Raw genomic sequence first — 48,867 nt, 5'->3', positions numbered from 1 at the left:
TCTAGTTTTCTCAAAGGAAACCCCGACGAGGGGGTTTCATATAAGCTCTACTGGCTTAGTTCACTAGCACACTGTTGAGTTCTCAAGCAACACACCGCAACCCAGCCCGCCCAGCAGGCAAACCAGATCACCGCGTTGTTTCAAGCTTTTTGGTCGAGCATGCCGATGTCTGCAAGGTAACTCGCAGAGAGTCGGCGGCCGCTCGTGGGCCGACGCTGAACATTACCCGGTCCGATTCGCGGTGTCAACCCGCTCGGCCCTGGCGCCCCGTTCCCTTGGGGCTTTCGGCCCCGCCGGCCCGGTGTTCCTGGCGACGAAGAGAAGATTACATGCCCCGCAACGGCCCGAAAACAGGGGGGTCACTTAACGACATTGCCGCAGGTCAGAGGCTGATTCGGCGCCGCGCGGCGGTCACCGAGGGCGACGGTCCGCAGGCCGGAGACGAGAACCGGCTCCCCCGCCCGGCACGAAGGCCTGGGCGAGGGAGCCGGATTCGAACGGTCCGAGGAGCCAGCGGGGTCACAGGACCGGCAGCAACGTCCGCAGCTCGTACGGCGTCACCGCGCTCCGGTAGTTGTCCCACTCGGCGTGCTTGTTCCGGAGGAAGAAGTCGTAGACGTGCTCCCCCAGCGCGTCGGGCAGCAGCTCGGAGCGCTCCATCTCCGCGAGCGCCTCCCCGAGGTTCTGCGGCAGCTGCGCGTACCCCGCGGCACGACGCTCCGACTCCGACAGCTGCCAGATGTTGTCCTCGGCAGGCGGCGGGAGCTCGTAGCCCTTCTCGATGCCCTTGAGGCCGGCGGCGAGGATCACCGAGTACGCCAGGTACGGGTTGCACGCCGAATCCAGCGTGCGGATCTCCACCCGCCGCGACGACGCCTTCCCGGGTGAGTACATCGGCACGCGCACCAACGCCGAGCGATTGGCGCGCCCCCACGACACCGTCGTCGGCGCTTCACTGCCGCTGATCAGGCGTTTGTACGAGTTCACCCACTGGTTGGTGACCGCCGAGATCTCCTTGGCGTGGTGCAGCAGGCCGGCGACGAAGGCCTTCCCCGTGGCGGAGAGCTCGTACGGGTCCTCCGCGTCGTAGAACGCGTTGCGGTCGCCTTCGAACAGGCTCACGTGCGTGTGCATCCCCGAGCCCGGCTGGTCCGTGAACGGCTTCGGCATGAAGGTCGCGCGCACGCCCTGCGTCAGCGCGACCTCCTTGACGACGTACCGGAACGTCATCACGTTGTCGGCCATCGTGAGGGCGTCGGCGTAACGCAGGTCGATCTCCTGCTGGCCCGGCGCGCCCTCGTGGTGGCTGAACTCGACGGAGATGCCCATCGCCTCGAGCGTCTCGATGGCGTGGCGGCGGAAGTGCGTGGCCGTGGCGTGGCTGGCCTGGTCGAAGTACCCGCCGTTGTCGGCAGGCTCGGGTTCGCTGCCGTCGTCGGGCAGGTTGGCCAGGAGGAAGAACTCGATCTCCGGGTGCACGTAGCACGTGAAGCCCGCTTCCCCGGCCTTCGAGAGCTGCCGGCGCAGCACGTGGCGCGGGTCGGCCCACGACGGCGAGCCATCGGGCATCGCGATGTCACAGAACATGCGCGCGGAGTACGGCCCGCCGTCCGGGGTCTCCCACGGGAGCACCTGGAACGTCGACGGGTCCGGCTTCGCGACCATGTCCGACTCGTAGACGCGGGCGAAGCCCTCGATGGCGGAGCCGTCGAAGCCGATTCCCTCGCTGAACGCACCCTCGAGCTCGGCCGGCGCGACCGCGACGGACTTGAGGAACCCCAGCACATCGGTGAACCAGAGCCGGACAAAACGGATGTCGCGCTCTTCCAAGGTCCGGAGCACGAATTCCTGCTGGCGATCCATGGCCGCACCCTAACGACGGCGTGTTAACGACATGTTTCACGACGCGCCGGAAGTGTCCACAATGCGCGAACTCCCCTCAGGCCACGAACGTGAGCTCGCGTTTCCCGGATCGGGTGATCGACACCGACGCGATCGAAGCGATCACCGCCAGGCCCGCCGCCACGTACCAGGCCAGGGCGTAGTCGCCCAGCTGGTCGCGCACGGCGCCGGCCGCGGAGGCCGCGAACGCGGCGCCCAGCTGGTGGCACGCGAAGACCCAGCCGAACACGATCGGGCCGGCCTCGCCGAAGGAGCGGATGCAGAGCGCGACCGTCGGCGGGACCGTGGCGACCCAGTCGAGACCGTAGAAAAGGATGAACGCCCACATGCTGGGCTGCACGGAGTCGGTGAACAGCTGCGGCAGCAACGCGAGCGAGAGACCGCGCAGCGCGTAGTACACGCCGAGCAGGATCCGCGGGTCGACACGGTCGGTGAGCCAGCCCGACACCACGGTTCCCACCACGTCGAACACCCCGACGAGCGCGAGCAGGCTCGCCGCCGTGGTCTGCGGCATGCCGTGGTCGTGCGCGGCCGGCACGAAGTGGGTGCCGACCAGGCCGTTCGTGGTCGCCCCGCAGATCGCGAAGCTGACGGCAAGCAGCCAGAACGAGCGTGAGCGCATCGCCTGGAACAGCACGCTGATCGCCCGGCCCGCCGAACCGCGTTTGACCTCCGGGTGCGCCACCTCCGTGCCCTCCGGCGCGCCGTACGCGACGGCACCCAGGTCGGCCGGGTGGTCGCGCACCACGAGCAGCACGACGGGGACCACCGCGAGAGCCGCGATGGCGATGACCAGCGACGCCGTGCGCCAGCCGTCGTTCACCGCCAGCGTGGCGACCACCGGCAGGAACACGAGCTGACCCGTCGAGCCGGCCGCGGTGAGGATGCCGGTCACGGCGCCGCGGTGGCGCACGAACCAGCGCGTGGTGACCGTCGCGGCGAAGCTCATGGCCATCGAGCCCGTGCCGGCGCCGACGAGCACGCCCCAGCACAGGATGAGCTCCCAGCTCGTGCTCATGAACACCGTGCCGCCCGCGCCGAGCGCGACGACGAACAAGGCGGTCGCGGCAACGCGCCGGATACCGAAACGTTCCATGAGCGCCGCGGCGAAGGGGGCGAAGAGGCCGTAGAGCACGAGGTTGACGGAGACCGCGGCGCCGATCGTCGCGCGGGACCAGCCGAACTCCTCGTGCAGCGGGTCGATCAGCACGCTCGGCGCGGCGCGGAACCCGGCCGCGGCCAGCAGGGCGATGAACGCGGCCGCGGCCACGAACCAGGCTCGGTGGACGCGGGGCGCGGGACGAGTCTCGACGGTCACGGGAGATGAGTTTGATTCGTCTTCGGCGTCCTGGACAGTGGCTTGAAGGACACCGTCCGAAAGGATCGGGCCACGAGTAGTGTCACCGCCATGCGCTGCCGACGCTTCCTGCCGGCGCTGCTGCTCCTCGGACTCGTCGGCGGGTGCACAGCGCCCTCCCTGCCCCCGGCCGGTGACCTGCTCGGCGCCGCCGGAACGAACTTCGCCGGCGTGCGCAGCCTGCACTTCTCCGTGGTCGTGAACGGCGTGCTGCCCGGCCTCCCACTGAGCACCGTCGACGGCGACGCGACACTCGACGACGGCAGCCACGCGGCCGGCACCGCCGAGCTGGAGAACGCGACGAGCGACCGGAAGCTCTCCTTCGTCCTCGACGGCACCCACGCCACCACCCACGACAGCACCGGCGCGACCTGGTCGGGCCCGGCGACGTTCACCGTCGGAGACTTCCTCGGCCCCGACAGCGGGCTCGCGCACCTGCTCAGCTCACTCGGCAACCCGCAGACCGAGACCCGCGAGCCCGTGCACGGCCTCGACACCTACCGCGTCGGCGGGGTGCTGCCCGCGAAGGTGGCCACGCGGCTGCTCCCCCAGATTCACTCGGACGTGAACGTGAAGGTGTGGGTCACGGCCGCCGAGCCGCGGCGGTTCGCGCGGTTCTGGCTGCAAGTCCCGCCGCCGACGGAGAAGGACAGCCCGGTGATGTTCGAGGTCACGCTCTCGAACGAGAACCAGCCGGTCCCGACTCCGCTCCGCTGATCACGACCCCGCGCAGCGCGTCCCGTCGGCCGGCACCATGCCGTCGACGAGGTAGGCGATGCCCGCCTTGTCCACGCACGCGTTGCCCTGCAGGAACGCTGTGTGCTGCGTGCCCTCGAAGGTGAGCAACGCGCCCTTCAGCGCCTTCGCGAGGTTCACGCCCGCCTGGTACGGCGTCGCCGGGTCGTTGGTCGTGGAGATGGTGAGGGTCTTCGGCAGACCCTCGACCTGCGGTTCGTGCGGCGTCATGGTGTTCGGCACCGGCCAGAAGGCGCACGCGTCGCGGGCGGAGCTGGCCGGGCGGCCGTCGTCGAGGAACGGCGCGACCTGCTCGTACTTCTCCTGCGCGTCGAGGATCGTCTTCGGGTCCGTGACGCGCGGGTCGTCGACGCAGCGGATCGCGGTGAAGGCGTCCTGCGTGGTGCCGTAGCGACCGTCGGGGCCGCGCTCGTTGTAGATGTCGGCGAGCTTCTCCAGCGTGGCGCCGCGCTGGTTGCGCAGCTCGTTGAGGCCCGTGTTGAGGTACTCCCAGAGGTTCTGCTGGTAGAGCGCCTGGATGGCGCCGGTGGTGGCGTCCTCGTACGACAGCTTGCGCCCGTCGCCCACCGGCACCGGGAAGTCGATCAGCGGCCGCGTGAGGTCCTGGAACGCCTTCGTCGCCGCGGCCGGGTTGTTGCCGAGGGCGCAGTCCTGCTGAGCGGCACACCACTTCGCGAACTCACCGAACGCGACACCGAAGCCCTGGCCCTGCGCCACGAGCGAGTCTTCCGGGTCCTGCGTCGGGTCGACGGCGCCGTCGAGCACGAGCGCGCGGACGTTGCGCGGGAAGTCCTCGGCGTAGGTCGAGCCGAGGAGAGTTCCGTAGGAGTAGCCGAGGTAGGTCAGCTTCTCGTCGCCGAGCACGGACCGCAGCACGTCCAGGTCCTTGGCGACGTCGCGCGTGCCGACGTGTTCGAGCATGTCGTCGCCGAGTTTCGTGCGCTGGGCGCACTTCGCGGCGAAGTCCTTCTCCTGCGTCTCCTGCTTGGCCACGCCGGCGGGCGTGCCGTCGGTTTCGCTGTCGTCGGCGCGGTCCGCGTCGCGCTCGCTGTCGGTGAGGCAGCGGATCTGCGGTTCGCTCGCGCCGATGCCACGCGGGTCGAAGCCGACGAGGTCGAACCGCTTGCCGAGGTCGTTGTTCTTGACCTGGTCGATGAGACCGGCCGCGGCGACCATGCCGGACGCGCCGGGACCACCCGGGTTGACCACGAGCGAGCCGATGCGGTCGTCCGGTTCGCTCGCCTTGTGCCGCAGGACGCCGAGCGTGATGGTCTGTCCGTCCGGTTTGTCATAGTCCAGCGGGACGGTCAGCCGCGCGCACTGGATATCGGACCGACGGAAGGCGGTCTGCGCGTCGTCCGAGGTCGCGTAGGGTGCGCAGTCGGCCCAGGTCATGCTCTGGCCGTAGAAGCGCGCGAGCCCCGTGGGCACCGGCCCGACGGGCGGGTGCGATTCGGTCGTCGGCGAGAGCACGGTCTGGCCGGTGTTCGACGAGCACGCGACGAGCGTGCCGCCGAGCAGGCCGGCCACCGCGAGAGCGGCGATCCGGAGGGCGCGAGAGCTGGCGCTGGCATGTGGAGGCACGGTTTGATCGTGCCATCCGGCGGCGGAACTCCGACGCACCACCGGCGCGTTGGGTACTTCGAGGTGGCGGTCGGAGACACGAGCAAGACAGGACGGGAGACCAGGGGTGGCACTGATCAGCCGGGTGGGCAAGCGGCTCCGCCGGATCATCCAGCGGCCGGGCAGCGTCGAGCTGACCCGCTACGAAGCGCTGCTGCCCGCAGTCGCGAAGCTCGAACCCGAGCTCGAGAAGCTCTCGGACGCCGAGCTCACCGAACGCGCCGAAAAGCTGCGTGAGGACCTCGGCGGCGCGAAGGTGTTCAACGACGACCAGCTGGTGGAGACCTGCGCCCTCGGCCGGGAGGCCGCGCGGCGCGCGCTCGGCGAGCGCGCGTTCGACGTGCAGATCCTCGGCACGATGGGCCTGCTGACCGGGCACGTGGTGCAGATGGAGACCGGTGAGGGCAAGACGCTCGCCGGTGCGCTCGCGGCCGCCGGGTACGCCCTGCGCGGCAACCGCGTGCACGTCGTCACCGTCAACGACTACCTCGCCCGACGCGACGCCGAGTGGATGAAGCCCATCTACGACCTGCTCGCGGTCACCGTCGGCTGGGTCGAGCCCGCGCACAGCCGCGACGAGCGCAAGGACGCCTACGGCAAGCAGGTCACCTACGGTGCCGTGGCCGAGATCGGCTTCGACGTGCTGCGCGACCGGCTCGTGACGAACGTCGACGACCTGGTGCAGCCCGCGCCCGAGGTGGCGATCGTCGACGAGGCCGACTCCGTGCTGGTCGACGAGGCCCGCGTGCCGCTCGTGATGGCCGGCTCGATCGACCACAACGACGCCGACGAAGAAGTCGCCACGGTCGTGCGCCGGCTGCGGCTCGGCCTGCACTACGAGACCGACACCGACGGCCGCAACGCGTGGCTCACCACCGCCGGCGCGTCCGTGGTCGAGAAGTCGCTCGGCGGCATCGACCTCTACGGCGACACGGGCTCCGACCGCCTGGCCGCCGTGAACGTCGCCCTGCACGCCCACGCGCTGCTCACCCGCGACGTCGACTACCTCGTGCGCGACGGCAAGGTGCAGCTCATCAACGCCGCCCGCGGCCGCGTCGCCGAGCTGCAGCGCTGGCCGGACGGCCTCCAGGCCGCCGTCGAGGCGAAGGAGCAGGTGGCGGCCACCGACCGCGGCGAGATCCTCGACTCGATCACGGTGCAGGCGCTGCTCGCGCGCTACCCGTCGGTGGCGGGCATGACCGGTACGGCCGTGGCCGTGGCCGAGCAGCTGCGCGAGTTCTACCGCCTCGAGGTCGCGGTGATCCCGCCGAACACCCCCAACGTCCGCGAGGACCAGCCGGACCGCATCTTCGGGTCGCCGTCGCAGAAGCTGCGCGCGATCGAGGAGGAGATCCGGAAGGTGCACGAGACCGGGCGGCCCATCCTCGTCGGCACCCAGGACGTGGCCGAGTCCGAGGAGCTGGCCGACAAGCTCGCGAAGGTCGACCTGCCGTGCGTGGTGCTCAACGCGCGCAACGACGCCGAAGAGGCCGCGATCATCGCCGAGGCCGGCAAGAAGGGCGCGGTCACCGTGTCCACGCAGATGGCCGGCCGCGGTACCGACATCCGCCTCGGCGGCACCGACGGCGCGAGCCGTGAGGAGGTCGCCGAGCTGGGCGGCCTGCACGTGATCGGCACCGCGCGGTACCCGTCGAGCCGCCTCGACGGCCAGCTGCGCGGCCGGTCCGGCCGCCAGGGTGACCCGGGCAGCGCGATCTTCTTCGCGAGCCTCAACGACGACCTGGTGCTCTCCAACGCGCCCGACATCCCCGAGGGGATCGACGCCGACACCGAGTCCGGGGAGATCACCGACCCGGCGGCCCTGCGGCAGATCAACCACGCCCAGCGCGTGGCCGAGGGCGTCGACCTGGAGATCCACCGCAACACCTGGCGCTACACGCGGCTGATCGAGCGGCAGCGCACGGAGCTGCTGGAACACCGCGACAAGGTGCTGCACACGGCGTTCGCGGCCGAGGAACTGGAGAAGGCGCAGCCGGAGAAGTTCGCCGAGGTGAAGGAGAAGCTCGACGACACCGAGCGGCTCGAGCAGCTCTCGCGCGAGGTCGTGCTGTTCCACCTCGACCAGCTCTGGTCCGATCACCTCGCGTACCTGACCGACGTCCGCGAGAGCATCCACCTGCGGGCGCTGGCACGCGAGACGCCGCTCGACGAGTTCCACCGCGCGGCGATCCCGGAGTTCCACAAGATCATCCCCGAGTCGGCGGCGCGCGCGTCGAAGACGCTGGAGGAAGCCGAGATCACCGACGACGGCATCGATCTCGCCGACGCCGGCGTGCGGCGGGCGAACACGACGTGGACCTACCTGGTGCACGACAACCCGTTCGACTCGGACTTCGAGCAGACGGTGAAGAAGGTGCGCAGCATGATGCGCATGAAGAAGTCCTGATCTTGTTGTCGGAGGAGCCCGGTCACCTATGTTGGTGGCCGGGCTCCTTTTTTGCCCACATTCGCTCGGCTCTCACCAGGCCGGACTGTGCTGATTGGCCCACATTCACTCGGTCCCGGGTGCGCGGCCGGGTCAGAATGACCGCATGCCGCAACTGCGCATCGCCTTGGCCCAGGTCAACCCCACCGTCGGCGACATCGACGGCAACACCGCGCTGACGGTCGAGTGGACCCGTCGTGCCGCCGAGGCCGGCGCCCACGTCGTCGTGTTCCCGGAAATGTCCCAGACGGGTTATCCCGTCGAAGACCTGGCGTTCCGGGCCACCTTCGCGCAGGCGTCGCGCAGGTCCCTCGACGAGCTGGCCCGGCGGCTGGACGACGCGGGCTGCGGCGAGGTGCTCACCTACGTCGGTTATCTCGACCACGACGAGGCCGGCCCGCGCGACGCGGCCGCCGCGCTGTTCCGCGGCGAGGTCGTGGCGAAGCAGTACAAGCACCACCTGCCCAACTACGGCGTGTTCGACGAGCACCGCTACTTCAAGCCGGGCACCGAGCTGCAGGTTCTGCGGCTGCACGGCATCGACATCGGCATGGTGATCTGCGAGGACATCTGGCAGGACGGCGGCCCGATCTCCGCGCTGGGCAAGGCCGGGGTCGACCTCGTCGTGGCGCCCAACGCGTCGCCCTACGAGCGGTCGAAGGACGAGCAGCGGCTGCCGCTCGTCGCCCGCCGCGCGGCCGAGGCCGGCGCGCCGCTCGTCTACACGAACCAGGTCGGTGGCCAGGACGACCTCGTGTTCGACGGCGACTCGCTCGTGGTCGGCGCCGACGGCCGGCTGCTCGCGCGGGCCCCGCAGTTCGTGGAGCACCTGCTGGTGGTGGACATGGACCTCACCTCGGGCGGCCACGCCGGCGACGGCGACCTCGCGGGCCTGCACGTCCACCGGCGCGTGCTGAGCGCCGAGCCGCTGCCCGCGTACCCGCCGCTGACGGACCCCGTGATCAGCGAGCCGCTTTCGGACGAGGCCGAGGTGTGGTCGGCGCTCGTGGTGGGGCTGCGCGACTACGTGCACAAGAACGGCTTCTCCTCGGTCACCTTCGGGTTCTCCGGCGGCATCGACTCCGCGGTCTGCGCGGCCCTGGCGGCCGACGCGCTCGGCGGCGACAACGTGTACGGCGTCTCGATGCCGTCGAAGTACTCGTCTTCGCACTCGAAGGACGACGCCGCCGACCTCGCGCGGCGCATCGGCGCGCACTACCGCGTGGAACCGGTCGAGAACATGGTGAAGGTCTACGTGGACCAGCTGGCGCTGACCGGGCTGGCGGAGGAGAACATCCAGGCGCGCACGCGCGGCATGCTCCTCATGGCACTGTCCAACCTGGACGGACACCTCGTGCTCGCCACCGGCAACAAGACCGAGCTGGCCGTGGGCTACTCCACGATCTACGGCGACGCGGTGGGCGGGTTCGCGCCGATCAAGGACGTGTTCAAAACGCACGTCTGGCAGCTCGCGCGGTGGCGCAACGACGAAGCGGCCAAGCGCGGCGAAACGCCGCCGATCCCGGAGAACTCGATCACCAAGCCGCCCTCGGCCGAGCTCGCGCCCGGTCAGGTGGACACCGACTCGCTGCCGGACTACGCGCTGCTCGACGACATCCTCGACGACTACGTGGAGGGCGACCGGGGTTACGCCGACCTCGTGGCCGCCGGGTTCGAGCCGGAGACCATCGACCGGGTCGTGCGGATGGTCGACCGCGCGGAGTACAAGCGCCGGCAGTACCCGCCGGGCACGAAGATCACGTTCAAGGCATTCGGCCGCGACCGGCGGCTGCCGATCACCAACGCCTGGCGCGAGCGGAAAGCCTGAGCCCAGACCGGCCGCGCGCGGAACAACTGCCGTTCAGAACAGCGTGGGCTCGTCGGGCAGCGCGCCCTCGATGACGAGCATGCGGCGTTTCGTGGCGACGCCACCGGGAGCCGAGAAGCCGCCGTGTTTGCCGCCGGCCGCGAGCACGCGGTGGCACGGCACGACGATGGGGAACGGGTTGTTGCCCATCGCCTGGCCCACGGCTTGCGCGGCGCCGGGCATGCCCAGCTCGTGGGCGATGTCGCCGTAGGTCTTGGTTTTACCCGGCGGGATGGCGCGCGCGATCTCGTAGGCGCGGCGGTTGAACTCCGGGACGGAGTCCAGGTCGAGCGGGACCTCCCGCAGGTCGTGGTGCGCGCCCGAGAGCAACGCGGTGATCTTCTCGACCGCATCGGCCAGCTCGGGTGGCGGCACCGCTTCCACGGCGTCGGGGAAGCGCTTCAGGAACCAGGCCCGGGTGCGGGCGGCAGTGCTTTCGGGCAGCGCGGTACTGATGACCGTGCCCTCGCGCCAGGCCAGGCCGCACGGACCGATCGGGGTGTCGAAGACCGCGAACTCAACGGACATCTCTTCAGCGTACGAGCGGGCACCGACAAAATCGGCACCCTCGAACTCAGTGATTGCCGCCGGAAGTGAAGCGCGGAACGGGCATCACGACGACGTACGCGATGCCCACGATCAGCAGCACCGCACGCACCGCGAGCTGCACCCGGCTGAACACCCCGGCGTAGTGCCCCGGCCCGAGCTGCGACGCGACGAACACCAGCGCCCACGTGATCAGCACCAGCGCGCACCCGGCCACGGCCCACTCGCGCCAGCCCGGCGGCCACCACAACGCGAGGCTGACCGAACCGGACACGAACGCGAGGTTCGTCAGCAGCTCCACGACCGAGGTGCCGGGCACCAGCGAGTCGGCGATCAGCACGAGCCCGAGGAACGCCACCGAGCTCGCGGTGAGCCGGCCGGTCCAGTGCACCGGGGCGAGCCGCATCAACGGCGGTCCGGCAAGTACGAAGGCGAACCCCGCGACCCCGACCGTGATGCGGAACAGCGGCGCCGCCAGCAGCAGATCCCCGGCCGGTTGCTGGCTCGGCGAGACCCCCGTGGGCAGCAGGAACTCGAGCAGCCAGGCGGAATACACCACCACACCGAGCCCGACGAGGACGACCGCAACGAGTCGTGCAGTACGCACTCGCACACCCTAAGCGAAGGTGTGCGACGTTGCGCGCGGTGGTGTCACACCTGTGACTTCCCCCGCGTCCCAAGGGAATCACGGTCCGCGACGGAATGGTGACCCTGAGGCTCAGGCGTGCGGGCGCACGAACGGGAACAGCACCGTCTGCCGGATCGACGCGCCACTGAGCATCATCAGCAGCCGGTCCACACCGAGCCCGAGCCCGCCCGTCGGCGGCATGCCGTGTTCGAGCGCGAGCAGGAAGTCTTCGTCCAGCTCCATCGCCTCGACGTCGCCGCTCGCGGCGCGCAGCGACTGGGCTTCCAGGCGGCGGCGCTGTTCGATCGGGTCCGTGAGCTCGGTGTACGCGGTGCCGACCTCCGAACCGAACGCGATGAGGTCCCACCGTTCGGCCAGCAGCGGGTCGCGGCGGTGCTGGCGCGTCAGCGGCGAAACGTCCGTGGGGTAGTCGGTGTAGAAGGTCGGCAGCACGGTCGAGCCTTCAACGAGGTGCTCGTGCGCCTTCAGCACCAGGTCACCGTGCCCGGCGTCCTCCCCCACCGGCACGCCGGCCGCGGTGCACAGCCGCCGGAGCGTGGCCACCGACGTGCCCGAGTCGATCTCCTCCCCCAGCGCCGCCGAAACGGCCTCGTGCACGGGGATCACCGGCCAGTCGCCGGAAATGTCGCACTCGGTCACCCGGCCGTCGGCGTCGTGGCGGCGCACGATCTGCGCGCCGAAGGCCGCTTCGGCCGCGTGCTGCACCAGCTCGCGGGTGAGGTCGCGCATCGAGTTGTAGTCGGCGTAGGCCTGGTACGCCTCGAGCATCGTGAACTCGGGGTTGTGCGTGGTGTCAACGCCTTCGTTGCGGAAGTTGCGGTTGAGCTCGAAGACGCGCTCGACGCCGGCGACGCAGAGGCGCTTGAGGTAGAGCTCCGGCGCGATGCGCAGGTACATGCGCATGTCGTAGGCGTTGATATGCGTGACGAAGGGCCGCGCGTTGGCTCCACCGTGGACGGTCTGCAGCATCGGCGTCTCGACCTCGAGGTAGTCGCCCTGGTGCAACCGCTCGCGCACGGCGCGGACCACCGTGGACCTCAGCCGCAGCATGTGCGCGGACTCCGGGTTCACGGCCAGGTCGAGGTAGCGCTGGCGCACGCGCGTCTCGGGGTCGGTGAGGCCCTTTCGCTTGTCCGGCAACGGGTGCAGGCACTTCGCGGTGACCGTCCACTCGTCCACGAGCACGGACAGCTCACCGCGGCGCGACGTGATCACTTCGCCGCTCACGCCCACGTGGTCACCGAGGTCCACGCCGGTGCGCCAGCCCGCGAGGTCGAGCACTCCCGCGTCGAGCATCAGCTGCACTTCGCCCGAAAAGTCCTTGATGCGCGCGAAACACAGCCCGCCGAGCGACCGCAGCGCGAGCACCCGGCCGGCCACGCGCACGCGGTGCCCGGTCCGCGAATCCGCCGGCAGATCGGCGAACTTGCTTACGACGTCGCCCAGCAGGTCTTCGCGGCTGAAGCCGACGGGGTACGGGTCCACGCCGAGATCGCGCAGTTTGTCCAGCTTCGCCACGCGTACGCGCACCTGCTCCGGACGGCGCGCGGCCTTCGGGACGACACGGGCGGCGTCGTCCTCGATGCGCCGGACCTCGGCCACGAACTCGTCGCTCACCGTCTCGAGCCGCAGCACGCGCGAGCGGCCGGTGGGCACGAAGCCCTCCAGCGCACCGGCGACGATGCCGACGCGCGGCAGGCGACGGGCCGAGGAGTAGCAGAGGAAGCGCGGTTCCCAGTCCGGGCCGTACTTCGCGTTGGATCGGTACAGCGACTCCAGCTGGAAGAACCGCGACGCCAGGCCCAGCACCGAACGCCACAGGCGCAGCACGGGACCGGCGCCGATGCGCTCGCCTTCGGCGAAGACCGCGCGGAACATGGCGAAGTTGAGGGAGATCCGCTGCGCGCCGAGGTGCTGTGCGGAAGCGACGACCTCGGCGACCATGAACTCGTTGAGGCCGTTTTCCGCCGCCCGGTCGCGGCGCATGAGGTCGAGCGAGAGGCCCCGCCGGCCCCACGGCACGAAGGACAGCAGGCCGCGCAGCTCACCTTCGCCGTCGTAAGCCTCGACCATCACACTGCGGGCGTCGCTGGCGTCGCCGAGGCGGCCCAGTGCCATCGAGAAGCCGCGCTCGGACTCCGCTCCCCGCCACTGCTGCGCCCGCGTGAGCAGCCCCTGCATCTCGTTTTCGGGGATCTCGCCGTGGCGGCGCACGCGCGCGGTGTAGCCCGCGCGTTCGATCCGTTTCACGGCCTGGCGCACGGACTTGCGCTCGGGCCCGGTCAGGGAGAACTCGCGGACGTCGAGCACGGCTTCGTCGCCGATCTCCAGCGCGCGCAGGCCCGCGGCCGCGTAGACCTTCGCGCCGCGTTCGCTCGCGCCGAGGACGCCGGGAATCCAGCCGTACGAACGGGTTTCGTCGAGCCAGGCACGCACGGCGTCGGGCCACGCGTCCGGGTCGCCGATCGGGTCGGCACTGGCGACGCTGGTACCGCCGAGCACGCGGTAGGTCACGGCCGCGCGGCCGTTGGGCGAGAAGACCACGCTCTTGTCGCGGCGCGTGGCGAAGTAGCCGAGCGAGTCATCGTCGCCGAACTCGGCGAGCAGGCGGCGCAGCTCCAGCTCCTCGTCGTCCGTGCGCCGGCGGCGGTGCCGGACGCCGCGGAAGAGCGTGTACAGCGCGCCGGTGGCCACGAACGTCGCACCGAGGTCGAGCACCACGTCGATCCACGCCGGGCCCTCGCCGACGCCGATCTTGCGCAGCTGCAGGTTCTCACCGGTGGCGTGGTTGACCACCCAGACCAGCCGTTCCCACGAGTCGCCGAGCGTGCCGGGGAACGCCTCGGTGAGCGCCCAGCCGAGCGCGACCACCACGAGCAGGCCGCCGAAGAGCACCGCCAGCCCGTCGCGCCAGGCGCCGGGTGCGAGCCGCGCGGGGAACGCCGGGCGCAGGGCCAGCAGCAGCCAGATCAGCAGCACCGACAGAACGTCGGCGATCGTCAGCACGCCGACCTGCATCGGGATGTGCCGGATCTGGCGCGGGCCGAGGGTGAGCAGGTCGGGGGCCCACAGCAGCACCGCCTGCAGCGCCAGCGTGATGAGCAGGCCGGCGACCTGGAAGAGCAGCAGCGTGTAGAGCGCGGCCTTCTTGCGCCGGCGCAGGGCCGCGCCGAGGACGACGAGCATCAGCACGATCACGAGGCTCGCGCTGGTCGGCACGCTGAGGGCCGAGAAGGCCATGTCGATGCCGTTGAGCAGGTGCCCGTGGGTCCCGCCGGCGATGAGCAGCACCACCGAGAAGACGGCGGCGAGCTGCACGACGGTCGCGACGATGCCGCCCGCCCTGGCCTTCCAGGCGGGGATGCGCCTGCGCGCGCTCGCTGGGGTTCCCATCGATGCCCTTCTCACATGATCCTCACGACTGGTGCAAAGACGTCAGTAAACGGGGAATGGTTGTCTCCGGTCATCACCCGGCAGGCTGAGCCAGGATCCTCCTGACGGAGCACACCACGCGCGTGTGAAGCTCATCGCACGACCTTGGGACCGCCCGGCGGGCATGTCAGGCTTTGACGTGTTCTGACTCCACGACCCGGGGACCTCACCGAGGCCTCGAGGGAAGGACGGTCGACGACGATGTCTGCCAACCCGAACGGATCCGACGAGGTGGCCGCCCCGTACGGAACGGGCGCCGCGCCCGCGCAACCCGCGGCGACCGGGCGCAAGGTCCGCGTGCACCACCTGCGTGAGCTGAAGGAACGCGGCGAGCCGTGGCCCATGCTCACCGCCTACGACATGTACACCGCGCAGATCTTCGACGAGGCCGGCATCCCGGTGCTGCTCGTGGGCGACTCCGCGGCCAACAACGTGTTCGGCTACGACACCTCGCTGCCGGTGACGGTCGACGAACTGCTGCCCCTGGTCCGCGCCGTGACGCGGTCGGTGAAGCGGGCGCTCGTGGTGGCCGACCTGCCGTTCGGTTCCTACCAGCTCTCGCCCGAGCAGGCGCTGGCCACGTCGGTGCGGTTCATGAAAGAAGGCCGCGCGCACGCCGTGAAGCTGGAAGGCGGGCGCCGGTTCGCCGCGCACGTCGAGGCGTTGACCTCGGCCGGTATCCCCGTGATGGGGCACATCGGATTCACCCCGCAGAGTGAACACAACCTCGGCGGCTACCGGGTGCAGGGGCGCGGTGAAGCGGCGGACGTGCTGCTCGCCGACGCGCTGGCGCTGCAGGAAGCCGGCGCGTTCGCCGTGGTGATGGAGATGGTGCCGGCTGAAGCCGCGAAGCGCGTGACGCACGAGCTGAAGATCCCGACGGTCGGCATCGGCGCCGGGCCCGACTGCGACGCGCAGGTGCTGGTCTGGCAGGACATGGCCGGGCTGCGCCGGGGCAAGGCACCGCGGTTCGTGAAGCGCTACGCCGAGCTCGCCGACGTGCTGCAGGGTGCGGCTTCGGCGTTCGCCGAGGACGTGCGGCGCGGGGAGTTCCCGGCTCCGGAGCACGCGTTCCACTGAGTTTTCCCGGGCCCGGGGCTCACCGGCGGCGAAACCGCTCGGCGAGCTCCGGGTCGTTCTGCCACCAGAGGCCGCCCGTGGGCGCCTCGCCGGATTCGGCTTCCTCGTCGAGGCGCTCGTCGATCTGCTTCGCGCGCTTCTGGTCGTCGCGGACCCAGCGCACGAACAGCGCGCCGACGAACGGCAGGCCCGCCACGTCGCCGCCGATCCACAGCACGCCGGCGCCGATGATCTGGTCGGTGCGCGGGTCCGGGCCCCAGCCGGGGTGCGCGGTGGCGTAGTGCGTGGGCGCGAGCAGCGGGCCGAGCCAGAGCACGAGGCCGAGCGCGCCGTCGAAGACGACTTCCGTGAAGGAGATCCACACCGACACCAGGTGTGAGCCGCCGCGCGGGGTCGGGTCGAGCGCCACGCGGCTGTAGAAGTAGAGGAACCCGGCGGCGATGAGGAACACCCGCACCAGGCCGCCGACCACGGGGTAGTCGAGCGAAAGCCCGTAGACCGGCGTCAGGTAGATGATCACGAACGGCGCGATCAGCACGACCGTCACGGTGAGCGGGAAAGTCAGGAACTTCGCGAACGGGCTGCGGCCGTGGCGGCGCAACCACGACGCGAGCCCGGGCGGCGCGGTGCGCATGAGCAGCGTGATCGGCGCGCCGAGGGCGAGCAGCAGCGGCGTGACCATGAGCAGCACGGTGTTCTGCGTGGCACGGACCCAGAACAGCGTGGTGTCGTAGACGCCGAGGAACGAGCACGTGACGAGCACGACCGTGGCGAGCCCGGCGAGGAACGCCGTCGTCCGGCCGGGTGCCCAGGTCTGCTGCTTCCGCGCGGCGACGACGTAGGCCGCGCCGAGCGCGAGCACGACGACGAGGGCCGGGACGTCGGGTGTCCAGGCCGTGAAGAGCGTGGTGCCGGTGAGCGCGGTTTCGATGAAGCCAGTGTCCCCTTCCGGAAATCGGAGCGGGACACCACCCTCAGAAACTGAAGACGAGCAGGCTCGCGATTCCGGCGAGGACGCAGTAGATGGCGAACGGCGTCAAGGTGCGCGTTTCGAAGTATTTCGTGAGAAAACGGACAGAAATGTAGGACGCAATACCGGCCACCAGGCTGCCGGCGAGCGCCGGGCCGAGCGACGGGCTGTTCTCCGGCGTGAACAGCGAGGGAAGTTTCAGCACCCCCGCGGCGAGGATCACCGGGGTGGCCAGCAGCCACGCGAAGCGGGCCGAGTCCTGGTGGCCGAGGCCGCGGCGCAGGCCCGCGACCATCGTGATGCCCGAGCGGCTGATGCCCGGCAGGAGCGCCAGGATCTGGGCCGAGCCGATGAGCACGGCCTCCTTCACGCTGAGCTTGGAGAGACGGGCGTCGGTGGCTTCCTCGACCGTGATCGCGCGCATGACGAGGGTGTCCTCGGCGCTGAAGTCGACGGTGTCTTCCGTTGTCCTGCCTGAGATCCCGGTCTTCGGCGCGGCACGGGAGAAGCGTTCGGCCGCGTAGAGCACGCCGCCGTTGAGGATGAGGAAGATGGCCGACGGCACGGGCTTGCCGAGGAAGTCGCGCAGCAGGCTTTCCAGCAGCAGGCCGGCGATGCCGACGGGGATCGTCGCGAGGATGAGCAGCCACGCGAGGCGCTGGTCGGTCGTGCGGACCTCGCGGTGGCGGATCGAGGAGAACAGGCCGCCGATGATGCGCACCCAGTCGCGCCAGAAGAACAACACCAGCGCCAGCGCGGTGGCCACGTGCATCGCCACGAGCACCGCGAGATAAGGCGAATCCTCGCCGATGCTCAGATCACGCTGCCACGATCCGCCGATCACCGCGGGCAACAGGATGCTGTGCCCCAGGCTGGACACGGGAAACAATTCCGACACGCCTTGCAGCGCGCCGACGACGATCGACTCGACATACGTGACCGCGGACATTCTCGAGCCTTTCTCGCGTCGGTCGGGCCTTTCCTCGCGCAAGCTACCCACTACCGGGTAAACGCGGGGCAAGGGGGCGAAAGAACCTCCTCGGCACCTCTGTGCTTGTTCACATCCATGAACACGAATCATGTCCTTGACTGGTGTTCGGGCGGTGGCTTAGCGTGGTCCCCACCACGAAGGTGTGAACGTCGGCGAGGGGGACGGGATGCCGGAAGCAGCCGGAGCTTCACGCGCAACCCGCCGCCCGAGGTCCGCACCACGGTGAAGGAAATCGCGGACGCGGCCACCCGGCAGGTGGGCCACCGACGCGACACGGACGGGGGCCCGCTCAGCCCGGCGGCGGGGGCGGGCCTCCACCTTCTCCGCGGACGACGCTGACGGCGTCTCCGCGGAGGCGACAGCCGCACCCGGCAGCGGCGGTCGTTCGCACGGAGCCGGACGACTCGCGGCCTTTTCGCTGAACCTCACAGGGGCGACTTGCCTGGGCCAGGGCTCCGGCACGACCATCGGCATCCGCGCGGCGCCGGCGCAGCCACACGCCACCGAGCGCGCGACCCGCGTTGCACGCCCGGCAGCGCAAGCGGCCTCCGCGCGAACCGAGCCGGGCGACACCCGGACGGCTCGCGGCCTTTCGGCTGAACGTCGCAGGGAAGGCGGGTCCATCCCCGCGCGGGGGCCGCGGGTCCGGCAGAGTGATCGGCATGGACGACCTCTACCCGCCGCTGCAGCCGCTGGCCGACGGGATGCTCGACGTCGGCGACGGGCACCGGATCTACTGCCAGGAAGCGGGAAATTCGCAGGGCAAGCCGGTGGTCGTGCTGCACGGCGGGCCCGGCAGCGGGATCGCGCCGATGGCTCGCCGGCACTTCGACCCCGCCGCGTACCGGATCATCCTGTTCGACCAGCGCGGGGCGGGACGGAGCACGCCGAGCGTCGGAGACCCGGACGCGGACCTGAGCACGAACACGCTGTGGCACCTCGTCGCGGACATGGAGCTGCTGCGGGAACGCCTGAACATCCGGCGCTGGCAGGTGTTCGGGGGTTCGTGGGGATCGACGCTCGCGCTGGCGTACGCGCAGACCTACCCCGATCAGGTGACGGAGCTGGTGCTGCGCGGGATCTTCACTGCGCGGCAGCGCGAGCTCGACTGGCTCTACCGCGGTGGCGCGGCGAACCTCTTCCCCGCGGAGTGGGAGGACTTCCTGGCGCCGCTGCCGGAGGAGCACCACAAGGACCCGCTCACGGGGTACGCCGAGCTGCTCGACGACCCCGACCGCGGCGTGCGGGAGCGGGCCGCGATCGCGTGGAGCGTCTGGGAAGGCGCGACGGTGGCGCTGCTGCCGCAAGAGGCGTTCCTGAACCGGTACGCCGACCCGTCGTTCGCGCTGACGTTCGCGCGGCTGGCGGTGCACTACTTCAGCCACGACGCCTGGCTCGAGGACGGACAGCTGATCCGCGACGCCGGCAAGCTCGCCGGCGTCCCGGGCGTGCTGGTCCAGGGCCGCTACGACGCCGTCTGCCCGCCGATCACCGCGTACGAGCTGCACCGCGCGTGGCCCGGCTCGATCCTGCGCATCACGGAAGGCGCCGGGCACGCCGTGAACGACCCGGGCATGCTGGCCGCCCTGCGCCAGGCGACGGACGACTTCCGCTGACGATCGCGAACTGCACGTTGCCAATCCGCCTGCGACGCTGTGATCACCTGCACCACGACAAGGTGGTCAAGGGTCAGTGGTGATGGGCGTGGAAGTTCCAGGCGTCAGCAACGATGTCGGGCAAATCAGGCTTGCCGGGCTGCCACCCCAGGTCCTTCTGTGCCTTCTCGCTGCTCGCGACGGTGATCACCGCGTCGCCTGCGCGCCGAGGGGCAAGCACGACCGGGATGGGACGCCCGGTGACCTGGCGAACTGCTTCCACGACCTGCATGTTCGTGTAGCCGTTGCCGTTTCCCAGGTTGTAGATCTCGTGGCGGCCAGGCTCGATCGCTTCCAGCGCGAGAACGTGCGCCGTGGCCAGGTCCGCGACGTGGATGTAGTCACGCACGCAAGTGCCGTCCGGGGTCGGGTAGTCGTTGCGGTACATCTGCAACTGCTCTCGTTTGCCGGCCGCGACCTGCACCACGATCGGGATGAGATGACTCTCCGGGTCGTGTCGCTCCCCGAGTTCGCCGACCGCGCCTGCCGCGTTGAACTAGCGCAGGCTCGTCGCGCCGAGGCCGAACGCTGCGGCTTCCGCGGACAACATCAAGTCGACCATCAGCTTGCCGGCCGCATAGGGATTGCGCGGTTCCACCCTGGCGGTCTCGGCGAGCTTCTCGTCGCCCTCGCCCCGGTACATCGAACCGGTCGACGAGAAGATCATGCGCTGCCCGTGCGCCGCACGGGCAGCCTCCAGCAGCGCGAGGGAGCCGCGCACGTTGACGTCCCAGTAGACGTCCGGCCGGGCAACGGACTCCGCGACCTCGATCCGCCCCGCGAAGTGCAGCACACCTTCGAAGCCTGCCTCGGGAGTCAGCACTCGAGCCACGTCGTGCACGGACATTTGGTGGAAGGCCACGCTGTCCGGCACGCTCGCGCGGTGACCGGTCGACAGGTCGTCCAGCACCTCCACTTCGTGCCCCGAAGCCAAGAGCGCTCGGGTCACCACGCTTCCGATGTAGCCCGCACCCCCGTGACCAGCAGCTTCACCGTCGAGGATGTGTGCCTCGACGTGCTTCTCGATGCCCGCGCGCAGGATCTCGGCGGCGCGCGGGTTCGGTGCCGAGCGCAGCATCAGGAGGAACGGGTCGAGGCTGTCGGCGGCCGGTGACGTCCGCGAAACCAGCGAAGCCGCGACGTCGCGCGCGAGTGAGCTGCAAGACGTGATCCTGCAGCTCCTCCGCAATGCGGGGCGCCCGTTCCCCTACGGGCTGAGCAGCAGCGGTCGGCGCTAAGCCAAGATCCGCAGGTCAACGGCGGAAGACGTTGCCGTAGGAGGTTGAGTCGGTGATCACGTTCCGGGGTGTGCGGTGGCCTCGATCGCTTGAACCGAGCAGGTGCGGAAAGACAACGCTTGGCGTGATGCTGCCGGTCAGGGCTGTGCCGCGCTTCGGCCCAGACTGGTGACCCGTTGTTGATCGTCCTGACGCTTTGCGGCAACTGGTACTAACGGAGTATGCAACCTATTGCGCAGACGACGCAGGGCGCTGTACGGGGCAAAACGGCCGAGGGCGTGAGCGTCTTCATGGGCATCCCGTACGCCGCGCCCCTCGATGGCATCCGGCGCTTCCAGGCGCCGCAGCAGCCGCAGTCGTGGGACGGTACCCGCGACGCCATCGCTTTCAGCGCCGCGCCACCGCAGGCCCAAATGCACCCCCTACCCGCGCTGTGGCATCCGGGCGAAGACACCGACTGCCTCACCGTCAACGTTTGGACGCCCGATCCCGGCGGGAGCGGGCTGCCGGTGATGGTCTGGCTTTACGGCGGGGCGTTCATCTTCGGCGCCGCGACCCAGCCAGAGTACGACGGCGCGAACCTGGCCCGCGCGGGCGTCGTGGTCGTGACCCTGAACTACCGCGTCGGCTTCGAAGGCTTGGGCTGGCTGCCGGACGCGCCACCCAACCGGGCTCTCCTCGACCAGCTCGCGGCCCTGCGCTGGGTGCAGGAGAACATTGCGAGCTTCGGCGGCGACCCGGGTAACGTGACGATCTTCGGGCAGTCGTCGGGGGCCAACTCGGTGGTGGCGCTGACCGCCGCCGACGCCGGCCAGGGGCTGTTCGGCCGGGCCATCGCACAGAGCGTCGCGGAGGGATTCCAAACCGAGGAACGGGCGCGCGGCACGGCGGAGCGGATTTCGGCGTCGCTCGGCGTCCCGCTCACTTCCGAGGCCTTCGGGAGTGTGGCGCCCGAGGCGATCCACGCCGTGCAGTCGACGCAGGGCGAGGTCACCCCGTACGGAGTGGTGATCGACGGGGATGTGGTGCGTGACCAGCCCTGGCGCGGCCTGCGCGCGGAGGTCGACCTCATGACCGGGTTCACCCGGGACGAGTACCGGTTCTTCGCCATGGCGATGAACGAAGATCTGTCCACGGTGGATGTCGCCGGTGTCGCGGCCGCGCACGGCGTGCCCCTCGATGCCTACCGGGCCGCGTACCCCGGCATCTCCGACGTCGATCTGTACATCCTCATCCAGTCCGACGGGTTCTTTCGTATCCCGTCGACGTGGTGCGCCCAGGAGCACCCCGGCCGTAGCTGGTCCTACGAGCTGACCTGGCCGACCCCGGTGTTCGGCGGGGCGCTGGGCGCCTGCCACCTCCTCGACGTGCCGCTGACGTTCGGCAACTTCCACGGCCCGATGACGGCCATGCTGTTCGGCGACTCACTCCCGCCGGAGGCCATCGAGCTGGCGGAGGAGGTCCGCAAATCGTTGACGACCTTCGCTGCCACCGGCGACCCCGGCTGGCCGCAGTACCGGCAGGGTGCGGCACTCACGCGGATCTGGGACGTGCCCGTCTCGGTAGTCGCCGACCCCGTGTCGGCGTCCCGGGAGATCTGGGCGCACAAGGTGTGACACGTGCCGATCTCCGGGGCACGTTCGGGAGATGAACGAATCCATCCCGTCGATCGGGACGGTCTGGTCGATCCAGACCGTCCCGGTCGCGGGATCGGCCCGGCGAGTGCCGTCGTGATGGAAGCGGACCTCGAACGGGCGGAAGCCATCTCAGCTCTCCTGACCGTCGTCGTCAGTAGGGTTGGTTTCCGGGGCCACCCTCCGCGTGGACGGTGGCACCATCGGCTCCGTGAGCCGGGAAACCCTAGATCCGGCCACCCGAAGAGCTGTCGCCGCCGGAAAGCTTCTGCGCGAAGTACACCGGCACCGTCGAGACGATGATCAGCACCGCCGCCACCACGTTGACCACCGGGGCCTGGTTGGGGCGGAACAGGTTGTCGTAGATCCAGATCGGCAACGTCTCCATGCCGGAGCCCAGCGTGAACGTCGTCACGATGATCTCGTCGAACGAGAGCGCGAACGCCAGCAGCCCACCCGCCAGCAGCGCCGAGCGCAGCATCGGGAACGTCACCAGCCGGAACGTGGTGATGCCGTCGGCGCCGAGGTCCATCGACGCTTCCTCGAGGTTGCCGCCCATGCGCCGCAGCCGGGCCACGACGTTGTTGAACACCACGACGATGCAGAAGGTCGCGTGGGCGATGATCGCCGTGAGCAGGCCGAGGTCGATGCCGAGGATCGTGCGGAACGCGTTGTTCAGCGCGATGCCGGTGACGATGCCGGGCAGCGCGATCGGCAGGATGATCAGCAGCGAGATCGAGTCCCGGCCGAAGAACCGGTAGCGCTGCAAGGCGAACGCGGCCATCGTGCCGAGCACGAGCGCGATCGCCGTGGCGGCCACCCCGGCCTCGACACTGGTCCACAGCGCGTGCAGCGCGCCGGCATTGGTCACCGCGCGGCCCCACCACTCGAGGGTGAAGCTCTTCGGCGGCCAGCCGAACGTGGAGTCCGAGTTCACGGAATTGAGCAGCACCACCAGAAGCGGGAAGTAGATCACCGCGAACCCGACCCCGAGTGCCGTCCACAGCACCACCCGGCTGGTCTTCGACATGCGCACGGCGGTCTCCTAGAGGTTGTTCAGCGCGCCGGTGCGACGCACGACGGCCAAGTACACGAGCATGATCACGACCGGCACGATGGCCACGGTCGCCGCGAACGGCAGGTTGTTGGCCGCGCCGATGTTGTCGTAGACGACGTTGCCGAGCATCTGCGACGTGCCGCCCACGATCTTCACGGCGATGTAGTCGCCCAGCGACAAGGAGAACGTGAAGATCGAGCCCGCCACGATCGCCGGGAAGGCGAGCGGGAGGATCACCGAGCGGAACGTGCGGAACGACCGCGCGCCGAGGTCACCGGACGCGTCGACCAGCGAGTCGGGCAGCCGCTCCAGGCCGGCGTAGATCGGCAGGATCATGTACGGCAGCCACAGGTACGACAGCGTGATCACCGTGGCCGCGACGCCATAACCCGGGCCGGAGAGGCCGAACGGGCTCAGCAGCCAGCTGATCGCGCCGTTGCCGGAAAGCAGGGTGCGCCACGCGTAGGCCTTCACCAGGTAGCTCGCCCACAGCGGCGTCATCACGGCGATCACGAGGATCCGTTGCGCCCGAGGGGAAGCGAGCTTGGCCATCGCGAAGGCCATGGGGAACGCGATGACCGCGTCGATCACCGTCACCAGCAGCGCGATGCCGACGGTCCGCAGCGTGATCGTGCGGTAGACCGAGTCGGTGAACAGCGTGACGAAGTTGTCGAACGACCAGTCCGTGACCACCTTGCCGGTGAACACGTCGGTCGACCAGAAGGCGGTGATGAACAGGGCGGCGAGCGCGCCGAGGTAGGCCAGGCCGAGCCACAGCAGCGGAGCCGAAAGGAGAATGCCCAGGCGCAGCTTGGGTTTGCGGAAGAAGAAAGCCGAAGCGCGACGGCTCGGCGGGCTCACGGCGGTCATGCGGGCACCTTCGGGGCACGGTCGGGAGGAGGGGGTCCGGGGGCGGCGGACGAGGGGGGAGGGTGCCCGCCGCCCCCGGAGCTACCGGGGGAATCCCGTGAGCGCCGGTTCCGGACCGGCGCCGGCACTCACGAGCACGTCAACCCTTGATCTCGGTCCAGGCACGGGTCCAGTCGCCGTAGTCCTTGCACTTGACGTCCGTGCGGCCGTCGAGGCACTGCGGGATCGGCGTGGTCCAGTACTGGATCTTGGCGGCGTAGGCCGCGTCGTTGGCGTGGTAGGTGTCGCACAGGGTCTTGTCGGTCATCTCGGCGCAGGCCTTCGAGTTGGCCGGGGCCTCACCGAAGTACTCCGCCACCTGGGCGTTGACCTTCGGGCTGATGATGTAGTCCATCCACTTGTACGCGCACGTCTTGTGCTGCGACTTCGTGGCCACCATCCAGGTGTCCGACCAGCCGGTGGCACCCTCGCTCGGCACGGTCGCGCCCAGCGGAGCACCCTCGCTCTTGGCCAGGTTCACGGTGACCTGCCACGCGGTGCCGATCACGGCGTCCGCGTTCTTGAGCGACTGCGTTTCCTTGAGGTAGTCCGACCAGTACTCGCTGACGTTCGGGCGCTGCTTCTTCAGCAGGTCCACCGCCGCGTTGAACTGCTTGTCGTCCAAGGCGTACGGGTTCTTGATGCCGAGGTCGGGCTGGTGCGCCATGAGGTACAGGGCGGCGTCAGCGATGTAGATCGGGGAGTCGTAGGCGATGATCTTGCCCTTGTAGGGCGAGTTCACGTCGAACATCGGCGACCACGACGTCGGCTCCGGGCTCACCTTGTCGGTGCGCCACGTCAGCACGTTCGCGCCCCAGCCGTGCGGGATGCCGTAGGCGACGTTGTTGACGCTGTTCCACGACTTGTTCTTCAGGAACGGGTAGACGTCGTTGTAGTTCGGCACGAGCGCGGTGTTGACCGGCTCGACGTCGCCCGAGGCGACCAGGCGCAGCGAGGCGTCGCCCGAGGCGGACACCACGTCGTACTGGCCCGTCTTCATCAGCGTCACGGCCTCGTCGGACGTACCGAACGGCTTGACGGTGACCTTGCACCCGGTCTGGTCCTCGAACGGCTTGACCCAGTTGATCTTCGCGTCGTTGGAGCCGTTCTCGGCGTAACCGGGCCACGCGAGCACGTTCAGCTGGCCTTCCGGCTGGCCGAGCTGGGTGAGTGCGGCCAGCTTGGGCGGGGTGAACCCCTGTGCGCCCGGCGCGGACCCCGCGCTCGAGTCGGAGCCCGAGGTCCCGCAGGCCGCGAGCAGCAGGCTCACGCCGCACAGACCTGCGAGCAGCGTCTTCCTGTTCTTCATGTCGAGAGAAACCTTCCCGTGAGAACTAGCCGGCTTCGGGGACCCGGAAACTGTGTTCGTGGCGCCACCGCAGACGGACCCGGCCGTCGGCGAACTCGGTCGGTTCACTGGTGTTCTGGCGGACCACGGACAACTGACCCCCCGCATCGAGCGCGACAGCGTAGCGCACTGTGGATCCGGCGTATACGACATCCGTGACGATTCCGGTCGCCGAAGTCTCGCCTGGACCGGCCGGCGACGCAAGATCACCATCGATGCGAATTTTCTCCGGCCGGATGCTGTACACGCCGGGCTTGCCGATCACCGCTTCGGCCCCACGCCCGCTGAGCAGGTTGGACGTGCCGACGAAGCCGGCGACGAACGCGCTCGCCGGTCTCTCGTACACCTCCACCGGGGTGCCGACCTGCTCGATCCGCCCGGCGTTGAACACCGCGATGCGGTCGCTCATGGTCAGCGCCTCGTCCTGGTCGTGCGTCACGAACACGAAGGTGATCCCGACCTCGCGCTGGATCTGCTTGAGCTCGATCTGCATCGCCTGACGCAGCTTGAGGTCGAGCGCTCCCAGCGGTTCGTCGAGCAGCAGCACCTTCGGGCGGTTCACCAGCGCCCGCGCGAGAGCGACGCGCTGGCGCTGACCACCCGAGAGCTGCGAAGGCTTGCGGTCGCCGTACTCCCCGAGCCGCACGGTCTCGAGGGCTTCGGCGGCGCGTTGCCTGCGCTCGGCCTTGGCGACCCGCTTGACCTTGAGGCCGTACTCCACGTTCTGCCGCACCGACATGTGCGGGAAGAGCGCGTAGTCCTGGAACACGGTGTTCACGTCGCGCTCGAACGGCGCCAGCTGACTGACGTCCCGGCCGGCCAGCTCGATGGTGCCCGCGGTGGGCAGCTCGAAGCCGGCGATCATGCGCAGCACCGTGGTCTTCCCCGAGCCCGACGGGCCGAGCATGGAGAAGAACTCACCGGGCGGGATGTCGAGGTCGACGCCGTCGACGGCGCGGACCTTGTCGAAGTGCTTCTGCAGCCCGGTGAGCCGGATCGCCGGCTCACCGCCGGCGCGCGGCCGTTCCGGCCGGCGGGCGGTGATGGGGGCTTGGTGGGGCATGGCGGGCCTTCCCGTGGATCTCGTCACCGATACCTACAGCGCGCTCATCACGTGCTTGACGCGGGTGTAGTCCTCGAGGCCGTACAGCGAGAGATCCTTGCCGTAACCCGACTTCTTGAACCCGCCGTGGGGCATCTCGGCGACGAGCGGGATGTGGGTGTTGATCCACACGCACCCGAAGTCGAGCTTGGCGGACACGCGCATGGCGCGCTGGTGGTCCTTGGTCCAGATCGAGGAGGCGAGGCCGTAGGGCACGCCGTTGGCCGCCTTCACCGCTTCGGCCTCGTCGGAGAAGCGCTGCACGGTGATCACGGGGCCGAAGACCTCGTTCTGCGTGATCTCGTCGTCCTGCGTGACGCCGGAGACCACGGTGGCCTCGTAGAAGAAGCCCTCGTCGCCGGCGCGCCGCCCTCCACAGTGGACGGTGGCGTGGCCGGGCAGCCGGTCGATGAAGCCGGACACCTTCTCCAGCTGCGCGGCGTTGTTGAGCGGGCCGAAGGCGACGGTGTCGTCGTCGGGCTTACCGGTCTTGCTGGCCTCGGCCTGACGCGAGAGGGCGGCGACGAAGGTGTCGTGCACATCGTCGGCCACCAGCACGCGGGTGGCGGCGGTGCAGTCCTGGCCGGCGTTGAAGTAACCGGCCATGGCGATGGTCTCGGCGGCGTTCTCGAGGTCGGCGTCCTCGAAGACGATCACGGGCGCCTTGCCACCCAGCTCGAGGTGCACGCGCTTGACGTCGCGGGCCGCGGCGCCCGCGACCTCGATGCCGGCGCGCACCGAGCCGGTGATCGACACCATCGCGGGGATCGGGTGCTCCACCAGCGCGCGGCCGGAGTCACGGTCGCCGGTCACGACGTTGAGCACGCCCGGCGGCAGGAACTCGCCGCAGATCTCGGCCAGCAGCAGCGTGGACGCCGGCGTGGTGTCCGAGGGCTTGAGCACCACGGTGTTGCCCGCGGCGAGCGCGGGCGCGATCTTCCAGATCGCCATGAGCAGCGGGTAGTTCCACGGCGTCACCTGCGCGCAGACGCCCACGGGCTCGCGGCGGATGAACGACGTGTGGCCTTCCATGTACTCGCCGGCCGCGCGGCCTTCGAGCACGCGCGCGGCGCCGGCGAAGAAGCGCAGCTGGTCGACGATCATCGGCAGCTCTTCGGACATCGTGAGCGCCACCGGCTTGCCGGTGTTGCGCGACTCCACGGCGATGAGCTCCTCGCCGCGGGTCTCCACGGCGTCGGCGATCTTCAGCAGCGCGAGCTGACGCTGGGCCGGCGTGGTCTCTTTCCAGCTCTCGAACGCCTCGGCCGCGGTCTTGAGCGCGCGGTCGACGTCCTCGGCGCCCGCCACCGGCGCGGTGCAGTAAGCGCGACCGGTGACCGGGTCGACGATCTCGAGAACCTTCCCTGACAGCGAGTCGACGAATTTCCCGCCGACGTAGTGCTTCAGTTCCTGCACGCGTGCGCCTCCTGACTCTCCGTGGCAGGGTGAAACATATAACTCCATATTTCACATGACAAGGTCCTGGGGCACTATTGGCCCCAATCGCACGCCGAGACGGGTGGACCCACGATGCGCAAGGAGATGTCGAACAGCGCACGACTGGCGATGTTCGCTCCGCTGGACCAGCTCGGCCGCGCCGAGGCGGTCGCGGCCCGGCTGCTCGACGCCATCACCCTGGGCCTGCTCGACGACGCCGAGCAGCTGCCGAGCGAGATCGAGCTCGCCGCGCAGTTCCGCGTGTCCACCGTGACGGTCCGGGAAGCGCTCGCCGTGCTGCGGCAGCAGGGGCTGGTCGAGACCAGACGCGGCCGCGGTGGCGGCAGCTTCGTGCGCACGCCCGCGTGGCCGGCTCCGAGCTCGTGGGCCCAGCGCCTGCGGCTCGTCTCGCTCGCGGATCTGCGGGACTTCGGCGACCACTACCTCGCCGTGGCCGGGTCGGCGGCCAAGCTCGCGTCGGAGCGCAGCTCGCCCGAAGACCTGGAACGACTGCGCCTGACCAGCGAAGACCTCCTCGGCACGACCGGTCCCGAGGCGACGCGCGCCGAACGGCACTTCCACCTCGAGGTCGCGGCGGCCGCGCAGTCGCCGCGGCTCACCAACCAGGAGGTCCAACTGCAGGGCGAACACGGCGGGTTGCTCTGGGTGCCCCTCGACGGCGAGGACACCTGCCGCCAGTCCTACGCTGAGCACCACGCGATCGTCACCGCGATCGCGGCGGCCGACGGCGACCTGGCCCGCAAGCTGACCGAGGAGCACATCCTGAGCGCGCTCGACCGGCTCGTGGATCTGCACTTAAGCCTCGAAACGCCGTAAGCTTCGATGACCCCGCGATCGAGGTGAGCATCGTGACCGACACCCGCACGTTGACCGGCGATGAGGTCGTCGCGCAGGTATCCGCGCTGGTCGAGGAGATCTTCGAGCGGCTCAAGCCCGTGCTGGCCGCCGCGGAGACGCTGCTGGCCGAGCCCGGCGGCGCCGGCTCCGGCACGCTCCACGGCATCCGGCCGCCGGTGCTGGAGGCCCTCGGCGGCCTCGTGATCGGCGCCGGGTTCGTGAGCGCGCCCCACGTGTTGTCGGACCAGGAGTTCGGTTTCGAGTGGTGGACCACCACCGGTTCGGACCAGACGCCGGAGCAGCTGTTCATCAGCCTCGACCCGGAGAGCCCCAACTTCCTCGACTACACGCGCCAGTCGTGGTTCACCGTGCCGCGCGACAGCGGCCGGCGCCACATCAACGGCCCGTACGTCGACTACCTGTGCACCGACGAGTACACGCTCACGTTCACGCTGCCCGTGTACCGCGACGGCGCGTTTGCCGGTGTGGTGGGCGCGGACGTCTACGTGCGCGAGTTCGAGCGCACGGTGAGCCGGCGGCTGCGTTCGCTGGGCCGGCGCGCGGCTCTGCTCAACGCACAGGGGCGCGTGATCGTGTCCAACAGCGTGCGGCAGGCAACGGGTTCGCTCGTGCGCGACGTCGACGTGCCGGCGTGGTGGACGTCGGGCGCGGAACCGCAGACGATGTCGGGCGGCGCGACGTTGCGGCGGTGCGGGGATTCGCCGATCGCGTTGCTCGTCAGCGTGTGATTTCTCAGCGGGTGACCTGGAGGGCCAGCCAGAGTTCGGCCCTCGTGCCGGGTGAGTCGAGGTCCTGACCGAGCAGCTCGGCGGCCTTGGTGATGCGGTTGCGCAGGGTGTGGCGGTGGATGTGCAGCTGCGTGGCGGCGCGGTCCCAGTGGCCGTGGTTTTCCAGCCAGCAGCACAGGGACTCCTCCAGTTCGCCGCGGCCGGACTCGTCGTGGGTGCGCAGCGGGTTCAGTAGCTCGTGGGCGAAGGCTTGGGCGGCAAGGGGATCCAGGAGGTTGAGCAGGCCCCGGCCGGCGTGGTCGGCGTAGCGCAGGAGCGGGATGTCCTGGCTGCGTGCGGTTTCAGCCGCCTGCCTGGCCTGGCGCAGCGCCGCCGGGAGCTCGGTGGCGTCGCCGATGCCGACGTGGCAGCCGTCGACTTCGGCGGCCACGGTGAGCACGCGGTCGGCGTCGTCGGTCGCGGCGACCAGGAGCGATTCGGAGTGGGCGAAGAACACTTGCCCCGCAACGGGTTCCAGGCGGTCGTACAGCGCGGTCCGCGCGGCGGGCGGGCCCGCGACGGCGAGCACGGCCCACGGTTGCGGCGGCGCGCCCTGCACGGTGCGCAGCACGTCGAGCGCGACGGCTTCCTGGCCGTCGGTGAACAGGTCGAGCAGCCCGGTGCGGAGCCGGGACAACGCGCCCCGCTGGGCACGATCCTGCTCCAGCGCAAGGGAAAGCAGTGAGACCGCGGTGTTCACGATGTGGCGCCCGGCCGAGTCGAGCGGCTCGCGCGCGCCGACCGCGAGGGCGCCACGCGTGTGCAGGGTCTGGAGCACAACCTCCTGCTCCCCCAGCCTGACGACCCGCGTGCCGGCGCGCAGGTCCTTCAGGTCGAGCTGCTCCCCGTGTGCGCGAGCGGCCGCGGAGGAAACCTCCCGGATGTGGCCGGCGGCGTCGAAGAGCACGACCCAGCCGTCGATGAGCCGGGCGAGGCGGCGCACGACACCCGCCGCCCCCGTCTTCCCGACGGCCGTGCGGGTGAGCTCCTGCTGGGCGCGGCCGATGCGGACGGTCGCGGCGTACTCGTCGGCGGCGACCGCGCGGGAGACGGCGCGCGTGATGGCGATGAAGGGCGTCTTGCGGGGCACTTCGAGCACCGGGAGGCCGACCTCGTCGGCGGTCGCCTTCAACGTGGCCGGCACGTGCTCGTGGCTGAGGCCGACGCCGAAGCCGAGCCCGGCGGTGCCCGCTTCGACGAGGCGGCGGACGTAGGCCTCGGACGTCGTGTCGTCGAGGGCCAGGCCGGTGGTGAGCAGGAGCTCGCCGCCTTCGAGGAAGGCGTGCGGGTCGGTGAGCTCGGTCGGGTGCACCCAGCCGATCGGGCGGTCGAGCCCGGCCTCCCCCGCGACCACGCGGAGGGCGAGCGACCGCTGTTCGGTGAGCGCGCGCAGGGTGAGTGCCATAGTGGCCAAGTTTACGCGCATTTCTGGACATCTTGGCCAGCTGACTCCTATGCGGTGGTACCTCATCCTGGGAGGTGACCCAGCCCGTTTCCCAGGAGTTGAGCCCATGACCACGACCACCGAGACGCTGGTGGCCCCCGCGCCCCGTGCACGCCAGTTGCGCACCGAGATCCCCGGCCCGGCGTCGCGCGCGTTGCAGGAGCGGCGGACGGCCGCGGTCGCGGCGGGGGTGAGCTCGACGCTGCCCGCGTACATCACGTCGGCCAGCGGCGGCCTGCTCACCGACGCCGACGGCAACGTGCTCATCGACTTAGGCTCCGGCATCGCCGTGACGAACGTGGGCCACTCCGCGCCCGAGGTCGTGGACCGCGTGCGCAAGCAGGCGTGCTGGTTCACGCACACGTGCTTCATGGTCACGCCGTACGAGGGGTACGTCGAGGTGTGCGAGGCCCTGGCGGAGCTGACGCCGGGTGACCACGCGAAGAAGTCGGTGCTGTTCAACTCCGGCGCGGAGGCCGTGGAGAACGCGGTGAAGATCGCGCGCGCCGCGACCGGACGGCAGGCCGTGGTGGTGTTCGACCACGCGTATCACGGGCGGACGAACCTGACGATGGCGTTGACCGCGAAGTCGGTGCCCTACAAGCACGGCTTCGGGCCGTTCGCGCCCGAGGTGTACCGCGTGCCGGGGTCGTACCCGTATCGCGACGGGCTCTCGGGGCCGGAGGCCGCGCGCATCGCGATCGACCGGATCGAGAAGCAGATCGGCGGCGATCAGGTGGCGGCCGTCGTGATCGAGCCGATCCAGGGCGAGGGCGGGTTCATCGAGCCCGCCCAGGGGTTCCTGCCGGCGCTTTCCGCGTGGTGCAGCGAGAACGAGGTGGTGTTCGTGGCGGACGAGGTGCAGACCGGCTTCTGCCGCACCGGCGACTGGTTCGCGTCGTCGCGCGAGGGCGTGGTGCCGGACCTGATCGCGACGGCCAAGGGCATCGCGGCCGGGCTGCCGCTGTCGGCCGTGACCGGACGTGCGGAGCTGCTCGACGCGGTCGGGCCCGGTGGTCTCGGTGGGACCTACGGCGGCAACCCGATCGCGTGTGCCGCGGCGCTGGGTTCGATCGAGACGATGCGGTCTTCTGATCTGGCGTCGTCGGCGAGGCGGGTGGAAGATCTCGTGCTGCCACGGCTGCGGGCGCTGGCCGCCGAGACGGGCGTGATCGGCGACGTGCGCGGGCGGGGCGCCATGCTGGCGGCGGAGTTCGTCCGCGCCGGGACCTCCGAGCCGGACGCCGATCTCACCAAGCGCGTCGCCGCGACGTGTCACTCGCTCGGCGTGGTGGTGCTGACCTGCGGAACCTACGGCAACGTCATCCGGCTGCTGCCGCCGCTTTCCCTGTCCAACGAGCTGCTCGACGAGGGCCTGTCCGTCCTCGAGCACGCGGTCCGCACGGAGGTGCGCAAGTGACTGTTCCTTTTTGGCTCGCCGGTAAGCCGGTGACCAGCTCTGCGACCGCGGTCGTCCGCCATTCCTACGACGGCAGCGAAGCCGGTTCGCACTTCGTGCCCACCGCGTCGGACGTCGAGGAAGCGGTGGCCGCGGCGGCTTCGGTGGCCGATGAGTTCGCCGTCGTCCCGGCGCACGTGCGGGCGGGGGCGTTGGACCACGTGTCCCGTTCGTTGAGTCAGCGGGCCGACGAGATCGCGCGGCTCATCACGGCCGAGTCGGGCAAGCCGTTGAAGTGGTCGCGGGGCGAGGTGGGGCGCGCGGTGTCGACGTTCCGCTGGGCCGCCGAGGAGGCCCGCCGGTTCTCGGGCGAGCTGCAGCGCCTGGACACGGACCCCGGTGGCACGGGCCGGATGGCCTTGGTGCGCCGGGTGCCTCGCGGACCGGTGCTGGGGATCACCCCGTTCAACTTCCCGCTGAACCTGGTGGCGCACAAGGTCGCGCCGGCCATCGCGGTCGGCGCGCCGATCGTGCTGAAGCCGGCGCCGGCGACGCCGCTGACGTCGTTGCTGCTCGGCGAGATCCTGGCGGAGACGGGGTTGCCGGCGGGGAGCTGGTCGATTCTGCCGCTGGGCAATGAGGAGACGGCTGCGCTGGTGCGGGATCCGCGTCTGCCGGTGGTGTCGTTCACGGGTTCGGTGCCCGTCGGCTGGTCCATCCGAGACAGTGTGCCGCGCAAGCACGTTTCGTTGGAGCTCGGCGGCAACGGCGCCGTGCTGGTCTGTCCGGACTGGACGGACCTGGACTTCGCGGCGCAGCGGATCGCGACGTTCTCGATGTACCAGGCGGGGCAGTCGTGCATCTCGGTGCAGCGGGTGTACGTGCACACGGAGGTGTATGACGAGCTGGAGTCGCGGGTTTTGGCGCAGGTCGCGGCCTTGCGCACGGGCGACCCCGCTTCCGACGGGGTGGACGTCGGCCCGCTGATCAACGAGGCCGCGGCTTCGCGCGTCGCTTCGTGGGTGTCGGACGCCGTCTCCGCCGGCGCTTACCTGCTCACCGGCGGCGGCCGTTCCGGTGCGACAGTGGAGCCGACGGTGCTCGCCGACGTCCCGGAATCCGCTTCGGTCATGGCCGAAGAGGTGTTCGGGCCGGTGGTTTCGCTGATCCGGGTGTCCTCTGTAGACGAAGGTGTCTCGCGCATCAACGCCTCGCGCTTCGGCCTCCAGGCCGGCGTCTTCACGCGCGACCTGCCCACCGCGTTCGACGTCTCCGCGCGCCTCAAGGTCGGCGGCGTCCTCATCGGCGACGTCCCCAGCTTCCGCGCCGACCAGATGCCCTACGGCGGCGTCAAGGACTCGGGCGTCGGGCGTGAGGGCCCGGCGGCGGCGATGGCGGACTTCACGGAGGAACGGGTGACGGTGTTGACGGGGTTGACGCTGTAGAGCGGACGGGATCCTGCCGCGGTGCGTCCCGCCTCCTCAGGCGCAACAGGCGGGCGCACGGCGGGCACCCGGCAGGCGCGCCATCTCGCGGCCCCTCGGCGGCGGGATGCCGCGGCCACCGAGCACGGCCCACGTCGCGGATGCGGTGAGGGCGAAGGAGCGTCAGCGGATGGCCGGCTGCGGCGATCCTGCCGGCCGTCGACGGGCCGCCCAGCCCCTGGGCGCGGCCCGCCGGTCGGTGATCCGAGCGAGCGAGTGGCCGTCCTGGCCCGTCCCGAGGGCGGCGACTTCGACAAGGTCGAGGATCCACCGCAGCGCGAACTGCGCCACCGGCTGTCCCTCCGGCACCGGCCCGAAGACAATCCGGTGCAACAGCTTCGCCATGCGCCGGCTCGACGAGATCCACCGCGCCGGCCCACCGATCATGCTGCCCGGCCGACGCGCTGGCCGCACCCCTGACCAGCTGCGCGCGTACAGCCAGATGGTCAAGAACTCAAGTACTTACTTTTCCCCTCCACAGGTGGTCTGATCCACTCGATCACTGACCCTGGAGGAGAAATGCCCCTTCCCTTTGTCCGAAGATCCGCAGCGTCGGTGGCCGCAGCTCTTGTTGCCACGTCGGCCTTTCCTCTGGCGGCCCATGCCGCTACTCCATTGGCACTCGCGCAAGCCGCTTCGGACGAACACAGTGCTGCGCAGTCCACGCCGGTTGTGGTGACGTTGATCACCGGTGACAAAGTGACGGCGACTCAGGAGCCCGACGGAACGGTGTCGGTGGACGACGTCACGCGCGCACCGGGGGCGGCGGGAGCGGTACGAGTCGCCATCGAGGGCGGTGACACCTTTGTCTACCCCGACACTGCCATGCCCTACATCGCGACCGGCCGGCTCGACAAACAGCTCTTCGACGTCACTCAGTTGATCGCGCAGGGCTACGACGACGCCCACACAAGCGCGCTTCCTTTGATCATCACTCACTCCCCAGCCGCGTCGGTACCCCAGAGCGCCGCTTCCGGCCAAAGAGCGCCGTCCGATGTCGTGCTGCCGGGCACGAAGACCACCCTGGAACTTCCGTCCGTCCACGGTGAAGCCGTCGAAACCCCACGATCCAAGACCTCCGCCTTCTGGTCCGCCCTGACCGGCCCTGGCGGGCGAGATGCCGCGAGATCGACGGAAAGGGCTGCCACGAGCCCGGACGAAGCGAGGGGGCCGTCCTTCTCCGCCGGTGTCGACGAGGTGTGGCTCGACGGCAAGGCGAAGGCGGACCTGGCGGACACGACGGCGCAGATCGGCGCCCCCAAGGCGTGGGAAGCCGGGGACACCGGCGCAGGCGTCCGGGTCGCGGTCCTGGATTCCGGAGCGGACATCACTCATCCGGATCTGGCCAACCGCATCGTGGCGTCACGTAGTTTCGTCGCGGGCGAGGACGTCGTCGACCGCAACGGGCATGGAACGCACACTGCCTCCACCGTGGCCGGCACCGGAGCCGCCTCGAATGGACAGGAACGGGGCGTCGCCCCCGACGCTGATCTGCTCGTGGGCAAAGTCCTCGGCGACAACGGATCCGGTCCGATCTCAGGGATCATCGCGGGGATGGAGTGGGCGACGCTGACCGAGCACGCCAAGGTGATCAACATGAGCCTGGGCACCCAGCAGTGGCACACCCAGGACGACCCGCTGAGCCAAGCAGTCAACCAACTGAGTTCGGAGACAGGCGCACTCTTCGTCGTCGCCGCGGGCAACGCCGGCAACAGCCCGTACAGCGTCAGTTCACCGGGAACCGCGGACGCCGCTCTCACCGTCGGCGCGGTGGACACCTCCGACCACCTCGCGGACTTCTCCAGCGCCGGGCCGCGGATGAGCGACGACGCCCTCAAGCCAGACCTGACCGCCCCGGGCGTGGACGTGCTGGCCGCGCGCTCGCAGCAGATGAGCTCGGGCGAGGGCTACTACCGCACGGACAGCGGCACTTCCATGGCGGCGCCGCATGTCGCCGGAGCAGCTGTGCTCCTGGCCCAGAAGCACCCGACGTGGACCGGTCGGCAGATCAAGGACGCTCTGATGAGCACCAGCGTCCTGACCCCCGCCTACAGTGCGTACCAGGCCGGTACCGGCCGGGTGGACGTGGGCACCGCATACCTGCAGGATCAGGTCATCGCGAGCGGATCCGTCGACGCCGGACTCGTTCCCTGGTCGAGGAACCAGTCGCCGAAGCCGGTCGAGCGGCAGATCACCTACACCAACACCACCGACCAACCCATCACATTGCAACTCACGGCGGACCGCGGCGACTCGCCCGCAGGAGTGTTCACCCTGGCCGCCGACCACGTGACGGTACCGGCGCGCGGAACCTCGAAGGTCGGACTCCGGGCCGACCCGACAGGCCTGGCACCGGGCCAGTACGCCGCCCAGGTCACCGCCCGGTTCGCGGCCGGCGCCGTGCACACCGCCGTGGGCGTATCTGTCGAGTCCGAGAAGTACAACCTGACGGTCCACCTGGAGGACCGGGCGGGCAAGCCCGTCAGCGGTGAGGTCGAGATCACCGGAGCCGACGGGAAGACCACCGTCATGTGGGTCCCGGACGGCACACTCACCAGCCGCTGGGCACCTGGCTCCTACACCATCGTTTCCGCGATGGAGGTGGCAGGCCGCAACGGCCCGCACTCTCTTGGCTACGCGGTACTCACCGTCCCCGAACTCAACCTGACCTCCGACAAGAGTGTCGACCTGGACGCTTCACGCGTGCGCCAGATCAAGGTGGCGACACCCCAACCCACGTCCGTCACCACAAGCAGGATCGACCTCTTCCGCTCGTTCACCTCGAGCCAGCCCACGCCCAGCGACGGGCAGGCACTGCACGAAATCGTCATGCCCGACGCCACCTACGACAGCCTCTGGGCCCTTCCGACCAAGAACAAGGTGACCAAGGGCAGCTTCGTCTTCACCACCCGGATCCGCGCCAAGCAGACTCCGCTGAAGATCACCTACAACGGGCACGACCTCGACGACACGCTGCTGGTGCAGCCTGGATCCGCCCAGTTCCCGGGCGGCAACACACGCGTCGACGCGGTCTACGCCGGTGACGGCGCGCCTGCTGACTACGCCGGCCTGTCCGTCCGAGGCAAGGCCGTGATCGTCCGCAGTAACTCCACCGTGGCCCCGACAGACCAGGCGGCCGCGGCGCACGCCGCGTCGGCGGCGATGCTCCTGGTGGTCAACGACGGCGACGGCCGCAAGAGCGACTGGTACGGCGGCCCGGACGAGAACACGACCGGGCTCATACCGGTCGCCTCGGTCACCCAGGACGACGGCGAGCAACTGATCAGGACCATCACAACCGCGGGGAAGAAGCCGACCAAGCTGACAGTCGAAGCCCATCCCGCGCCGGAGTACCTGTACGACCTGGCCGATTATCATCAGGGAGGCGTGCCCGACGATCCCTCCGCCGCAACGGATCCTGGCAGCCTCGCTCGCATCGACAACACCTTCGCCCCTCCCACCGGCAAACAGATCACCGAAAGTCGCGAAGACAGTCCGCCGTACGAGTACTGGCCGGCCGGCTTCCCCTATGCCGTGTATGGGAGCGTGCGCGTTCCCCCGTTCCCGAGAGAGCCCGTCGCCCCCGGGCACCGCACCGACTGGGTCTCCGCCGGGAACGGTGTCAAATGGCAGCAATACGCGGTCATCGACGGCTGGCAGACCTTCACCGACATCGCGAGTTACCAGCCGCGCAGTGTGCAGAGCGAACACTGGTTCGGTCCGATCACGCGACCGCGGATGCTCAGTTTCGAGGTCCCGCACCGGGTCGGCAACGCCATCGGCGGAACACTCGCGGGGTTCGGTGACGGAGGTTCAGCGCACAGCGGTGACACCGGGCTGATGTCCCGGAGCTTCGCGCTCTACCAGGGTGACAGACTGCTCTTGCAGAACGGCGCTCGGCCCGACTTCGGCGTGGGTGACCTGGCCCCGCAGAAACTCCCGTATCGGTTCGTCGTCGACACGTTGGGGAACACCCAGCTCACCCCCTACTCCACCACCACGCACACTGAGTGGAATTTCCTCTCCGGCAACGCCGACAATCAGGCCATCCCACTGGTCCAACTCGACTACGGGACGGACCTGGACCTCGCCGGGCGGGCAAACCGCACGTCAGCCTTCTCGGTCAAGCCCGTCGTCGGCAGCGCTGCCGCCGAGGACGCCGTCGCCTGGGTCAAGCTGGAGGTCTCCTACGACGACGGCGCATCCTGGCATCCTGAGGCTGTGAAGGAGAACAGGGGCACCTGGCAGGCGCAGCTCCACGCGCCCGCCCGGGCCGGTTACGTATCAATCCGTGTCACCGCCAAGCAGCGCAACGGTGGTGGCATCAGCCAGACCATCACCCGCGCCTTCGGCCTCAAGTAGGCCTCGTAAGCGGCCGGTGCCCCTGCCTTCGACGGCATCGGGCACCGGCCGCTCCGCTCCACACCGCGAGACAAGGACCAATACCCGATCTCCGGCATGAACAGGACCGGGTGAGCTTGTCGAACTGCCGCCTGCGTCGGAGCTGCCGGGTGCATGGCAGGCGCGGGTCTGGCAGAAGCTGAGCTTGCCCACCACATCGAACCCGACGTCCGGTGCGAACAGACGGAGACTGGCGCCCAGGGCAGCAGTCCAGGCTGGCGACCAGGCACGGGCGGTCACGCCCAGCGTTCGGCGTCGGTCACCGGAGTTCCGCCACCGCTCCGACCAGTGCCGAGTGCGCGTCGACGAGGGACGGGCCGTACCAGGTGAGGTGGCGGCCCGACACCAGGAGCGGCCGGAACTCGGGGAAGAAGCCGGGGCCGTCGTCCACTGTGAACTCGTACGGTTCGTCCGGCAGGACAACGAGGTCGGCGTCCGTGGCCACCAGCTCCGACAACGGTGGCCGCGGATACCGCTCGTCGGCCGACTCGTAGACGTTCACGATCCCGACCCGGCGCAGGACGTCCCCCGCGAACGTGTCGCGGCCCAGCACGATCCACGGCTTGCGCCACACCGGCACCACGGCCCGGAACCGCACCGGCGCGACCTGGCGCCACAGCTCCTCCGCCTCGACCAGCCAGGTGGGCTCGGCGAGGTCGTACACCTGGGTCAGCAACCGGCGCAACGAGCCCAGCGCGGCGGGAACCGAGGCGGCGGCCGCCATGACGAACACGGGGATTCCGTTGGCGCGCAGGCGTTGCACGTCCTCCGGGCGGTTCTCCTCGGAGTTCGCCAGCACCAGATCCGGTGCCAAGTTTAGCACGCGATCGATCTTCGGGTACTTCGAGCCGCCCACCCTGACAACGTCCAAATCGGACGGATGCGTGCAGTAGTCCGTGGCCCCCACCAGCCGGCCGGGGGCGGAGACCTCCACCGCCTCGGTGAGTGACGGCACCAGCGACACCACGCGCTCCGGCGGCCCGGCGAGGGGCACGGGCTCGCCGAGGTCGTCGACCAGGCTGCTCATACGCGTTCGAACGACACCTTTCGCTTGTCGACGTCCACGGCGGTCAGGCGGACGCCGATGCGCTCGCCCTCGGGAAACTCCGAGCCGGCGCACTTGGCCATCACCGGCGGGTCCTCCACGAGGATCTCCGCCCGCGTCTCCTCCGCACGCAGCACGACGGCGGTGAACTCGCGTCCGACGCGTTCCGCGAGGACCCACGCCTCCACCTGGTCGATGCAGGCGCGTTCGACACGGGCGGCGAGACTGTCCGAAGCGGACATCTGCAACGGGACCTCCGCGAGCGCCTCGCGGACCCACGACGGGACTTCGCGCCCCGCCGTGACGGCGAGGCAGACCTCCGTGCCGAAGCGGTCGACCAGGCGGCGGATGGGCGCGGTGACGTGGGCGTACGCGCCGCCGATGCCCGCGTGGGTGGTGAGCGCGGGCAGGGAGCCGTCGAAGGACGTGTAGCCCGCGCCGCGCAGAAGCCTGGTGGTGTCGGCGAAGATCGCCATGGACGAGGGCTGTCCGGGGTCCAAAGAGGACAGGAATTCCGAGACGCCGAGACCGGCCGGCCACGTGACGCCCACGACCGACGCCGAGCGGCGCAGCCACTCCACGGCGTCCGGCTCGGGTGGTGGCAGCGTCCGCAGCACGCCGACGCGGGCTTCGAGCATGATCTGCGCCGCGGCCATGCCGGTGAGCAGCGAGATCTCGGCGTTCCACGCGTCGACAGCGGTGCGCGGCCGACGGGCCAGCGCCCAGCCGCCGTCGGGGTCGCCGCTGATCTCCTGCTCCGGCAGCTGCAGCTCCACGGCCCCGCGCTGCACGGCCAGCTCGCGTCGCAGCCGGCCGAGCTCCGGCAGCGCGGCGACGGACGGGTGCGGGGTGCCGGCGTCGAGCGAGGCCTGCACGCTCTCGTAGTCGAGCTGCTCGGTCGAGCGCACGAGCGCACGGCGCACGCGGGTGGCGACGGGCTCGCCGGCGGCGTCGACGTCGATGGTCCAGAGCACGGCCGCGCGGACCTCGCCGGGCAGCAGGCTGGCGGCGCCCTCGGACAGGACGGTGGGGTGGAGCGGGACGTTGCCGTCGGGCAGGTAGAGCGTCTGGCCGCGGCGGCGGGCCTCGTGGTCGAGCGCGCCGCCGGGCGGGACGAAGGCGGCGAGGTCGGCGATGGCGTAGTGCACGCGGAAGCCGCCCGCGGTGCGTTCGACGACCATCGCCTGGTCGAGATCCTTGGCGCCGGGCGGGTCGATCGTCACGAACGGCAGGTCCGTGGCGTCCTCGCGGCCCTCGGCGCGCGCGGAGAGCACGGCGGCCTCCGCCTCGGCCAGCACCTCGGGACCGAACGATTCCGGCAACGAGAACTCCGTCCGGAGCCGACCGAAGTCCCCTCCCGACGCGGGTGTCCTGATCACGAGTGGCACCACACAACAGTATCCCGCGACACGACCCCCGATCGCCCGTTCGGGCGCGAGCCGCGCGAGTGTACGTTGATCTGATCTGTAATGAAAACCATCTTCATTTTGTGAAAGGGTTTCGCCGTGAAGATCGCGTTCGTCGGCAAGGGCGGCAGCGGGAAGACCACGCTCTCGTCGCTGTTCGTCTCCTACCTGGCCGACGCCGGCAAACCGGTGCTGGCCATCGACGCCGACATCAACCAGCACCTCGCCGTCGCCCTCGGCGCGACCGAGGAGGAAGCGCTCGCGTGGCCCACGCTGGGTGACAACATGACCCTGATCAAGGACTACCTGCGCGGCGACAACCCGCGCATCCCTTCGTCGTCGGCGATGATCAAGACGACGCCGCCGGGCCGCGGATCGCGCCTGGTCACGCCGTTCGAGGACAACCCCGTGACCGACGCCTGCTTCCGGTTTCTGGGCGACGTGCGCCTGGGTGTCACGGGCCAGTTCGACGAGGACGACCTCGGCGTGGCGTGCTACCACTCGAAGGTCGGCGCCGCGGAGTTGTTGCTCAACCACCTGGTCGACGGCCCGGGCGAGTACGTGGTGATGGACATGACCGCCGGCGCCGACGCCTTCGCGTCCGGCCTGTTCACGCGCTTCGACGTGACCTTCCTGGTCTGCGAGCCGACGCTGCGCAGCGTCGGCGTGTACCGCCAGTACGCCGACCACGCGCGCGACTTCGGCGTGCACCTGGTGGCCGTGGGGAACAAGGTGACGGATGCGGAGGATGTGGCATTTCTGCAGTCCTCGCTGGGCCCGGCGCTACTGGGCTGGCTGGAGTCCTCGGGCCACGTCCGAGCCGGCGAGCGCGGCGCTTCGCGTCCGATCGGGGAGCTGGAACCGCACAACCTGGAAACGCTCGGATCGATGCTCTCGACGGTGGACGGCGTCACTCGCGATTGGGCCCGCTACCAGCGCCAGGCCGTCGACTTCCACCTGCGCAACGCGCGAGCCTGGGGCAACGGCCGCGTCGGCGAGGACCTCGAGGCACAGGTCGACCCGGATTTCGTGTTGGGGCCGGGGGTTTCGACGTCTTTGTGAGGGTGTGGCGGCGTATCGGCCGGTTTCGGTGCGCTGAGCTGGTTCGGGCGGTTGTGGGTTTCTGGCTCCGGGGGTGGTGCCTCGGCATCGCCTCGGCGCGCTGAGCCCGACCGGGCAGCGATTCTGTGCACCGCGGACGAGGGCTCAGGCCAGCGCGTCGGTCGCGGATCGGACTGCGACCTGCCGCGCGGGCGACGGCTCGAGGCGGCGCATCGGCCTGCGCTCTGGCGCTCTGAGCCGGGCCGGGCAGCCATTCCGTGCGACCTTGGGCGGCGAGGCTCGGGTGGCGGCGCATCAGCCAGCCTCGGCGCGCTGAGCCGGGGCCGAGCAGCGACTCTGCGCTCCGCGCGCGACAACGCAGACCGGTCCATCAGCCGATGCGTCGGCGCGCGGAGCCCCACCGGACAGCGACTCTGTGCGCTGAGGTCCACGCCTCGGGCTGCGGCGCATCGGCCGAACCTCGGCGCGCGGAGCCGGGTCGGACAGCGATTCTGTGCACTGCGGACGACGGTTAGGGCCGGTGCGTCGGTCGCGCCGCGCTAGGCCGCCGGACAGCGACGTGCTGCGCGGGCGACGGCTCGAGGCGGCGCATCGGCACATGCCCTGCAGCGCTGAGCTGGGCCAGGCAGCCATTCCGTGCGCCTTGGGCGTATGGGGCTCGGGTGGCGGGGCATCAGCCAGTCTCGGCGCGCTGAGCCCGCCCGGACAGCGACTCTGTGCTCCGCAGGAGACGACTCGGACGGAGGCGCATGAGCCAGTCTCGGCAGGCTGAGCGGGGACGGCAGCGACGTGTGCTCCGCGAGCGACAGGTCAGGCAGGTGCAGCAGCCGAGCCTCGGCGCTGAGCCGGGTCGGACAGCGACGAGCCAGCGGATGAGTGCGGCGGCCAGCCCATGCCTCAGTTCGGCGGTGATTCCGACGCAGTGAGCCGGCCCGTCCCGGGTGGTGACGTGCCAGCCGGTCGACAACTGCGACTTCGGCGGCGAATCCGGCGCTTTGAACTGACCCGGCCCGGGTGGTGACGTGCCGGCCAGGTCGACAACTGCGACTTCGGCGGCGATTCCGAGGCTTGAACTGACCCGGCCTGGGCGGCGAGGTGCCGGCCGGTCGGGCCGCGCAAACGTTCGCGGGCCGGGATCGGGCGCGCGGGATGCCGAGGGCGGGCGTCAGTGGGTCGGGCCGGATGGGGCCGGCCCGACGGGGCGGGTGGTCAGTCGCCGTTCCATTCGCGGTCGGCGGCGTCGGCCTGTCGGTTGCGCTCGCGGGCGATGTCGAGGGCGCGGCGGGCGGTGGCCTCGTCGGGGTAGGGCCCGAGGAGGTCGATGCTCCGGCTGCGTTCCAGGTGTTCCACCTCGTGGGTGCGGGTGTTGTAGTACCAGCCGGGGTCCGGGTTGGGGTCGTCAGCCATGCGTCCAGCCTGGCATCCGGCGGGTCACTTGCGCCAGCGGAACGGGATCTCGGTCGGGTCGCCGGTGGGGCCGAACTCGCCGCCGTCGGGGTCGTCGCCGGTGGGGGGCGTGGCGTTTTGCGGTGCGGAACTGGGGTTGTCGGGGTGCTGGTCGAACCAACCGCGCACCTGGGGGATGCCGCGTGGCGGGGTGGGGGTGTCGTCGGCGGGGTGGCTTCGGGGTGCGTTGGGCTGGTGTCCGTGGGCCGTCTGCTCCGAGAACCCCAACGGCACGTCCTTCACCTGCGCACCCTCCGCCTGCCCCCGCTGCCCCGCCAACTTCCGCTCCATCGACGACGGCTGCGGCAACCCCGGCTTCTCCTGCTCGGGCTGATTCACCTCGGGCACCACGGGCACCACGGGCTCCTTCCCGGGAAACACCGGCGGCGCGGCGCGATACACCCGCGCCGCGGCGGGCGGCGGGGCCACGGGACCGGCCTCCTGGCCGGGGAACACCGGCAGGGGCCGGCCGTCCGGGCCCAGTGCGGGTCGTGTTTGGGGTTGGGGCAGCTCAGGCCACGGGGCTTGGGCTGCCTGCCGGCTCCAGCCCGGCTGTGCGCCCGGCTGGGGCAGGGCACTCGGTGGGGCGGCAGGTAGCTGTCCGTTGGGCTGCGCGCCAGGCTGTGGCAAGCCACTCGGTAGGGGTGCAGGTTGCTGTCCCGCGGGTTGCGGCAAGCCGCTGACCGGAGGTGCAGGATGCTGTCCCTCCGGCTGCGGCAAGCCACTCGGCGGGAGTGCAGGATGCTGTCCGTCCGGCTGCGGCAAGCCGCTGACCGGAGGTGCAGGATGCTGTCCCTCCGGCTGCGCACCCGGCTGCGGCAAGCCACTCACCGGAGCCGCGGGCGGCTGCCCGCTGGGGGCTTGCACTCCGCTCGGCTGGGGCAACCCGCTCGTCGCCGCCTCGGGCCGCACGCCAGCCGACTGCGGCTGCGCACCGCCCGACACCGGCCCGCCCGACTGCGGCGGGCCCCACTGGGCGCCCTGCTGCTGTTGACCCGGCTGCGTCGCCGGTGCATCACCCGACTGCTGGTTGCTCCACACAGGCGGCTGGGCCTGGCCAGGGTGCGCCTGAGCTTCGCTCGGCTGCCCGGGTGCCGGCGGCATCGCCTCGCCCTGCTGCGCCGGCGCACCAGCTGCCGGATGGGTCGGCTGATACCCAGGAGGTTGCTGCGCAGACGTCGGCTGTCCGGGCGCCTGCGGAACCGCGTCGCCTGGCGACTCCGGCAGCCCAGCTGCCGCTGGAATCGACTGGTACCCAGAAGGTTGTTGAGCTTCGCTCGACTGCCCAGGAACCAGCTCGCCCGGCGACTGCGCCACCCCCGCTGCCGGCTGGATCGGCCGAGAGGAAGGTCGCTGAGCTTCGCTCGGGTGCTGGGGCACCGTCTCGCCTGGCGACAGTGGGGTTCCCGTTGCCGATTGGGCTGCCCGATACCCAGAGGGTTGCTGAGCTTCGCTTGGCTGCCCGAGCGCCGGCGGCATCGCCTCGCCCGGCGACTGCGGGGCGCTCGTTGCCGATTGTGCCGTCTGAGACCCGGGAGGTTGCTGCTCAGGGGTCGGCTGCACGCTGTCAACCGGCTTGCCGGGGCTCGCCGGCTGGTCGTGCTGCGGGTGGCCGGCGACCTGTTCCGGCTGCGTGGCCGGAGACTGTGCTGCTTGCGGGACCTGCGCCGGCGCGATGGCCTGCTGGGCGGGTGGGTACTCCCCTTGCGGCGGTGCACTTTGCGGCTCCGTCGGCGCGCCATCCTCGCCGGACGGCTGGTGAGCCAAGGGCGGAGCCTGCTCCGGAGTGGCGATCTGAGACGTCGGCTGATCGACCGCTGCGGACTGCACCTCCGGTTCAGTCGTGGAAGGCACCTGCGCTGGCTCGGCCTGCGCGTCTGCCGGGTGCTCGGATGCTGCGGGAGTCGACTCGTGCGTGGGCGATTCGGTGTTCTCGGCCTGACCCGCCACTGCTACCGAAGTCACTTCATCCGGCTTCTGCAGCTCAACGTGATGCGAAGCGGCCTCAGTGGCCTCTCGATCAGGTGGCTGCGACGAAGCCTCGGCCACCACTGGCGCCGGCGCATCCGCGGCCGGCGATCGATCCGACGGTTGCGGCTCGGTGGGCGCGACTTGTGGCTGTGGTGTGGATTCCGTCGCCGGAGGCGCCTGCGGCTGGTCGTCCGATGGCGACTCGGCCGCAGGTGCGGGAGCCGGTGTCGGCTCCGGCTGCTCGGTCGGCTGTGGTGGTTGCTCGGCAGCATTCGGCTGCCGCGAAGGGGCTGACGCGTCCTGCGACGGCTCGGGTGGCACGGGCTCGCTGGGGTGCGGAGCGCCGGCAGTGAGGGCCTCAGCTGGGTCCGGCAACCCGGCCGCAGAGGCCGGCTCGGATGAGGGAGCGGAGATGGCCGGTGCTTGCAGCTCGGGAGCTGGGGCATGCCCCAGGTCCGCGGCCTGTGTCGCACGCTCGGCCACGGTCGGAGTTTCGGCGGTCGGAGGTGTTGGCGCTTCCCCGGTCGGCAGCGGGTCGGCGAGTGCGGGGTCCGCTGTCGGTGAGGCCGAGGGCGCGGCGTCGGTGGGCGGGTCGACCAGCTCGGGAGCTGAAGTCCGGGCGGACTCGGGATCGATGGGCGGAGCCGGAGGGTGGTCAGGCTCCGGCTGGGTGGCTGGTGCCGCGGCGTGTGATGGCGCAGGCGGCAAGAGGCCGGGCTCGGGGGTCTGTGCGGTCGGCGGCTGGCCGGTAGTCGGAGCCGAGATGCCGGCGGCAGGCGGAGCCGAGGTCCACTGAGGTTGGGTGGAGACCGGGATCTGCGCAGGTACGACGGGCACCGGCGACGAGGTGGTCTGGGCGGTCTCGGGTGGCGCGGCGAAGCCCGGGCCGCCTAGTCCGGGACGAACGCCGTCGGAATTCGATGGGACGAAGTTGCCCGCGTTCGGGTCTGCGGCGCCAGGGGCGAAGGTGGAGCCGCCGGGGCTGGAGTGGCCGAAGCCGGGTTGCCGGCCGGCGGCGTCGGGTGAGGGGCCGTTGCCCGGGGAAGCGGGGGAAGCCGGGTCGAAGGCGGGGAAGTTGGGATGTGGAGCCGCCGGGGTGTGGAAGGTCGCGTCGCCGGGGCTGGGTGTGTCGGGGGTGGTGGTCGGACTGGCAGAGTCCGGTGCGCCGAGAGTGCCTTGGCCGGCAATCGAGGGCTGCCCGCCAGGCCTCGGAGAGCTCGGCCCGGGGAATGCTCCCTCGGAGAGGTGTGGCGGTCCGGCGGTCGGGGTCTGGAAGCCAGGATCGGCCGGGCCTTGGCCGGCGGTCGACACGCCGGGGCCAGGCGCGCCAGGAGCCGAGCCGCCGGGAGCGCCGGGAAGCGAGCTGCCCGGAGTGCCAGGAGCGGGAACCTCGCCCTCGCCCGGATGTGGCACCGTCCGCCATACCGGTGCCGGGCCGATGTTCATCGGGGCGGGGGCGCGCAAGGGGTGGGAGGGAGCGGGGGCGGCGGGCCGGGGGGTGGGCTTCGGAATGGGGTCCAGACAGGACACCAGAACCGTTGTGTTGAGGGGGTCGTCGACCTTTCGTCCGCTGCGCTCGCGGTAGATCATCTCGCCTTCGGTGTCGATTTCGACGAGGTAGCCGGCCTCGGCGAGTTGTTCTTCGTCGAGGTCGACGAGCTTTTCGTAGCGCGACGGCACCACGCGGTAGATCGGCCAGGCCAAGGCGGCGTGTTCGGCGTGGAACTGGGCCAGAAGTGCGGCCATCTGTTGTTGCCAGGGCAGGGACATGCCCTCGGCCAAGGACCGGGGCAGGACGACGTACCCGGGGTCGACGCCGGGCCAGCCGTGGGCCAGGTAGTCGGCCAGGGGGGTGCTCGACGCGGGGTGCGCGGCCTGCCGCGGGGGCTGGGGCGCACCGAACAACGTCGCCGGGTCCTGGGGCTCGCCCTGGCCGGGCTTGCCTCGTTTGCCGAATTTCCGTGCCACGTGTGTCATCCTCTGCCAGCGCGCGGCCGCGTGCTCGTGGACAGGCCGCGACTTCGGGTGAATCCGCGGCGCCGGTCCAGCGCCTTAGCGGTCACCCCGGTCCGTGTCAAGAGCCGGTGACTCCCGAACTCCATGCTAGACGCCGGGGCGCACCGCCTGCGGTACCACTTCGGCCTCGTCGAAGGAGAAGGGGCGCACGTGCACGGGCACGCCCGTCTGCTGGGCCTCGACGATCTTGCCGTCGCCCAGGTACATGGCCACGTGGTGGATGGTGGACGGATCCGCCGGGTCGGTCGCGAGGAAGATCAGGTCACCGGGCTGCGCCTCGCGCACGGGGAGCATCGCGCCGGCCTTGTACTGGTCCTGGGAGACGCGCGGCAGGATCACGCCGGCCGACTCGTAGGCGCGCAGCATGAGGCCGGAGCAGTCGTACGCGTCGGGACCGGTCGCGCCCCACACATACGGCTTGCCCTGCTCCCCCAGCGCGAACTTGATGGCCTGCGCCGCCGCCTGGCTGGGCGGGAGCGCGGCGCCGAGGCCCTGGCCGCAGCCGGACGCGTCGACGACCTGGCCCAGGTTCTCGATCAGCACGGAAGCCATGGCTTCCCACTTGTGGTAGCGGTCGGGGAAACCGGAGCGCTCGACGGCCTGCGCCGCGTCGCCCGGGCGTTCGTTCTGCCAGTCGGGCACAGCGAGGAGCACGTCGTAGAACTTGTTGATCGCGTAGTTCGGGTCGGTGACCTGCGCCACACTGCCCCAGTTCATCGACGGGCGCATCTGGAAGATGCCGAGCGAGTCGCGGTCGCCGTAGTTCAGGTTGTGCAGGCCCGATTCCGTCATGCCGGCCTGGATCGCCACCTGCCACGCGCGCGGAGCGAGGCTGCGCTGCTTGCCGATGGAGATGATGAGCGAGACGATGCCGCGCTGCTCGTTGTCCAGGTTCTGCGCCTGCGCCGCGCCGGTCTCCGGCTGGCCGGGCTGCGTGGGGCCGATCGCGGCGTCGCACGAGGTGTTGAGGATGCCGCCCGCGGCGGCTTCCTGCTGGTCCACCACGACTTTCGTCACGGTGCTCGCGGTGAGCACCGTCGCGAAGACAGCAGCGACCAGCACCGCGACGAGGATGGCGATCTTCACCGCGTCAGCTCGCCTGGTCGTAGGCCGAAACCCGCCACCCCGCACCGGTGTTGACCACGGTGATGGACAGCTTCGGACCGTCGGTGGGGACGAGGACTACGACGGAGCTGGTATAGGAGGTCTGGACCGTGGGGTCGCCGGTAACGCGCGTGGCCGTGATGTTCGCGGGGTCCACAGTGGACATCTGGGGCAGGAACTCGTCCGTGGTGAGGGCGCGCATGCCGTTGAGCCAGTCGGCGTTGGTGATGCCCGCCGGGTGGTTGACCCAGGCCGTGGCCCACTGCTTGGCGACGTTGATGGCCTCCGGGTTCGGCGGCGCGGACGTCGGGGTGAGCAGCGGGCTCGACAGCCGCGTCGGGAGCGTCGCCGTGGTCGGCACGGGTGCCGCGATGCCCGGCGGTTGCGACGTGGTCGTGGCGACCGACGTGCTGCCCGGCTCGCCCGGCGTCGCGGTCGCCGGCT

General features: G+C 70.3%; 33 protein-coding genes and 1 pseudogene (1 of these 34 only partly in view). 12 read left to right on the top strand and 22 right to left on the bottom strand.

Annotation, left to right across the window (positions count from 1 at the left end):
- Positions 1 to 519 precede the first annotated feature (519 nt).
- Both glnA and AB0K15_RS33405 read right to left on the bottom strand, forming a co-directional pair.
- Positions 520 to 1,863 carry a type I glutamate--ammonia ligase gene (gene glnA / locus AB0K15_RS33410; RefSeq protein WP_220246546.1) on the bottom strand — a complete coding sequence of 448 codons (1,344 nt, stop codon included), beginning with the start codon at positions 1,861 to 1,863 and terminating at the stop codon, positions 520 to 522.
- 76 nt (positions 1,864 to 1,939) lie between these two features.
- Entirely contained in the window at positions 1,940 to 3,220 is a 1,281-nt protein-coding gene (locus AB0K15_RS33405) for an MFS transporter (RefSeq protein WP_364059560.1), read from the bottom strand.
- Between the two features lie 90 nt (positions 3,221 to 3,310).
- Between AB0K15_RS33405 and AB0K15_RS33400 the strand changes: the two genes are divergently transcribed.
- On the top strand, positions 3,311 to 3,976 hold the full coding sequence (locus AB0K15_RS33400; protein ID WP_364059557.1) for an LppX_LprAFG lipoprotein: 666 nt from the start codon (positions 3,311 to 3,313) through the stop codon (positions 3,974 to 3,976).
- Here the strand turns inward: AB0K15_RS33400 and AB0K15_RS33395 are convergent, their stop codons facing one another.
- The gene (locus tag AB0K15_RS33395) at positions 3,977 to 5,599 is read right to left on the bottom strand and encodes an alpha/beta hydrolase (protein WP_364059554.1); all 1,623 of its coding nucleotides are present in this window, start codon (positions 5,597 to 5,599) and stop codon (positions 3,977 to 3,979) included. It abuts the gene before it with no gap.
- Between the two features lie 106 nt (positions 5,600 to 5,705).
- Here AB0K15_RS33395 and secA2 point away from each other — a divergent pair, with 106 nt between their 5' ends.
- Together secA2 and AB0K15_RS33385 are read left to right on the top strand one after the other, a co-directional pair.
- Positions 5,706 to 8,045: an accessory Sec system translocase SecA2 gene (gene secA2, locus AB0K15_RS33390; RefSeq protein WP_364059551.1), complete on the top strand. Its 2,340-nt coding sequence runs from the start codon at positions 5,706 to 5,708 to the stop codon at positions 8,043 to 8,045.
- A gap of 145 nt (positions 8,046 to 8,190) precedes the next feature.
- Positions 8,191 to 9,912: an NAD+ synthase gene (locus AB0K15_RS33385; protein ID WP_364059548.1), complete on the top strand. Its 1,722-nt coding sequence runs from the start codon at positions 8,191 to 8,193 to the stop codon at positions 9,910 to 9,912.
- 33 nt (positions 9,913 to 9,945) lie between these two features.
- Here AB0K15_RS33385 and AB0K15_RS33380 read toward each other — a convergent pair whose 3' ends face one another.
- From AB0K15_RS33380 to lysX, 3 genes are all read right to left on the bottom strand, one after another.
- On the bottom strand, positions 9,946 to 10,479 hold the full coding sequence (locus AB0K15_RS33380) for a methylated-DNA--[protein]-cysteine S-methyltransferase (RefSeq protein ID WP_364059545.1): 534 nt from the start codon (positions 10,477 to 10,479) through the stop codon (positions 9,946 to 9,948).
- A gap of 46 nt (positions 10,480 to 10,525) precedes the next feature.
- Positions 10,526 to 11,104: a hypothetical protein gene (locus AB0K15_RS33375; RefSeq protein WP_364059543.1), complete on the bottom strand. Its 579-nt coding sequence runs from the start codon at positions 11,102 to 11,104 to the stop codon at positions 10,526 to 10,528.
- Positions 11,105 to 11,215: 111 nt separating this feature from the next.
- Positions 11,216 to 14,539 (bottom strand): bifunctional lysylphosphatidylglycerol synthetase/lysine--tRNA ligase LysX, encoded by a 3,324-nt coding sequence (gene lysX / locus AB0K15_RS33370; RefSeq protein WP_364059540.1) that lies wholly within the window; start codon positions 14,537 to 14,539, stop codon positions 11,216 to 11,218.
- 240 nt (positions 14,540 to 14,779) lie between these two features.
- Between lysX and panB the strand changes: the two genes are divergently transcribed.
- The gene (gene panB / locus AB0K15_RS33365) at positions 14,780 to 15,658 is read left to right on the top strand and encodes a 3-methyl-2-oxobutanoate hydroxymethyltransferase (RefSeq protein ID WP_220246537.1); all 879 of its coding nucleotides are present in this window, start codon (positions 14,780 to 14,782) and stop codon (positions 15,656 to 15,658) included.
- Between the two features lie 19 nt (positions 15,659 to 15,677).
- Here panB and AB0K15_RS33360 read toward each other — a convergent pair whose 3' ends face one another.
- A complete protein-coding gene (locus tag AB0K15_RS33360) occupies positions 15,678 to 16,520 on the bottom strand; it encodes a cytochrome c oxidase assembly protein (RefSeq protein WP_364059537.1) in 843 nt (280 codons plus the stop codon).
- 112 nt (positions 16,521 to 16,632) lie between these two features.
- Positions 16,633 to 17,577, bottom strand: a complete 945-nt coding sequence (locus AB0K15_RS33355; protein ID WP_364059534.1) for an undecaprenyl-diphosphate phosphatase — start codon at positions 17,575 to 17,577, stop codon at positions 16,633 to 16,635.
- Between the two features lie 704 nt (positions 17,578 to 18,281).
- Between AB0K15_RS33355 and pip the strand changes: the two genes are divergently transcribed.
- Entirely contained in the window at positions 18,282 to 19,235 is a 954-nt protein-coding gene (pip, locus tag AB0K15_RS33350; RefSeq protein ID WP_364059531.1) for a prolyl aminopeptidase, read from the top strand.
- A gap of 73 nt (positions 19,236 to 19,308) precedes the next feature.
- Here the strand turns inward: pip and galE are convergent.
- Positions 19,309 to 20,352: pseudogene (galE, locus tag AB0K15_RS33345) on the bottom strand (UDP-glucose 4-epimerase GalE).
- A 381-nt stretch (positions 20,353 to 20,733) separates the two neighbouring features.
- On the opposite strand from galE, the gene AB0K15_RS33340 reads away from it, so the two are divergent.
- On the top strand, positions 20,734 to 22,128 hold the full coding sequence (locus AB0K15_RS33340; RefSeq protein WP_364059528.1) for a carboxylesterase family protein: 1,395 nt from the start codon (positions 20,734 to 20,736) through the stop codon (positions 22,126 to 22,128).
- A 244-nt stretch (positions 22,129 to 22,372) separates the two neighbouring features.
- On the opposite strand, the gene AB0K15_RS33335 is transcribed toward AB0K15_RS33340, so the two are convergent.
- The 5 genes from AB0K15_RS33335 to AB0K15_RS33315 form a co-directional block, all read right to left on the bottom strand.
- Positions 22,373 to 23,182 carry an ABC transporter permease gene (locus AB0K15_RS33335; RefSeq protein ID WP_364059525.1) on the bottom strand — a complete coding sequence of 270 codons (810 nt, stop codon included), beginning with the start codon at positions 23,180 to 23,182 and terminating at the stop codon, positions 22,373 to 22,375.
- Between the two features lie 9 nt (positions 23,183 to 23,191).
- The gene (locus AB0K15_RS33330; RefSeq protein WP_360602771.1) at positions 23,192 to 24,073 is read right to left on the bottom strand and encodes an ABC transporter permease; all 882 of its coding nucleotides are present in this window, start codon (positions 24,071 to 24,073) and stop codon (positions 23,192 to 23,194) included.
- A 139-nt stretch (positions 24,074 to 24,212) separates the two neighbouring features.
- Positions 24,213 to 25,421 (bottom strand): ABC transporter substrate-binding protein, encoded by a 1,209-nt coding sequence (locus AB0K15_RS33325; RefSeq protein WP_364059521.1) that lies wholly within the window; start codon positions 25,419 to 25,421, stop codon positions 24,213 to 24,215.
- 25 nt (positions 25,422 to 25,446) lie between these two features.
- Positions 25,447 to 26,523, bottom strand: coding sequence for an ABC transporter ATP-binding protein (locus AB0K15_RS33320; RefSeq protein ID WP_364059518.1), 1,077 nt, complete (start codon positions 26,521 to 26,523; stop codon positions 25,447 to 25,449).
- A gap of 33 nt (positions 26,524 to 26,556) precedes the next feature.
- Complete coding sequence (locus AB0K15_RS33315) at positions 26,557 to 27,978, bottom strand: gamma-aminobutyraldehyde dehydrogenase (protein ID WP_364059515.1); 1,422 nt, start codon at positions 27,976 to 27,978, stop codon at positions 26,557 to 26,559.
- A gap of 114 nt (positions 27,979 to 28,092) precedes the next feature.
- On the opposite strand from AB0K15_RS33315, the gene AB0K15_RS33310 reads away from it, so the two are divergent.
- Positions 28,093 to 28,836 (top strand): FCD domain-containing protein, encoded by a 744-nt coding sequence (locus AB0K15_RS33310; protein ID WP_364059512.1) that lies wholly within the window; start codon positions 28,093 to 28,095, stop codon positions 28,834 to 28,836.
- A 32-nt stretch (positions 28,837 to 28,868) separates the two neighbouring features.
- Entirely contained in the window at positions 28,869 to 29,606 is a 738-nt protein-coding gene (locus AB0K15_RS33305) for a cache domain-containing protein (RefSeq protein ID WP_364059509.1), read from the top strand.
- 4 nt (positions 29,607 to 29,610) lie between these two features.
- Here AB0K15_RS33305 and AB0K15_RS33300 read toward each other — a convergent pair whose 3' ends face one another.
- A complete protein-coding gene (locus AB0K15_RS33300) occupies positions 29,611 to 31,050 on the bottom strand; it encodes a PucR family transcriptional regulator (protein ID WP_364059506.1) in 1,440 nt (479 codons plus the stop codon).
- Positions 31,051 to 31,156: 106 nt separating this feature from the next.
- On the opposite strand from AB0K15_RS33300, the gene gabT reads away from it, so the two are divergent.
- Together gabT and AB0K15_RS33290 are read left to right on the top strand one after the other, a co-directional pair.
- Positions 31,157 to 32,509 carry a 4-aminobutyrate--2-oxoglutarate transaminase gene (gene gabT / locus AB0K15_RS33295; protein WP_364059503.1) on the top strand — a complete coding sequence of 451 codons (1,353 nt, stop codon included), beginning with the start codon at positions 31,157 to 31,159 and terminating at the stop codon, positions 32,507 to 32,509.
- The gene (locus AB0K15_RS33290) at positions 32,506 to 33,933 is read left to right on the top strand and encodes an aldehyde dehydrogenase family protein (RefSeq protein WP_364059500.1); all 1,428 of its coding nucleotides are present in this window, start codon (positions 32,506 to 32,508) and stop codon (positions 33,931 to 33,933) included. Before gabT ends, AB0K15_RS33290 begins: the two co-directional genes overlap by 4 nt.
- 162 nt (positions 33,934 to 34,095) lie before the next feature.
- Here the strand turns inward: AB0K15_RS33290 and AB0K15_RS33285 are convergent, their stop codons facing one another.
- Complete coding sequence (locus tag AB0K15_RS33285) at positions 34,096 to 34,317, bottom strand: hypothetical protein (RefSeq protein WP_364059497.1); 222 nt, start codon at positions 34,315 to 34,317, stop codon at positions 34,096 to 34,098.
- Between the two features lie 330 nt (positions 34,318 to 34,647).
- On the opposite strand from AB0K15_RS33285, the gene AB0K15_RS33280 reads away from it, so the two are divergent.
- Positions 34,648 to 38,334 carry a S8 family serine peptidase gene (locus AB0K15_RS33280; protein WP_364059494.1) on the top strand — a complete coding sequence of 1,229 codons (3,687 nt, stop codon included), beginning with the start codon at positions 34,648 to 34,650 and terminating at the stop codon, positions 38,332 to 38,334.
- Positions 38,335 to 38,632: 298 nt separating this feature from the next.
- On the opposite strand, the gene AB0K15_RS33275 is transcribed toward AB0K15_RS33280, so the two are convergent.
- A complete protein-coding gene (locus tag AB0K15_RS33275) occupies positions 38,633 to 39,400 on the bottom strand; it encodes a helical backbone metal receptor (RefSeq protein ID WP_364059491.1) in 768 nt (255 codons plus the stop codon).
- The gene (locus AB0K15_RS33270) at positions 39,397 to 40,797 is read right to left on the bottom strand and encodes an RNB domain-containing ribonuclease (protein WP_364059488.1); all 1,401 of its coding nucleotides are present in this window, start codon (positions 40,795 to 40,797) and stop codon (positions 39,397 to 39,399) included. The genes AB0K15_RS33275 and AB0K15_RS33270 overlap by 4 nt, the downstream gene beginning before the upstream one ends.
- A 126-nt stretch (positions 40,798 to 40,923) precedes the next feature.
- Here AB0K15_RS33270 and AB0K15_RS33265 point away from each other — a divergent pair, with 126 nt between their 5' ends.
- Positions 40,924 to 41,886 carry an AAA family ATPase gene (locus tag AB0K15_RS33265; RefSeq protein WP_364059485.1) on the top strand — a complete coding sequence of 321 codons (963 nt, stop codon included), beginning with the start codon at positions 40,924 to 40,926 and terminating at the stop codon, positions 41,884 to 41,886.
- Positions 41,887 to 43,095: 1,209 nt separating this feature from the next.
- Here AB0K15_RS33265 and AB0K15_RS33260 read toward each other — a convergent pair.
- From AB0K15_RS33260 to AB0K15_RS33245, 4 genes are all read right to left on the bottom strand, one after another.
- Positions 43,096 to 43,293 carry a hypothetical protein gene (locus tag AB0K15_RS33260; protein WP_364059482.1) on the bottom strand — a complete coding sequence of 66 codons (198 nt, stop codon included), beginning with the start codon at positions 43,291 to 43,293 and terminating at the stop codon, positions 43,096 to 43,098.
- A 24-nt stretch (positions 43,294 to 43,317) separates the two neighbouring features.
- The gene (locus AB0K15_RS33255; RefSeq protein ID WP_364059480.1) at positions 43,318 to 43,761 is read right to left on the bottom strand and encodes a hypothetical protein; all 444 of its coding nucleotides are present in this window, start codon (positions 43,759 to 43,761) and stop codon (positions 43,318 to 43,320) included.
- A 3,645-nt stretch (positions 43,762 to 47,406) separates the two neighbouring features.
- Positions 47,407 to 48,405, bottom strand: coding sequence for a C40 family peptidase (locus AB0K15_RS33250; RefSeq protein ID WP_364059477.1), 999 nt, complete (start codon positions 48,403 to 48,405; stop codon positions 47,407 to 47,409).
- A gap of 4 nt (positions 48,406 to 48,409) precedes the next feature.
- A protein-coding gene (locus AB0K15_RS33245) for a hypothetical protein (RefSeq protein WP_364059474.1) crosses the window boundary here: on the bottom strand, positions 48,410 to 48,867 show its 3' portion. It continues 151 nt past the right edge of the window; the window shows 458 of its 609 coding nt (coding positions 152-609); the start codon falls outside the window, past its right edge — the gene reads right to left on this strand; its stop codon occupies positions 48,410 to 48,412.

It is taken from the genome of Amycolatopsis sp. NPDC049253 (assembly GCF_040678995.1).
Classification (GTDB): domain Bacteria; phylum Actinomycetota; class Actinomycetes; order Mycobacteriales; family Pseudonocardiaceae; genus Amycolatopsis.
Note: the sequence above shows the minus strand (reverse complement) of the source record. Positions and strands in the feature narration are given on the sequence as shown.

Coding starts and splice junctions, on each gene's coding strand:
- glnA (WP_220246546.1), bottom strand. CDS start 1,863: ATGGATCGCCAGCAGGAATTCGTGCTCCGGACCTTGGAAGAGCGCGAC.
- AB0K15_RS33400 (WP_364059557.1), top strand. CDS start 3,311: ATGCGCTGCCGACGCTTCCTGCCGGCGCTGCTGCTCCTCGGACTCGTC.
- AB0K15_RS33385 (WP_364059548.1), top strand. CDS start 8,191: ATGCCGCAACTGCGCATCGCCTTGGCCCAGGTCAACCCCACCGTCGGC.
- AB0K15_RS33380 (WP_364059545.1), bottom strand. CDS start 10,479: ATGTCCGTTGAGTTCGCGGTCTTCGACACCCCGATCGGTCCGTGCGGC.
- lysX (WP_364059540.1), bottom strand. CDS start 14,539: ATGGGAACCCCAGCGAGCGCGCGCAGGCGCATCCCCGCCTGGAAGGCC.
- panB (WP_220246537.1), top strand. CDS start 14,780: ATGTCTGCCAACCCGAACGGATCCGACGAGGTGGCCGCCCCGTACGGA.
- AB0K15_RS33355 (WP_364059534.1), bottom strand. CDS start 17,577: ATGTCCGCGGTCACGTATGTCGAGTCGATCGTCGTCGGCGCGCTGCAA.
- pip (WP_364059531.1), top strand. CDS start 18,282: ATGGACGACCTCTACCCGCCGCTGCAGCCGCTGGCCGACGGGATGCTC.
- AB0K15_RS33340 (WP_364059528.1), top strand. CDS start 20,734: ATGCAACCTATTGCGCAGACGACGCAGGGCGCTGTACGGGGCAAAACG.
- AB0K15_RS33330 (WP_360602771.1), bottom strand. CDS start 24,073: ATGACCGCCGTGAGCCCGCCGAGCCGTCGCGCTTCGGCTTTCTTCTTC.
- AB0K15_RS33325 (WP_364059521.1), bottom strand. CDS start 25,421: ATGAAGAACAGGAAGACGCTGCTCGCAGGTCTGTGCGGCGTGAGCCTG.
- AB0K15_RS33320 (WP_364059518.1), bottom strand. CDS start 26,523: ATGCCCCACCAAGCCCCCATCACCGCCCGCCGGCCGGAACGGCCGCGC.
- AB0K15_RS33310 (WP_364059512.1), top strand. CDS start 28,093: ATGCGCAAGGAGATGTCGAACAGCGCACGACTGGCGATGTTCGCTCCG.
- AB0K15_RS33300 (WP_364059506.1), bottom strand. CDS start 31,050: ATGGCACTCACCCTGCGCGCGCTCACCGAACAGCGGTCGCTCGCCCTC.
- gabT (WP_364059503.1), top strand. CDS start 31,157: ATGACCACGACCACCGAGACGCTGGTGGCCCCCGCGCCCCGTGCACGC.
- AB0K15_RS33285 (WP_364059497.1), bottom strand. CDS start 34,317: ATGGCGAAGCTGTTGCACCGGATTGTCTTCGGGCCGGTGCCGGAGGGA.
- AB0K15_RS33275 (WP_364059491.1), bottom strand. CDS start 39,400: ATGAGCAGCCTGGTCGACGACCTCGGCGAGCCCGTGCCCCTCGCCGGG.
- AB0K15_RS33260 (WP_364059482.1), bottom strand. CDS start 43,293: ATGGCTGACGACCCCAACCCGGACCCCGGCTGGTACTACAACACCCGC.